54 protein-coding genes and 1 other RNA gene (2 of these 55 only partly in view) are annotated in these 55,647 nt (G+C 74.2%); 28 read left to right on the plus strand and 27 right to left on the minus strand.

What is annotated here, in order from left to right; translation table 11 throughout:
- An RNA gene (rnpB, locus tag BM385_RS08945) (RNase P RNA component class A) lies at positions 1 to 374 on the plus strand (it extends 35 nt beyond the left edge of the window).
- Positions 375 to 523: 149 nt separating this feature from the next.
- On the opposite strand, the gene BM385_RS08950 is transcribed toward rnpB, so the two are convergent.
- Entirely contained in the window at positions 524 to 1,456 is a 933-nt protein-coding gene (locus BM385_RS08950) for an oxidoreductase (RefSeq protein WP_093842720.1), read from the minus strand.
- A gap of 152 nt (positions 1,457 to 1,608) precedes the next feature.
- Here BM385_RS08950 and BM385_RS08955 point away from each other — a divergent pair, with 152 nt between their 5' ends.
- Complete coding sequence (locus BM385_RS08955; protein ID WP_093842721.1) at positions 1,609 to 2,283, plus strand: TetR/AcrR family transcriptional regulator; 675 nt, start codon at positions 1,609 to 1,611, stop codon at positions 2,281 to 2,283.
- A gap of 38 nt (positions 2,284 to 2,321) precedes the next feature.
- Here the strand turns inward: BM385_RS08955 and BM385_RS08960 are convergent, their stop codons facing one another.
- On the minus strand, positions 2,322 to 2,795 hold the full coding sequence (locus tag BM385_RS08960; RefSeq protein WP_093842722.1) for a hypothetical protein: 474 nt from the start codon (positions 2,793 to 2,795) through the stop codon (positions 2,322 to 2,324).
- A 229-nt stretch (positions 2,796 to 3,024) separates the two neighbouring features.
- Here BM385_RS08960 and BM385_RS08965 point away from each other — a divergent pair, with 229 nt between their 5' ends.
- The gene (locus tag BM385_RS08965; RefSeq protein WP_019433052.1) at positions 3,025 to 3,258 is read left to right on the plus strand and encodes a hypothetical protein; all 234 of its coding nucleotides are present in this window, start codon (positions 3,025 to 3,027) and stop codon (positions 3,256 to 3,258) included.
- A 114-nt stretch (positions 3,259 to 3,372) separates the two neighbouring features.
- Here the strand turns inward: BM385_RS08965 and BM385_RS08975 are convergent, their stop codons facing one another.
- Both BM385_RS08975 and BM385_RS28170 read right to left on the minus strand, forming a co-directional pair.
- Positions 3,373 to 5,556: a PEP/pyruvate-binding domain-containing protein gene (locus tag BM385_RS08975; RefSeq protein ID WP_254791490.1), complete on the minus strand. Its 2,184-nt coding sequence runs from the start codon at positions 5,554 to 5,556 to the stop codon at positions 3,373 to 3,375.
- Entirely contained in the window at positions 5,553 to 6,155 is a 603-nt protein-coding gene (locus BM385_RS28170; RefSeq protein ID WP_093842723.1) for a transcriptional regulator, read from the minus strand. Before BM385_RS28170 ends, BM385_RS08975 begins: the two co-directional genes overlap by 4 nt.
- Positions 6,156 to 6,250: 95 nt before the next feature.
- Between BM385_RS28170 and BM385_RS08985 the strand changes: the two genes are divergently transcribed.
- From BM385_RS08985 to BM385_RS09025, 10 genes are all read left to right on the plus strand, one after another.
- Positions 6,251 to 7,342 (plus strand): TetR/AcrR family transcriptional regulator, encoded by a 1,092-nt coding sequence (locus tag BM385_RS08985; RefSeq protein WP_093842724.1) that lies wholly within the window; start codon positions 6,251 to 6,253, stop codon positions 7,340 to 7,342.
- Positions 7,343 to 7,620: 278 nt separating this feature from the next.
- Positions 7,621 to 8,673, plus strand: a complete 1,053-nt coding sequence (locus BM385_RS08990; protein ID WP_106438396.1) for a methyltransferase — start codon at positions 7,621 to 7,623, stop codon at positions 8,671 to 8,673.
- Positions 8,674 to 8,860: 187 nt separating this feature from the next.
- Positions 8,861 to 11,875 carry an AfsR/SARP family transcriptional regulator gene (locus tag BM385_RS08995; RefSeq protein WP_093842725.1) on the plus strand — a complete coding sequence of 1,005 codons (3,015 nt, stop codon included), beginning with the start codon at positions 8,861 to 8,863 and terminating at the stop codon, positions 11,873 to 11,875.
- Positions 11,876 to 11,966: 91 nt separating this feature from the next.
- Complete coding sequence (locus tag BM385_RS27080; RefSeq protein WP_175542952.1) at positions 11,967 to 12,134, plus strand: hypothetical protein; 168 nt, start codon at positions 11,967 to 11,969, stop codon at positions 12,132 to 12,134.
- Positions 12,131 to 12,775 (plus strand): DsbA family oxidoreductase, encoded by a 645-nt coding sequence (locus tag BM385_RS09000; protein WP_093842947.1) that lies wholly within the window; start codon positions 12,131 to 12,133, stop codon positions 12,773 to 12,775. Before BM385_RS27080 ends, BM385_RS09000 begins: the two co-directional genes overlap by 4 nt.
- Before the next feature lie 100 nt (positions 12,776 to 12,875).
- A complete protein-coding gene (locus BM385_RS09005) occupies positions 12,876 to 13,154 on the plus strand; it encodes a dsRBD fold-containing protein (protein WP_019433043.1) in 279 nt (92 codons plus the stop codon).
- Positions 13,155 to 13,405: 251 nt separating this feature from the next.
- Positions 13,406 to 15,055 carry an alkaline phosphatase D family protein gene (locus tag BM385_RS09010; RefSeq protein WP_093842726.1) on the plus strand — a complete coding sequence of 550 codons (1,650 nt, stop codon included), beginning with the start codon at positions 13,406 to 13,408 and terminating at the stop codon, positions 15,053 to 15,055.
- 79 nt (positions 15,056 to 15,134) lie between these two features.
- Complete coding sequence (locus tag BM385_RS09015; RefSeq protein ID WP_093842727.1) at positions 15,135 to 16,490, plus strand: multidrug effflux MFS transporter; 1,356 nt, start codon at positions 15,135 to 15,137, stop codon at positions 16,488 to 16,490.
- 132 nt (positions 16,491 to 16,622) lie between these two features.
- On the plus strand, positions 16,623 to 17,705 hold the full coding sequence (locus tag BM385_RS09020) for an NADH:flavin oxidoreductase/NADH oxidase (protein WP_093842728.1): 1,083 nt from the start codon (positions 16,623 to 16,625) through the stop codon (positions 17,703 to 17,705).
- A 108-nt stretch (positions 17,706 to 17,813) separates the two neighbouring features.
- Positions 17,814 to 18,842: a small ribosomal subunit Rsm22 family protein gene (locus BM385_RS09025; RefSeq protein WP_093842729.1), complete on the plus strand. Its 1,029-nt coding sequence runs from the start codon at positions 17,814 to 17,816 to the stop codon at positions 18,840 to 18,842.
- Here BM385_RS09025 and BM385_RS09030 read toward each other — a convergent pair.
- Both BM385_RS09030 and BM385_RS09035 read right to left on the minus strand, forming a co-directional pair.
- Positions 18,829 to 19,155, minus strand: a complete 327-nt coding sequence (locus tag BM385_RS09030) for a branched-chain amino acid transporter permease (protein ID WP_093842730.1) — start codon at positions 19,153 to 19,155, stop codon at positions 18,829 to 18,831. The two genes, BM385_RS09025 and BM385_RS09030, sit on opposite strands and share 14 nt — an antisense overlap.
- Positions 19,148 to 19,951, minus strand: coding sequence for an AzlC family ABC transporter permease (locus tag BM385_RS09035; protein ID WP_093842731.1), 804 nt, complete (start codon positions 19,949 to 19,951; stop codon positions 19,148 to 19,150). The genes BM385_RS09030 and BM385_RS09035 overlap by 8 nt, the downstream gene beginning before the upstream one ends.
- 79 nt (positions 19,952 to 20,030) lie before the next feature.
- Here BM385_RS09035 and BM385_RS09040 point away from each other — a divergent pair, with 79 nt between their 5' ends.
- Positions 20,031 to 20,471, plus strand: coding sequence for an Lrp/AsnC family transcriptional regulator (locus BM385_RS09040; RefSeq protein ID WP_093842948.1), 441 nt, complete (start codon positions 20,031 to 20,033; stop codon positions 20,469 to 20,471).
- Here BM385_RS09040 and BM385_RS09045 read toward each other — a convergent pair.
- Positions 20,455 to 20,925, minus strand: coding sequence for a nitroreductase family deazaflavin-dependent oxidoreductase (locus BM385_RS09045; protein WP_093842732.1), 471 nt, complete (start codon positions 20,923 to 20,925; stop codon positions 20,455 to 20,457). The two genes, BM385_RS09040 and BM385_RS09045, sit on opposite strands and share 17 nt — an antisense overlap.
- A gap of 45 nt (positions 20,926 to 20,970) precedes the next feature.
- Entirely contained in the window at positions 20,971 to 21,144 is a 174-nt protein-coding gene (locus BM385_RS27085) for a DUF6243 family protein (protein ID WP_019433034.1), read from the minus strand.
- Between the two features lie 107 nt (positions 21,145 to 21,251).
- Between BM385_RS27085 and BM385_RS09050 the strand changes: the two genes are divergently transcribed.
- Positions 21,252 to 21,944, plus strand: a complete 693-nt coding sequence (locus BM385_RS09050) for a TetR/AcrR family transcriptional regulator (RefSeq protein ID WP_093842733.1) — start codon at positions 21,252 to 21,254, stop codon at positions 21,942 to 21,944.
- A 133-nt stretch (positions 21,945 to 22,077) separates the two neighbouring features.
- Positions 22,078 to 22,785, plus strand: coding sequence for a bifunctional DNA primase/polymerase (locus tag BM385_RS09055; protein WP_093842734.1), 708 nt, complete (start codon positions 22,078 to 22,080; stop codon positions 22,783 to 22,785).
- Here BM385_RS09055 and BM385_RS09060 read toward each other — a convergent pair.
- Positions 22,768 to 23,838 carry an SCO2278 family lipoprotein gene (locus tag BM385_RS09060; RefSeq protein ID WP_139275155.1) on the minus strand — a complete coding sequence of 357 codons (1,071 nt, stop codon included), beginning with the start codon at positions 23,836 to 23,838 and terminating at the stop codon, positions 22,768 to 22,770. The genes BM385_RS09055 and BM385_RS09060 overlap by 18 nt on opposite strands.
- An 85-nt stretch (positions 23,839 to 23,923) precedes the next feature.
- Here BM385_RS09060 and BM385_RS09065 point away from each other — a divergent pair, with 85 nt between their 5' ends.
- Entirely contained in the window at positions 23,924 to 24,634 is a 711-nt protein-coding gene (locus BM385_RS09065; RefSeq protein WP_246338212.1) for a CDP-alcohol phosphatidyltransferase family protein, read from the plus strand.
- Between the two features lie 57 nt (positions 24,635 to 24,691).
- Here BM385_RS09065 and BM385_RS09070 read toward each other — a convergent pair whose 3' ends face one another.
- Positions 24,692 to 25,513: an NAD-dependent epimerase/dehydratase family protein gene (locus BM385_RS09070; protein WP_093842737.1), complete on the minus strand. Its 822-nt coding sequence runs from the start codon at positions 25,511 to 25,513 to the stop codon at positions 24,692 to 24,694.
- Positions 25,514 to 25,675: 162 nt separating this feature from the next.
- Between BM385_RS09070 and BM385_RS09075 the strand changes: the two genes are divergently transcribed.
- Together BM385_RS09075 and BM385_RS09080 are read left to right on the plus strand one after the other, a co-directional pair.
- On the plus strand, positions 25,676 to 26,266 hold the full coding sequence (locus BM385_RS09075) for a TetR/AcrR family transcriptional regulator (RefSeq protein WP_093842738.1): 591 nt from the start codon (positions 25,676 to 25,678) through the stop codon (positions 26,264 to 26,266).
- 247 nt (positions 26,267 to 26,513) lie between these two features.
- Positions 26,514 to 26,714, plus strand: a complete 201-nt coding sequence (locus BM385_RS09080; RefSeq protein ID WP_093842739.1) for a DUF397 domain-containing protein — start codon at positions 26,514 to 26,516, stop codon at positions 26,712 to 26,714.
- On the opposite strand, the gene BM385_RS09085 is transcribed toward BM385_RS09080, so the two are convergent.
- A complete protein-coding gene (locus BM385_RS09085; RefSeq protein ID WP_093842740.1) occupies positions 26,689 to 27,528 on the minus strand; it encodes an EamA family transporter in 840 nt (279 codons plus the stop codon). The genes BM385_RS09080 and BM385_RS09085 overlap by 26 nt on opposite strands.
- A gap of 105 nt (positions 27,529 to 27,633) precedes the next feature.
- Here BM385_RS09085 and BM385_RS09090 point away from each other — a divergent pair, with 105 nt between their 5' ends.
- Positions 27,634 to 28,509 (plus strand): LysR family transcriptional regulator, encoded by an 876-nt coding sequence (locus BM385_RS09090; RefSeq protein ID WP_019433025.1) that lies wholly within the window; start codon positions 27,634 to 27,636, stop codon positions 28,507 to 28,509.
- Between the two features lie 31 nt (positions 28,510 to 28,540).
- Here the strand turns inward: BM385_RS09090 and BM385_RS09095 are convergent, their stop codons facing one another.
- Positions 28,541 to 28,999, minus strand: coding sequence for an FAD synthase family protein (locus tag BM385_RS09095; RefSeq protein WP_019433024.1), 459 nt, complete (start codon positions 28,997 to 28,999; stop codon positions 28,541 to 28,543).
- 183 nt (positions 29,000 to 29,182) lie between these two features.
- Here BM385_RS09095 and BM385_RS09100 point away from each other — a divergent pair, with 183 nt between their 5' ends.
- The 3 genes from BM385_RS09100 to BM385_RS09110 are packed head-to-tail and all read left to right on the plus strand — an operon-like array spanning position 29,183 to position 33,526.
- A complete protein-coding gene (locus tag BM385_RS09100; RefSeq protein ID WP_093842741.1) occupies positions 29,183 to 30,463 on the plus strand; it encodes a glycosyltransferase in 1,281 nt (426 codons plus the stop codon).
- Positions 30,460 to 32,241, plus strand: a complete 1,782-nt coding sequence (locus BM385_RS09105; RefSeq protein ID WP_019433022.1) for a hypothetical protein — start codon at positions 30,460 to 30,462, stop codon at positions 32,239 to 32,241. Before BM385_RS09100 ends, BM385_RS09105 begins: the two co-directional genes overlap by 4 nt.
- A 13-nt stretch (positions 32,242 to 32,254) precedes the next feature.
- Positions 32,255 to 33,526, plus strand: a complete 1,272-nt coding sequence (locus tag BM385_RS09110; protein ID WP_093842949.1) for an MATE family efflux transporter — start codon at positions 32,255 to 32,257, stop codon at positions 33,524 to 33,526.
- Positions 33,527 to 33,584: 58 nt separating this feature from the next.
- On the opposite strand, the gene BM385_RS09115 is transcribed toward BM385_RS09110, so the two are convergent.
- From BM385_RS09115 to BM385_RS09125, 3 genes are all read right to left on the minus strand, one after another.
- Positions 33,585 to 34,535: a phosphotransferase gene (locus BM385_RS09115; protein ID WP_093842742.1), complete on the minus strand. Its 951-nt coding sequence runs from the start codon at positions 34,533 to 34,535 to the stop codon at positions 33,585 to 33,587.
- A gap of 207 nt (positions 34,536 to 34,742) precedes the next feature.
- Complete coding sequence (locus BM385_RS09120) at positions 34,743 to 35,675, minus strand: M28 family metallopeptidase (protein WP_093842743.1); 933 nt, start codon at positions 35,673 to 35,675, stop codon at positions 34,743 to 34,745.
- Positions 35,676 to 35,754: 79 nt separating this feature from the next.
- On the minus strand, positions 35,755 to 37,191 hold the full coding sequence (locus BM385_RS09125) for a hypothetical protein (protein WP_093842744.1): 1,437 nt from the start codon (positions 37,189 to 37,191) through the stop codon (positions 35,755 to 35,757).
- Between the two features lie 409 nt (positions 37,192 to 37,600).
- Between BM385_RS09125 and BM385_RS09130 the strand changes: the two genes are divergently transcribed.
- Positions 37,601 to 39,157, plus strand: a complete 1,557-nt coding sequence (locus BM385_RS09130; protein WP_093842745.1) for a pectate lyase family protein — start codon at positions 37,601 to 37,603, stop codon at positions 39,155 to 39,157.
- Between the two features lie 104 nt (positions 39,158 to 39,261).
- Here BM385_RS09130 and BM385_RS09135 read toward each other — a convergent pair whose 3' ends face one another.
- From BM385_RS09135 to BM385_RS09165, 7 genes are all read right to left on the minus strand, one after another.
- Complete coding sequence (locus BM385_RS09135; protein WP_093842746.1) at positions 39,262 to 40,893, minus strand: NHL repeat-containing protein; 1,632 nt, start codon at positions 40,891 to 40,893, stop codon at positions 39,262 to 39,264.
- Complete coding sequence (locus BM385_RS09140; protein WP_093842747.1) at positions 40,890 to 42,665, minus strand: flavin-containing monooxygenase; 1,776 nt, start codon at positions 42,663 to 42,665, stop codon at positions 40,890 to 40,892. The genes BM385_RS09135 and BM385_RS09140 overlap by 4 nt, the downstream gene beginning before the upstream one ends.
- A 121-nt stretch (positions 42,666 to 42,786) precedes the next feature.
- The gene (locus BM385_RS09145) at positions 42,787 to 43,968 is read right to left on the minus strand and encodes an NAD(P)/FAD-dependent oxidoreductase (RefSeq protein WP_175542955.1); all 1,182 of its coding nucleotides are present in this window, start codon (positions 43,966 to 43,968) and stop codon (positions 42,787 to 42,789) included.
- Positions 43,965 to 44,162 (minus strand): ferredoxin, encoded by a 198-nt coding sequence (locus tag BM385_RS09150; protein ID WP_019433012.1) that lies wholly within the window; start codon positions 44,160 to 44,162, stop codon positions 43,965 to 43,967. Before BM385_RS09150 ends, BM385_RS09145 begins: the two co-directional genes overlap by 4 nt.
- 28 nt (positions 44,163 to 44,190) lie before the next feature.
- A complete protein-coding gene (locus BM385_RS09155; RefSeq protein ID WP_093842748.1) occupies positions 44,191 to 45,414 on the minus strand; it encodes a cytochrome P450 in 1,224 nt (407 codons plus the stop codon).
- Between the two features lie 74 nt (positions 45,415 to 45,488).
- On the minus strand, positions 45,489 to 46,235 hold the full coding sequence (locus BM385_RS09160; RefSeq protein WP_019433010.1) for a response regulator transcription factor: 747 nt from the start codon (positions 46,233 to 46,235) through the stop codon (positions 45,489 to 45,491).
- Positions 46,236 to 46,435: 200 nt separating this feature from the next.
- Positions 46,436 to 46,951, minus strand: a complete 516-nt coding sequence (locus BM385_RS09165; RefSeq protein WP_093842749.1) for a MarR family winged helix-turn-helix transcriptional regulator — start codon at positions 46,949 to 46,951, stop codon at positions 46,436 to 46,438.
- A gap of 282 nt (positions 46,952 to 47,233) precedes the next feature.
- Here BM385_RS09165 and BM385_RS09170 point away from each other — a divergent pair, with 282 nt between their 5' ends.
- Positions 47,234 to 47,998 carry an SDR family NAD(P)-dependent oxidoreductase gene (locus BM385_RS09170; RefSeq protein WP_093842750.1) on the plus strand — a complete coding sequence of 255 codons (765 nt, stop codon included), beginning with the start codon at positions 47,234 to 47,236 and terminating at the stop codon, positions 47,996 to 47,998.
- A gap of 1,262 nt (positions 47,999 to 49,260) precedes the next feature.
- Here the strand turns inward: BM385_RS09170 and BM385_RS09175 are convergent.
- Both BM385_RS09175 and BM385_RS09180 read right to left on the minus strand, forming a co-directional pair.
- Complete coding sequence (locus BM385_RS09175) at positions 49,261 to 49,671, minus strand: RidA family protein (protein ID WP_019433007.1); 411 nt, start codon at positions 49,669 to 49,671, stop codon at positions 49,261 to 49,263.
- Positions 49,672 to 49,755: 84 nt separating this feature from the next.
- Positions 49,756 to 50,556 (minus strand): NmrA family NAD(P)-binding protein, encoded by an 801-nt coding sequence (locus BM385_RS09180; protein ID WP_026047300.1) that lies wholly within the window; start codon positions 50,554 to 50,556, stop codon positions 49,756 to 49,758.
- A 105-nt stretch (positions 50,557 to 50,661) separates the two neighbouring features.
- On the opposite strand from BM385_RS09180, the gene BM385_RS09185 reads away from it, so the two are divergent.
- From BM385_RS09185 to BM385_RS09195, 3 genes are all read left to right on the plus strand, one after another.
- Entirely contained in the window at positions 50,662 to 51,372 is a 711-nt protein-coding gene (locus BM385_RS09185) for an O-methyltransferase (RefSeq protein ID WP_051131085.1), read from the plus strand.
- An 83-nt stretch (positions 51,373 to 51,455) separates the two neighbouring features.
- A complete protein-coding gene (locus tag BM385_RS09190; protein WP_237751266.1) occupies positions 51,456 to 51,827 on the plus strand; it encodes a DoxX family protein in 372 nt (123 codons plus the stop codon).
- Positions 51,828 to 51,852: 25 nt separating this feature from the next.
- Positions 51,853 to 53,001: a glycosyltransferase gene (locus BM385_RS09195; protein WP_093842751.1), complete on the plus strand. Its 1,149-nt coding sequence runs from the start codon at positions 51,853 to 51,855 to the stop codon at positions 52,999 to 53,001.
- Here BM385_RS09195 and BM385_RS09200 read toward each other — a convergent pair.
- The 3 genes in view from BM385_RS09200 to BM385_RS09210 are tightly spaced (at most 8 nt apart) and all read right to left on the minus strand, a layout consistent with a single transcriptional unit that may run on beyond the window.
- Positions 52,998 to 53,831 carry a glycosyltransferase family 2 protein gene (locus BM385_RS09200; RefSeq protein WP_019433002.1) on the minus strand — a complete coding sequence of 278 codons (834 nt, stop codon included), beginning with the start codon at positions 53,829 to 53,831 and terminating at the stop codon, positions 52,998 to 53,000. The two genes, BM385_RS09195 and BM385_RS09200, sit on opposite strands and share 4 nt — an antisense overlap.
- Positions 53,828 to 54,412, minus strand: coding sequence for a hypothetical protein (locus BM385_RS09205; RefSeq protein WP_093842752.1), 585 nt, complete (start codon positions 54,410 to 54,412; stop codon positions 53,828 to 53,830). Before BM385_RS09205 ends, BM385_RS09200 begins: the two co-directional genes overlap by 4 nt.
- 8 nt (positions 54,413 to 54,420) lie before the next feature.
- Positions 54,421 to 55,647: the 3' end of a CBM96 family carbohydrate-binding protein gene (locus tag BM385_RS09210; RefSeq protein ID WP_093842753.1), read on the minus strand. Its footprint extends 1,560 nt past the window's final position; 1,227 of the gene's 2,787 nt are visible here — the last part of the coding sequence; the start codon falls outside the window, past its right edge; the stop codon is at positions 54,421 to 54,423.

A 55,647-nucleotide genomic window follows, 5' to 3' on the forward strand; every position in this document is an offset into this window, starting at 1 on the left:
AGGCCGGGTACCGCCGAGGAACGTCCGGGCTCCACAGGGCAGGGTGGTAGGTAACGCCTACCTGGGGCGACCCACGGGACAGTGCCACAGAAAACAGACCGCCGGGGCCGTGCGAACGGCACCCGGTAAGGGTGAAACGGTGGTGTAAGAGACCACCAGCGGCCGGGGTGACCCGGTCGGCTCGGTAAACCCCACCCGGAGCAAGGTCAAGAAGGGGCCATCGGCGATGGCCCCGCGCGGACGACCGAGGGCGGCCCGCCCGAGTCCGCGGGTAGACCGCTTGAGGCTGCCGGCGACGGCAGCCCTAGATGGATGACCGCCACCCACCCCTCCCGGGGCGGGAACAGAACCCGGCGTACACCGCGACTCGTCTGCCGTCCCGGCCCCGGCCGGGCACAGGGGCTCGGCGCGAACCCGCTGTCACCCGTCGTCGTGCTGCTTCTTCCTTTTCTTCCTTTTCCGCTTCACCGTCCCGGCGGGCACGAGTCCGGCCATGCCCTGGCCGCGGTTTCGGCGGTGCTCCTCAGCCGGCGGTCTCGGTCTCGGCCCCGGGGGCGAAGGGGACGCCGGTGAGTTCTTCGCTCGCCGTCCACAGGCGCTCGCCCTCGGCCGGGTCGTCGGCGCCCCGGGGGAGTCCGGCGGGCTCGGGGGTGCCGGAGGTCTGGTCACGTCCGGCAGGTCCGATGAACTGGCCCGAGTGTGCCTGCGGGCTGGTCGCCGCGTAGAGCGAGGGCCAGGCGGCGCCGTCCGCGGAGCCCATGAACAGGCGGGCGGCGATCGGGGTGATCAGGCGGCTCAGGGCGCCGGTGCCGTGCTGCTGGATGCCGGTCATCGCCGATCCCGGGTGGACGACGAGCGCTTCGACGGGGCCGGGCGCGGTGCGGCGGGCCAGTTCGAGGGTGTAGACGATGTTGGCGCGCTTGGACTTCGCGTAGGCGCCCATGGGGCGGTAACGCTGTTCGCTCATCAGGTCGTCGAGCCGGCCCACCGGCCAGCGCGCGGCGGTGGCGCTGACGGTGATCACGCGTGGTGCGGTCGCGCGGCGTACGGCGGGCCAGATGTGGGCGTTGAAGGCGAAGTGGCCGAGGTGGTTCGTGCCGAATGTCATCTCGAAGCCGTCGGGCGTGGTCCGGCGCCGGGGCAGGTTCATCACGCCGGCGTTGTTGAAGAGGAGGTCGATCGTTTCGGTCTCGGCGATCCGGGTGGCTGCCTCGCGGACGGAGGACAGCTCCGAGAGGTCGAGGACGAGTGTGTCGACCTGTGCTCCGGGCTGGGCCGCGCGCACGGCCCCGGCGGCCCGGTCGAGCTTGTCCCGGCTGCGTCCGGCCAGGATGACCCGGGCGCCGTGGCGGGTGAGTACGCGGGCGGTTTCCAGGCCGATCCCGCTGTTCCCGCCGGTGATCAGCGCGGTGCGGCCGGTCTGTTCGGGGATGGCGTCGGGGGTCCAGTGGCTCATCGCTGCCCTGCTCCTGTCGGGTTCGTGCCCGGCCGGTCGGCGGGGCTTGCCGACACACCGGAATTACAGACCGGCGGTCTTTTGTGTTCCGCCGCCAAGCTAAAAGACCGGCGGTCTGATGTCAAAAGACCGGCGGTCTGTAGCATGGCCGCATGCCGAACTTCCAGCGCGCGCGCAGCGAGGAGCAGCGCGAGATCCGGCGCCGGGCCGTCCTCGACACCACTGCCCGCATGCTGGAGGAGATGCCCGTCGGCGAGCTCAGCCTGAACGAACTGAGCCGCCGCGTCGGGCTGGCGAAGTCCAACGTGCTGCGCTACTTCGAATCACGTGAGGCGATCCTGCTCGCCCTGCTCGACCGCGCCTGGCGGCAGTGGACGGCCGACCTGCCCGCTCTGCTGGACGCCGCCGTCCGCGCGGATGCTCCGGTGGGACGGCGGGGAGAGCAGTTCGCCGCCACTGTGGCCCGCTCGCTCGCCGAGCGCCAGGTCCTGTGCGACCTGCTGAGCGCCCAGGCGAGCGTGCTGGAACACAACGTCTCCCCGGAGGTGGCCGCCCGCTCCAAGCAGGCGGCCGTGGCCAACGTCGTCGGCATCGCGGCGCTGGCCCGGCAGCACATTCCCGAACTCGGCGACAACGCACCGCAGTTGACCGCCGCCATGATCATGGCCATCGGCGCCGTGTGGACCCATGCGCGGCCCTCCCGGGCGATGCTCGCCGCCTACGAGGCCGACCCCTCGCTCACCGCCTACAAGCTGGACTTCACGACCACCCTGTCCGACCTGCTGGCCACACTCATCGCGGGCACGCTCGCCCGCGCCTCCGCTTGACCCCCGCTCCTCCCCGGGGCCAGAGGGTTCCGGCGCGGTCAGGAACGCGGGGCGGGCGGCCGGTGCAGGGCGGCGGTGGTGGCCAGGAGGAGCACGGGGGCGACGGCCAGACCGGCCAGCGCCGTCCCGGTGGCCGTGCCCGGCCTCCCCTGAACGGCGAGGACGAACGCGGCGGTGGTCGTGGCCGGCGGCAGCACCACCGCCGTCACGCCGAGCAGGACACCGGCGCACCTGCCGATCGCCCGTCCCGTCGCCACCCCTGACGCGGCAGCGCCCGACCGGTCCGCCTCCAGGCCGGTGGTCAGCCCCAGAAAGTGCAGCACCGCGCCGAGAACCACCCCGCCGCACAGGGCGAACGCGGCGGCCCACCACGCGCCGTGCAGCACCACCAGCAGCACGGCGAGCACCACCAGGGCCACACCGGCGACCGGCCCTTCCACCAGCGCCGCCGCGCACACCAGCCGGAGGAAACCCGCCGTGCGGGATCCGGCCCCGGCCCCCTCGCGCGCCATCTCAGCCGGCTCCGGACGGACGCGCCGGCTCCGGCGACCGCACCGCACCGGTCGGTATCCGGGCGGGTGCCATCTCGTTCATGGGCGGCATTCAAACACGGGCCGGTCCCCGGCGGGCCGTCCCGGCAACTGACCGGGAAGGGCGAAGTGCGGCGCGCCGCCCGCGGCGGTCCACCGCGCGGTGGGCCTCGCCGGACGGATTGCCGCTGTGTGGTGCCATGATCGGCGGATGCCTGATGATCTGCCTTCGGTGACGGTGCGGTTGTGGCGTGCGGACGCCGTTGTGCTCTTCGACTGGCTCATGAGTACGGACCTGAACACGGTGCCCGTGGACCACCCCGCACAGAAGCAGGCACTGGCCGATCTGGCGTCAGCTTTGGAGTGCGACACGGACGTGATGGCGTCCACCGAGGAGGAACTCGCCGCGGCCCGGGAGGATGTGGCGCGGGACATGGGCTGGTGAGCTGCGTGTTCCTGTGGATGGTGAGTGGCACTCCGGCGTCTCCGCTCCCTGGTCGTCGGAGTACCCCTTTCCCGTGCCCGCATCCGTGATCCGTGTCCCGTCGGGTGGCGGCCGTCAGGGGTGGAGGCCCGGGCCGAAGCCGGTCCAGCGGAGGTCGGTGGGGAGGTGGCCCATGTCGTTGTGGAGCACCAGGGTGGGGGTGGTGGTGTCGCGGTACTCGATGACGGTCAGGGCCGTGTTGCCGCAGCTGAGGCCGAGCCAGGCCGGGCGGGGGGCGTTCAGGGCGTCGCGGACCAGCCAGGCCACCGGGTAGGCGTGCGTGACGAGCACCTCGTGCGTCTCGGCCGGGGCGGGGCGGGCGAAGCGGGCGGTCAGGGCGTCGGCCAGGCGTTCGCCCGCGGCGGCCTCCTCGGCGTCGTAGCCGTCGAAGAACGGAGCCCAGGCCGGCGGCGGGTCGGCGGGGACGTGCGGGATGTGGTCGACGAGTTCGGGCGCCGCCGCGACGGTGGCGCGCGGCAGGTGGGTGGCGAGGATACGGGCGGAGCGTTCGGCGCGCGGGAGGGGTGAGTGCCACACCGCGTCGACCGGGAGGCGGGCCAGGCGGCGGCCGGTCAGATCGGCCTGCCGTTCACCGGCCGGGGTGAGGTGGCCGAGGGCGTCGGCGGCGCCGTGCCGCAGGAGGTAGAGGTGGCGGGTCGCCACGGGGGTGTCCTTCCGGTCAGGGGGCGGGGTGGCCCAGGGCGGCGTGCGCGGCGGCGAGGCGTGCGGCGGGATCACGTGGTGTGGTGTCGCCGGAGAGGGCGTCCGCCCAGCCGAGCAGCGGTCGAGCCGGCCGTCGGCGTCGCCGGTGGTGAGCGGCGGGGCGCCGAGGGCGACGTGGCCGCCGGTGCCGTCGAGGGTGAGGAGGGTGCCTTCGGGCAGGGTGCGTCCGCCGGCCGTGACGGTGCCCCGGCCGGGGTCGACGGTGAGGTCCCGGGCGCCGACGACGGCGGGCCGGCCGAGGGAGCGGGCGACGACGGCGGCGTGGCCGGCGGGGCCGCCGCGCGCGGTGAGGACGCCGGTGGCGGCGGCGAGGCCGTGCAGGTCGTGCGGGGAGGTTTCCGGGCGGACCAGGATGACCGGCGTACCGGGTCCGAGGCGGGCCGCGCGGTCGGCGGTGGTCGCGATCCGGCCGGTGGCGACGCCCGGGACGGCGCCGATGCCCCGGGTCAGCAGGTCGGCGCCCGCCGGATCGGCGAGGCGCGGGACGCGGAGGTGGCCGAGCTGCCGGGGCGTCACGCGGCGGACGGCTTCGCGGCGGGTGATGACGCCCGCGTCGGCGAGTTCGGTGGCGAGCCGGACGGCGGCGCCCGAGGTGAAGCGGCCGGGCCGGAGCTGGAGGATCCACAGGGTGCCGGCCTGGAAGGTGAACTCGGCGTAGCAGGCGTCGCGGTAATGCGCCTCGGCGCGGTGCAGGGCGGCGCGCAGCGCCTGCCACACGGCGGGTTCGCGGTCGGCGAGCGCGGGCAGCGGGTGGGTGGTGGCGGTGCCGGAGACGACGTCCTCGCCCTGGTGGCCGAAGAGGACGTCGCCGTACGGGGTGTTGGCGCCGGTGGTGGGGTCGCGGCTGAAGGCGACGCCGCTGCCGCTGCGGGCGTCCCGGTTGCCGAAGACCATGGCCTGGACGACGGCGGCGGTACCGAGGTCGTGCGGGATGTCGTGGAGGGCGCGGTAGGTGCGGGCGCGGGGGGTGTGCCAGGAGGAGAAGACCGTTTCGAGGGCGAGGGTGAGCTGGCCGGGCGCGTCGTCGGGGAAAGGCCGTCCGTCCCGCCGGTCCCGGATGCGGCGCAGCAGGCGGTCGGGGTCGTCGCCGGGGGCGGGGTCGGCGCCGAGCGCGGTGGCGATGCCGGTGAGCAGCCGGCGCCGGGAGTCCCGGGCGAACGCGGGGTCGCCGGTCTCGGCGGCGAGGCGGGCGGTGGCGCCGGTGGTGAGGCCGAGGTTGAGGACGGTGGTCATCATGCCGGGCATGGAGTGGGCGGCCCCGGAGCGCACCGAGACGGCCAGGGGCGCGCCGGGTCCGCCGAAGGCGCGGCCGGTGGCGGCTTCGAGGCGGGCGACGGCGGCGGCGAGTTCGCGGTGGAGTCCGCCGGGGAGCCGCCCGTCGCGAAGGTAGGCGCGGCAGGCGTCGGTGGTGACGACGAAGGCGGGCGGCACCGGGAGGCCGAGGCGGTGGGCGAGGACGAGGCCGTGGGCCTTGGCGCCCAGGGTGTCCGGGCCTCCCTCGGTGGTGGCGGTGAGCGGGCGGATCCAGGGGGTCATCGCGGGATTCCGAGGGTGGCGAGCAGGTCTTCGTGGAGTTCCGCCCAGACGGTGTGGTACGAGGCGGTGCTGTCGGTGACGTGCACGGTGTCGCCGGCGGCGGCGCGGTCCAGGGCGGTGCGCAGCCGCAGCGGGTAGCGGCCGAAGCGGGGGAGGGCGGCGGTCAGTTCGGCGCAGACGGGGGCGGCGCGCCGGTCGAGGTCGGCGAACCGGTCCAGGACGCGGGCGTCGTAGGCGGCGTCGCGGTGGTCGTTGGCGGTGGTGACGCCGTCGAGGGTGCGCAGTTGCCAGGCGGCGCACAGGTCGAGCAATTCGGGGTTGAGGACGAGGAACCGCCGGAAGGCGGCGGTGACGGCGGGGCGGGCGTCGGCGGCGTCCAGTTCGGCGGTGACGCGGGCGGCGTCGGCGGCGCGGCCGGCCTCGGTGAGCTGCCAGCCGGGGGCGAAGCCGGTGGTGCGGGTGGCGAGTCCGGCGGCGCCGAGGTCGATGAGGCGGGATTCGAGGGCGGGGGCGTCGAGGCCGGTGATCGCGGCGAGGCGGTCCAGGCCACAGGTGCCGGCGCAGCGCAGGGCGTGCAGCACCGTCAGGTCGTCGTGCACGGTCAGCTCAACTCCGATGGCAGGTGTTTTCGGATGACGTCATCATCTGGATGGTCGCCGTATCATGACACACCGCGAACGGAAGGGAACACACGATGGCGAGACTGACCCGCGCGCAGCAGCAGCAGCGGACCCGCGCCGCCGTACTGGTGGCGGCCCGGGCGGAGTTCGCCGCGCACGGGTACGCGGCGGCGAAGGTGGACCGCATCGCCGAACGGGCCGAACTCACCCGGGGCGCCGTCTACTCCAACTTCGCCGGGAAACGCGCCCTCTACCTCGCCGTGCTCTGCGACGCCGCCGAGCGGGAGCTGGCGTCCGCCGCGCCGCCGGCCGCGCCGCCCGGCTCCCGCGAGCAGGCGCTGAACGCGTTCGCCCGCGTCTGGCTGGAACGGCTGCCGCTGGCCGGCGACAGCCCGCACCACGGGCACCTCCAACTGCGGTCGCTCACCCCGGTGATCGAGGACGACGCGGCCCGTACCGCGCTCGCCCAGCTCGTCCGGTTCGAGGCGCTGCTGCTCGCGCTGGCGGTGGAGGGCGACCGCACCGTACCGCCGCACGCGGTGCGGGTGGCCGAACTGGCGCTCACCCTGCTGTACGGCGCGGCCTCGCTCGCCGAGCAGGCCCCCGGCGCCGGTGACCCCTTCGAACTGGCGCGCGCCGCCGGGCATCTGGCCGCGCTCCCGGCCGGCGGCGCGGACCTCGGCCCCGCCCATCTGCCGTACGTCGCCCCCGCCCGGCCGGCGGCCGAACCGTGGACGGCGCCGCGCGGGCTGCGCGACGGGATCGGCGGCGGCCCGCTGGACGCGGGCGCCGACGGGGTGCTGGTGGTGCTGGGCGCCGGACGGCTGGCCGCCGCCGAGGAGGCGCTGCGCGCGGCCCGGCCGGGCGAGGCGGTGACCGTCGTCGTGGTGTCGGGTGATCCCGCCGGGACCGGCGCCCTGGTACGGCTGCGGGTCACCGATCTCGCCGGCTGTCTGCGCCGGGTCTTCCCGGCGGCCGGGCTGCCCCTGCCGCGCCTCGTGCACGACCCGGACGGCGCGGTCCCGGCCGCGCTGGGGCTGCGGTCACCGGCCGGTGACGGCACGGAGTTCGCGGTCCGGCTGCGGGACGGGCTGATCACGGCCCGCGCCGAGGGGCGCGGCGCCGGGCACGCGGCGGCCGTACACGGCGTGCGCGACCGGTCCTGAGCGCGGTGCGGCCGGTGCCGAGCGGCCTGACCGGCCCCGGCCCGTACGCCCGCCTTCCCGCCCGGCGCGTCCCGCCCCGCCCGTATCGACGCCGCCCCCGCACGGCGTCAACGCTTTGTCGACAGGCGGGCTCTACACATACTCCATCCCGAGGAACGGAGCGGTCGCACCGGTGGGTCCGGGTGGTACGGGGAGCCATCCGGACCCACCGGATGTGATGCCGCGCCACGCTTCCGGGATCGATCCATCACCACCGATATTCCGGAACGAGGACGTCCATGCCATTGACCGGCACCGCGCCCGAGCTGTCCGCCGCGGAGGCGGAAGCGGCTCAGCACGCGCAGGCGCTGTACCAGATGACGACGGCGCACTGGATCACCCAGGTGGTCCGGGCCGCCGCCGTGCTGCGGGTCACCGATCACATCGCGGACGGCGCCCGGACGGCCGAGGAGATCGCGGAGCGGGAGTCCAGCCACCCCGGCGCCACGCACCGGCTGCTGCGGGCGTGCGCCTCGATCGGGCTGCTGGCGCACGAGGGCGGCGGGCGGTTCGCGCTGACGCCGGTCGGCGCGCTGCTGCGCGAGGGGGTGCCCGGTTCGCTGCGGGACGCGGCGCTGTTGTCGGGCGCCCCGGCGCACTGGCAGGTGTGGCAGCCGTTCCCGGAGGCGGTGCGCGAGGGCCGCCCGCAGTGGGAACGCGCCCTGGGTTCCGATCTGTTCACCTATCTCGCCCAGCACCCGGAGGACGCGGCGCTGTTCTCCCGGGCCATGACGAACGCCACCGAACAGGTGGTGCAGGACACGGTCGCGCTGCTCGATCTGGACGGCGCGGTCCGGATCGCGGACATCGGCGGCGCGGACGGGGCGCTGCTGCTGGGGCTGCTGGCCGAGCACGCGCACGTCGAGGGCGTGCTGTTCGACCTGCCGCACGTGGTGCCGGCCGGGCACGCCGCCGCCGAGGCGGCGGGGGTGGCGGAGCGTTTCGAGGGAGTCGCGGGGGACTTCTTCGAGAGCGTGCCGGAGGCCGACTACTACCTGCTCAAGTGGGTGCTGCACGACTGGTCGGACGAGCAGTGCGTGAGGATCCTGCGCAACTGCCGGCGGGCCGCCCGCCCCGGCGCCCGGATCCTGGTGATCGAGGCGCTGCTGGGGGAGACCGGGGCGCCGGACCCGGTCGCCCTGCTCGACATGAACATGCTGTCGGTGTCGGCGGGCCGGGAACGGTCCCTGGACGCCTACGACGCGCTGTTCGAGGAAGCGGGCTGGAAGCGGACGGGGCTCTCCCCGACCCGTTCGATGTTCTCGCTGCTGGAGCTGGAGCCCCTGGGCTGACCGTCCGGGGCTCCTCGGCCGGGCCGCACCACGGGGGCGGCCCGGCCCCCCGGCTCCCGGCCCCGCGCCCCCGGCCCCCGCCACCGACCGTCCCGCTTCATACAGTTGCACGGTAAACCGTCGCCCGATTCCGCATCACGTCATACATTCGTCCAATCGGCTGGAACCTGCGCCAAGGACGGGATCTATGACAACGGGGCTGTGCTTCTCCCTCCTCGGACCGGTACGCGCCTGGCACGACGGCGCCGAAATCCCGCTCGGATCACCGCAGCAGCGCTCCACCCTGAGCGTGCTGCTCCTGCACGCCGGCGGCACCGTACCCGCCGGCCAGCTGTCCGGAGCGCTGTGGGACGGCGCCCCGCCCAAGGGCGCCCGGGGCACCGTGCGCACCTACATCCACCGGCTGCGCCGCACCCTGGAACCGCAGGGCGCCCACATCGAATCCAGCAGCCAGGGCTACGCGCTCATGGTCGACCCGGCCACCGTCGACACCCACCGCTTCCGCCACCTGGTCGCCGCCGCGCGCGCCGCGCACGGCGCGGGCGACGAGCGAGGTACCGCCGAACTCAGCCGCGGCGCCCTGGACCTGTGGCGCGGCGAGCCGCTGCGCGACATCCACGGCGAGGCCGCGGAACGCGAACGCGTCGGGCTGCGGCAGACCCGCACCAGCGCGCTCGACCTGTACGGCACCGCCGCGCTCGCCCTGGGCCGCGACGACGAGGTCGTCCAGCTGATGTCCACGGCCGTCATCGAGGACCCGCTGCACGAACGGTTCCACGAACTGCTCATGCTCGCCCTGTACCGGGCCGGGCGGCAGGCCGAGGCCATCTCCGCCTACGGGCACGTGCGCAAACTGGTCCGCCACGAACTCGGCGTCGACCCCGCCGCCTCCCTCACCCGGCTGTACGAGGGCATCCTGCGCGGCGACCCGGCGCTCGGCCCGCCGCGCGGCGGGGTCGGCGACGCGGGCCGCACCGCCCCCGTACGCCCGGCCAGACCGGAACACCTGCCCGCACCCTCCCCGTTATTCGTCGGACGCGAGACCGATCTGGCCGCCGCCCACCGCGACATCGCCGCCGGCGCCCGGGTGATCGTGGTCAGCGGCATGGCCGGGGTCGGCAAGACCGAGTTCGCCACTCTGCTGGCGCACCGGCTGCGCGCCGACCACCCCGACGGGCAGCTGTACGTCAATCTGCACGGCTTCGACGCCGACCGGCCCATGGTGCCCACCGCGCGCGCCGTGGACCTGCTGATCGAGGCCATGGAGGTGCCCCGGCAGCGCATCCCGCGCGACCCCGAGGCCCGCGCCGCGTTCCTGCGCCGGCTGCTGGCCGCCCGGCGCGTCCTGCTGTTCGCCGACAACGCGCGCGACGCCGCGCACGTCCTGCCGCTGATCCCCGCGTCCTCCGGCGCGCTGGTGCTGGTCACCAGCCGCTCCCCGCTGGCCGGACTGATCACCGCGCACGGCGCCCGGGTCACCGAACTGCGGCCGTTCGGGCCCGAGGAGGCGCTGGAACTGATGCGCGGCAAGCTCGGGCCCGAGCGGATGCGCGGCCAGGAGCGGGCCGCCCGCGCCATCGCCGAGTGCTGCGGCGGGCTGCCGCTGGCGCTCGCCGTGGTGTGCGCCAAGCTCATCGCCAACCCGGCGTTCTCGCTCACCGCCATCGCCGCCGAACTGTGCGACGAGCGAGCCCGGCTGTCCTTCCTCACCGGCGCCGACCGCTCGCCCGGGGTCCGCTCCGTGCTGTCCTCCTCCTACCGGGCGCTCAGCCCCGCCGCCGCCGGCCTGTTCCGGCTGCTGCCGCTGCACCCGGGCCGCTCCGCCGGGGCCGGCTTCATCGCCGACCTGCTCGCCCAGCCGCTGTCGCGCACCCAGGAACTGCTGGACGAACTCACCGCCATGCGCCTGCTGGAGGAGCGCGCCCCCGGCCAGTACGGCTGGCACGACCTGGTGCACGCGTACGCCGTCGAGCTCCTGGCCGACACCGCGGGCACCGCCGAGCGCGACGCCGGACTGCGGCGCGTCCTCAACCACTACCTCCAGACCGCCTACGAGGCCGCCCGCATCCTGTCCCGGCACGACGACATGCCGCCGGTGCGCGCGCCGCGCCGCCGCTCGCTGAGCACGTACGCCGAGGCGCTGCGCTGGTTCGAGACCGAACACGCCTCCCTGATGCGGCTCATCGACACCGCCTACCGCTGCGGCCACGACCGCACCGTGTGGCAGCTGGCCTGGATGGTGCGGCATTACCTCGACGTCAACGGCCACTGGGAGGAGCTGCGGGCCACCAGCACCCTGGCGCTGCGGGCCGCCGGCCGCGAGGGCAGCCGGCTCGGCATGGCGCTGGGGCACCGGGGGCTGAGCCGCGCCGAGTACAACGCCGGGCAGTGGGACGAGGCGGAGCGCCATCTGCTGCGGGCGCTGGAGCTGATCGAGGCGGAGGGCGACCGGCTGGCCGCCGGCTACACGCACCGGCAGCTGGCTGGCATCCACGCCTCGACCGGGGACTACCGCAAGATGCTCGCCGAGGCGCGGATCTCGCTGGGCATCTTCGCCGAGCTGGGCTGGACGGTGGGGGAGGGCGCGGCGCTGAGCGTCATCGCCAAGGCCCAGGGCCGGATGCGGCAGTACCGGGAGGCGCTGGTGTCGGCGCAGCGGGCGCTGAGCATCCTGGAGGAGGCGGGCGAACTGCGGGACATGGCCCGGACCATGGACCTGCTCGGCTACGCCCACCACCATCTGGGCCGGCACCGCGAGGCGGCGGGCCACCGGCGGCGCGCGGCCGAACTGCACGCCTCGCTCGGGGCGCTGGACAAGCGCAACTCGCACGCGATGAGCGCGCTGATCGCCTCGCTGCTGTCCCTGGCGGTGGACGAGCGGCTGGCCGACGAGGCGGTGACGGCGCGGGCCACCGCCGAGCGGGCGGCGCGGCGGCTGGTGGACTATCTGGAGCTGCACCGGGACGGCTGCGGTGCGGTGGACGCGCCGGCCGGACTGCCGGAGCTGATCGACGAGCTGCGGGGGTTCGCCGGCGAGCTGGGCGGGGCGCCGGAGCTGACCGAGGCGCTGCTGGGGCGGCTGGTCGCGCTGGCGGAGCGGGCGCAGCGGCTGGGGGCCATCGAACGGCTGGTGGACCGGACGGCCGGCCCGCCCGGCATGGTGGCGGTGGGGGAGCGGGCTCACCCGGAGGTGGGTGACTGAGGCGAAAGTGCGTGCTGCCGCCGCCGGGCGCACGTGCGTACGGTGGGGTACCGCACGGGAAGTAACCGACCTCGTTCCACCGGAGCCCACCATGTCCACCAGCCCCGCACCCGCCACCGGCGGCCCCGCCGCCCCCGACACACCTCCGGCGGGGCCCGGCGCACCCGCGCCCGGGGAGCCCGCCCCCGGCCTGCTGATCATCCGCTCCGGCGCGGACGACGCGCCCGTGTGCGACGCGGACGGGGTGTGCGCGCGGTGAGGATCGATGTGTGGTCGGACGTCGTCTGCCCCTGGTGCTACATCGGCAAGCGGCGGCTGGAGAGCGCGTTGGCGCGGTACGAGGACGCCGCCGGGGTGGAGGTGCGCTGGCACAGCTTCCAGCTGGACCCCGCGCACCCGGCCGGGCTGCGCGAGCCGACCGCCGCCATGCTGACCAGGAAGAAGGGCATAGGCCCCGAGCAGGTACGGGAGATGCAGCGGCAAGTCACCGAGCTGGCGGCGGCCGAGGGGCTCCGCTACGACCTGGACCGTTCGATCTCCGTCAACACCCTGGACGCGCACCGGCTGCTCCAGCTCGCGGACCGCGAGGGTCTGGGCGGCGCGGCGCACGAGCGGCTGCTGGCGGCCCATCTGTGCGAGGGCGAGACGGTCGACGACATCGAGACGCTGGTGCGGCTCGGGGTGGAGGCCGGCCTGGCGGAGACGGAGACCCGCCGGGTGCTGGAGAGCGGAGCGTACGCGGACGAGGTGGCCGCCGATGTGGCCGAGGCGCGGCGGATCGGGGTGAGCGGGGTGCCGTTCTTCGTACTGGACGGCGCGTACGGGGTCTCCGGGGCGCAGCCCGTGGACACCTTCCTCCACGCGCTGCGCACCGCCGGGGCGGCCCGGGGCCGGGTCTGAGGCGCCGCGCGGCCCGGGGCGGGTTCCCGGGCTGCGAGGCTGGGCCATCGGAGGGAGCATGGGAGGGGAGAGGACCCAGTGCTCGCTTGGAGGTGCAGTCATGGCGTCGTCGCACCAGACGTGGAAGACCAAGATCGACATCGAGGACGAGGGCCGGTCCTGCCGGGCCGAGGCCCGCTTGCAGGGCAAGACCTCGCGCGGACTGGTGGGGGAGGGATCGGCGCAGGCCAAGCCGGGTGACGAGTACGACCCGGTGATCGGCCACGAGCTGGCGGCGGCCCGGGCCCTGTCCGATCTCTCCTATCAGCTGCTGTACCAGGGCGCGCGGGACATCGAGGCGCACACCCACGAGGAAGTGACCGAACTGCGCGAGCGCTGAGCGTTGTGCGCCGGGCGCTGAGCGCCGGGCGGGGCGCGGCGCGCCGGGGTGTGCCCCGGTGCGCCGTCGCGGCGTGCCGGGCGCCCGGCGTGGCGGGGGAGCGGGCGGGGGGCCGTACCGCGCAGGATGTGCGGCATGCGAGACCCCTGTGACACGGCGTGCCGGATCGCTGCCGAGGCGTCACCGGATCGCCATGTCGTTGACGGATACCTGCCAGATGCCGGATGAGTGCGCGCGGTGCACTCGTCCGCATGACGCGGATCTCCGAAGAGTTCTCCGATCACCTGCGTTCCGCCGCCCGCTCGCTCGCGCGGCGCAGATTCGTCACCGTCACCGGGGCCGCCGCGGCCCTGGCGTTCTCCGTCGGCCTGCCCGGCACCGCGGGCACCGCGCACGCCGCCGCCCCGCTGGACGGCGCCGCGCTCGACGGCGACCCCTTCAGCCTCGGCATCGCCTCCGGCGACCCGCTCCCCGACTCGGTGGTGCTCTGGACCCGGCTGGCCCTCGACCCCTACGCCGCCGACTCGGGACTGCCGCCCGAACCCGTCGCCGTCCGCTGGGAACTGGCCCGCGACCGCCACTTCCGCCGCACCGTGGACGGCGGCACGGTGCTCGCCCACCCCGAGTTCCACCACGCGGTGCACGTGGAGCCCCGGCGGCTGGCCCCCGGCACCGACTACTACTACCGGTTCCGGGCCGGACCGTGGACCTCCGCCACCGGCCGCACCCGCACCGCCCCCGCCCCGCACGACCGCGTCGGCCGCGGCCTGCGGTTCGCGCTCGCCTCCTGCCAGCGCTACGACCAGGGCTACTACACCGCGTACCGGCACCTGGCCGCCGAGGAGGACCTGGACGCCGTCGTCCACCTCGGTGACTACCTGTACGAGTACGCGATCAACGCTGCCGCCGGCGCCCGCGGCTACACCGGTGACCGGCAGCTGCCCGCGCACTACCAGCGCGAGACCGTCACCCTCGACGACTACCGGCTGCGCTACTCGCTCTACCACGCCGACCCCGACCTCCAGGCCGCCCATGCCGCGCACCCGTGGATCGTGACCTGGGACGACCACGAGGTGGACAACAACTACGCCGCGGCCGTCTCCCAGGACGAGGACCCCGAGGCGGAGTTCCTGGTGCGCCGGGCGGCGGCCTACCGCGCGTACTACGAGAACCTGCCGCTGCGCCGCCCCCAGCTGCCCGAGGGCCCCGACCTGCGGCTGTACCGCCGGCTGCACTTCGGCCGGCTCGCCCAGCTCGATGTGCTGGACACCCGCCAGTACCGCGCCGACCAGGCGAACGGCGACGGCTGGAAGCTGCCCACCGAGGCGTCCGCGGCCCCGGGGCGGCACCTGCTCGGCGCGGCGCAGGAGCGCTGGCTGGCCGACGGCTGGCGCGCCTCGCGCGCGCTGTGGAACGTCGTCCCGCAGCAGATCGTCGTCTCGCGCCGCCGCAACCAGCTGGCCGAGCCGTGGCCGCTGGCCATGGACGCCTGGGACGGCTATCCGTGGGCGCGGGAGCGGTTGCTGCGCTCGGTGCGCGAGAGCGGGGTGCGCAATCTCGTGGTGTTCACCGGCGATGTGCATGTGCATCACGCGTTCGACATCAAGGAGGACTTCGACGACCCCGCGTCCCGGACCCTCGGTGTGGAACTGGTCACCACCTCGATCTCCAGCGGTGGGAACGGTGCCCGGCGCCCGGCCAACTGGGAGGCGATGATGACGGTCAATCCGCATCTGCGCTTCTACGACGGGCGGCGCGGTTATGTGCTGGTCAGCCTGGACGAACAGCGGGTCCGGGCCGATTACCGGGTGGTCTCCGGGGTGACGGAGCCGGGCGGCACGGTGAGCACGGCGGGCTCGTTCGTCTCGCGCGCGGGGGAGCCCGGGCTGTCCCCGGCGTGATCTTCCGAGTGAAAACCATATAGAACGGTGGCCGGATCATGGGACGATTGGGCGGTCTCAGCGAGTACCGGAGAGGTGCATGAATCAGCCCGGCAGCCAGCCGAACACGGCCGCCCCCGCTTCCGTCCCCGACCCCATCCCCACCGTCACCGCCACCCCGAGCCCGCAGACCCGGCCCGCGCCAGAACTGACCAAACGGCAGCGGGCCGGACTGCTGCTCACCCTCATCCTCGGCAGCCTCTCCGCGCTGCCCGCGCTCTCCATCGACATGTACCTCCCGGCCCTCCCCGAGGTCACCGAGGACCTGAACACCGGCGCCGCCACCGTCCAGCTCACCCTCACCGCCTGCCTGCTCGGCCTGGGCCTGGGCCAGCTGATCGTCGGCCCCATGAGCGACCAGCTCGGCCGCCGCCGGCCGCTGCTCGTCGGCATGGTCTGCTACGTCGCCGCCTCCCTGCTGTGCGCCGTCGCCCCCACCGTCCAGGTGCTCACCGCCTGCCGCGCCGTCCAGGGCATCGCCGGCGCCGCCGGCATCGTCATCGCCCGCGCCGTCGTCCGCGACATGTTCGACGGCCTCGCCATGGCCCGGTTCTTCTCCACCCTGATGCTCATCTCCGGCGCCGCCCCCATCCTGGCCCCCGTCTTCGGCGGCCAGTTGCTGCGGCTCACCGACTGGCGCGGCGTCTTCCTCACCCTCGCCGCCGCCGGACTCGTCCTCACCCTGATCGTCGCCCGCTGGCTGCCCGAGACCCTGCCGCCCGGACAGCGCGACGGCGGCGGCGTCGGCGCCGCCCTGCGCGCCATGGGCGGACTGTTCAAGGACCGCGTCTTCACCGGCTATCTGCTGGTCGGCTCGCTCACCTTCGCCGCACTGTTCGCCTACGTGGCGGCCTCCCCGTTCGTCGTCCAGGAGATCTACGGCGCCTCCCCGCAGACCTTCAGCCTGCTCTTCATGGTGAACTCGATCGCCCTGGTCGCGGTCAGCCAGATCAACGGCAAGATCCTCGTCGGCCGGGTCTCCTTCACCCGCATCATCGGCATCGGCCTCACCCTGCTGATCCTCGTCGCGACCGGCCTGCTCCTCATGACCGCCGGAGTGTTCGGCACCGCCGGACTGATCCCCGTCTCGGTCGGCCTCTTCTGCCTGATGGGCCTGATGGCCCTCGTCCTGCCGAACGCCAACTCCGAGGGCCTCATGCGCGCCCCGCACGCCGCCGGCTCCGCCTCCGCCCTGCTGGGCGCCTCGCAGTTCTTCATCGGCGCCATCGCCTCCCCGCTGGTCGGCGTGGCGGGCGAGGACACGGCCGTACCGATGGCCGTCGTCCAGCTCGCCGCGGTCCTGCTGGCCGCGCTGTGCTTCGTCCTGCTCTGCCTGCCGCGCCGCGGCCGGCCGGCGCAGGCCGCCCCCACGGCACCCGCCGCCGCGTCCGCGTAACCCGCGGCCCCGGGGACGGCGGCACCGGGTCCACGACCCGCCGCCGTCCCCCCGCCTCCGCGCCGCGCGGCACGGCGGCCCGCATCATGGCGGCGGCCGAGCAGCCCCGTTCCGCAGGAGGAACCCGCCGCCGTGAGTGTTCTGTTCACCCCGCTCAAACTCCGCTCCCTCCAGATCCCCAACCGCGTGTGGCTGTCGCCGATGTGCATGTACTCGGCCGCCGACCGCGGACCCGACACCGGCACCCCCAACGACTTCCACCTCTCCCACCTGGCGAGCCGCGCCGCCGGCGGCGCCGGGCTGATCATGGTGGAATCCACCGCCGTCCGCCCGGACGGCCGCATCAGCCCCTGGGACCTGGGCCTGTGGAACGACCGCCAACAGGAAGCGTTCACCCGCGTCACCCGGGCCATCACCGGCCACGGAGCCGTCCCCGGCATCCAGCTCGCGCACGCCGGCCGCAAGGGCTCGCTCGACCTGCCCTGGCGCTCCCAGCGGTATGTCACCGAAGCCGAGGGCGGCTGGCGCACCGTCGCCCCCAGTGCCGTCCCGTTCGGCCCGCTGCCCGCCCCGCACGCGCTGACCGTGGCGGAGATCGGCCGGCTGGTCGACGACTTCGCCGCCGCCGCGCGGCGCGCCCGCGCCGCCGGCTTCCAGGTCGTCGAGGTGCACGGCGCGCACGGCTACCTCATCAACTCCTTCCTCTCCCCGCTCGGCAACCACCGCACCGACGCCTACGGCGGCGACGCCGCCCGCCGGTCCCGGTTCGCGCTGGAGGTGGTGGCGGCGGTCCGCGCCGAATGGCCCGCCGACCTGCCGGTCCTCTTCCGCACCTCGGCCACCGACTGGGCCCCCGGCGGCTGGGACGCCGAGGACACCGTCCGGCTGGCCGCCGATCTCCGGCGGCACGGCGTCGACCTGCTGGACGTCTCCACCGGCGGCATGGTCCCCGACGCCGGCATCACCACCGCCCCCGGCTACCAGGTCCCCTTCGCCGCGCAGGCCCGCGCGGCCACCGGCATCCCGACGGCGGCGGTGGGCCTGATCACCGAACCGGCCCAGGCCGAACGGATCCTCACCGCAGGCCACGCGGACGCCGTCTTCCTCGGCCGCGAACTCCTGCGCAACCCGTACTGGCCCCACCACGCGGCCCTCACCCTGGGCGCGGAACCCCGCTGGCCGGACCAGTACTGCTACACGGTCCGGGACCGCTAGGCCGGTTCCCGCGGTGGCCCGGGCCGGGGACGGGAGGACGGCTGGTGCGGGAGTCCCGTTCCATGCCCGCCGGGGCGGGCCCCTGCGGGCGGCGCCTACCATGGGGCGGTGAACAGCACCGCCACCCCCTCCGCCGCGTCCGGTACCTCCGGTGAGCTGCGTGCCGCGCTGGAGCGGGTGCTCGACGGGTTGCCGCCCAAGCGGACCGCCGCCGCCGTGGAGCGGCTGATCGCCAGTTACCGGGGGCGTACCCAGACGCACGCCCCGGTGCTGCGGGACCGGGCCGACGCCGTCGCCTACGCCGCGTACCGGATGCCCGCCACCTACGAGGCGGTGTCGGCCGCGCTCGGCGAGTTGGCCGCCCGGATGCCGGGCGGCTGGGAGCCCGGCAGCCAGCTGGACGTCGGCGGCGGGACGGGGGCCGCGCTGTGGGCCGCCGCCGGGGTGTGGCCCGGCGCACGCCGCGCCGAGGTCATCGACTGGGCGGGCCCCGCACTCGATCTCGGCCGTGAACTCGCCGCCGGTGCCGCCGTACCCGCCGTACGGTCCGCCCGCTGGCACCAGCAGCGCATCGGCGCCGGCCCCGACCTGCCGGCCGCCGATCTGGTCACCGTCTCGTACGTGCTGGGCGAGCTGACCGAGGCCGACCGCGACGCGCTGACCGACGCCGTCGCGCGGGCCGGCTCCACCGTGGTGCTCGTCGAACCCGGCACCCCGGAGGGCTATCTGCGGATCAGGGCCGCCCGCGACCGGCTCACCGCCGCCGGGCTGCGCGTCGTCGCGCCCTGCCCGCACAGCGACCGCTGCCCGATCGAGCCCGGCGCCGACTGGTGCCACGTCGCGGCCCGCGTCACCCGCTCCGCGCTGCACCGGCAGGTCAAGGGCGGGGTGCTGCCGTACGAGGACGAGAAGTTCACCTACGTGGCGGCCACCACCGTGCCGGAGGCGGCGCCCGCCCCGTCCCGTGTCGTGCGCAAACCGCAGCTGCGCAAGGGGCAGGTGCTCCTCGATCTGTGCACCCGGGACGGGGCGCTCACCCGGGAGACGGTCACCAAACGGCACGGCGACGCCTACCGTGCGGCCCGCGACACCGCCTGGGGCGCGCCCTGGCCGCCGCCGGACGTCACCACGCGTTGACGAGTACGACGTAGACGGCCGTGCCGATGCCGACGCTCAGAATCGTGCGGCGGCCGGCGGCCAGATGGACGCCCACGGTGACGGCGACCGCCAGCAGCGCCCAGTGCAGGGTGCCGGGGACGGCGACGACGGTGGAACGCAGCGAGGTGACGGCGAGGATCGCCATGATGCCCACCGGCATCCACACCGCCAGCCGCTGGACGATCACCGAGCCGCGCAGCGTGCGCAGTACGGCGAACGGCACGGCCCGCAGCGCCAGGGTGAGGGAGAAGACGAGCGCGAGCACGCCGAGCAGGTAGGAGGTGCTAGGCATGCGCGGCGCCTCCGGTGGTCCCGGTGTCCTGACCGTCCTCGCCGTCCTCGCCGTCCTCGCCGTCCTCGCCGTCCGCCGCGTGCCCGGCCAGGGCGTGCCGGAGCAGCAGCAGGACGGCGAAGAGCAGCAGCGCGGTGAGCAGGGCCGCGCCGGGCGTCAGCAGCAGGGCCGCCGTGACGCTCACCCCGGCGAGCAGGAGCGAGGGGATCTCGCGGCGGGCGTGCAGCGCGTCGAGCGTGAGCACGGTGAACAGCGCGCACAGCGCGAACTCCAGTCCCTCCACGGGCGCGGGCAGCGCCGTGGCGAGGGCGACGCCCACCAGGCCGCCGCCGGCCCAGTACAGCTGACAGCTGACCTGGAGGGCGAGCAGCCGGGGCCCGGAGCGTTCCGCCTCGGGCAGCGCGGCGGCGACGGCGTACGCCTCGTCGATCATCGCGTAGACCGAGTACGCCTTGGCGAACCGGTTCCTGACCAGGTGCAGGGGAAAGGAGAACGCGTAGAAGACGTGCCGGAAGTTGACCGCCAGGGTGGTCAGGGCGATGGCGGCCGGCGGGGTGGCGGCGGCGATCATGCCGACGAGCAGGAGTTCCAGGGAGCCGGCGAACACGGCCACCGCCAGCGCGGGGGCCAGCCACCAGGGCAGGCCGGCCTGGACGACCAGCAGGCCGAGGGCGATGCCCAGGGGCAGGATGCCGAGGCCGGCGGAGAAGGAGTCACGGACGCCCGCGGCGAGTTGCCGCCGGCGCGTGGTGTGCTCCTCCGGTTGGAGGGTCGGGGTGGGCAGGTGAGGCGTCACCCGTCCATGGTGGCGCAGAACGCCTGACACGGGGTGGCGAATATTGCCCGCGTCGGCGGTGAGTGGGCAATCTATGGCCATGGATGCGATCGATCGCGCAATCATCGCCGAGCTGGAGCGGGACGGCCGGCTGACCAACGTCCAGCTGGCCCAGCGGATCGGGCTGACCACCGGGCCGTGTCTGCGCCGGGTGCAGCGGCTGGAGGCGGAGGGGGTGATCCGCGGCTACCGGGCCGTCCTGGACCCCGGCGCGCTGGGCCGGGCGTTCGAGGTGCTGGTGGACCTCACGCTCGAAGCGCAGGACGCCGAAACCGTCGAGCGCTTCGAGCAGGCCCTGGTGCGGGCCGATGAGGTCGTGGAACTGCGCAGACTCTTCGGCAGTCCCGACTACTTCGTACGGGTGGCGGTGGCCGATCTCGCCGCCTACGAGTCGTTTCTGAGCCTGCGGGTGATGACGATTTCCGGGGTCAGGAACGTCACGTCGCACTTCACCATGAAGACCGTCAAGCCGGCCCCGTAGTGCCGGTGCCGGTGCCGGTGCCGGTGCCGGGGTCCGGGGCGGGGTCGAGGACGAAGACCGGGATCACCCGCTCGGTGCGCTCCTGGTACCCGGCGTACGCCGGGAACGCCTCGACCGCCCGCGCCCACCACTGCGCGCGCTCGGCGCCGTGCACCTCGCGCGCGGTGTAGCGGCCCACCTCGGTGCCGTCCCGCAGGGTGACCTCGGGGTGGGCGCGCACATTGTGGTACCAGACAGGGTTGGCCGGGGCGCCGCCGAGGGAGGCGACCAGCGCGTACCGGGTGCCGTCGCTCACCCGCATCACCGGGAACTTGCGCACCGCGCCGCTCTTCGCGCCGCGGGCGGTGACGACGACCGTCGGGTAACCGTTGAGCATCCGTCCGTCGGTGCCGCCGGACGCTTCGTAGCGGGCGACATGGTCGGCTGAGAACTGCTTGATGTCGAACTCCGTCATGCGCAGGCCAACACCGGGCCGGGGGCGGGTTGTTCCCGCCACCCGTCAGCCGTTGCGCCGCTCGCGCAGTTTCGCCAGCAGTGCGCGTTTCTGCGCGGCGGGATCCTGCCTGCCGCGCGCCGCCGGGGTGTCCGCGGCCCCGCCGCGCAGCCGGGTGCGGGGCAGGTGGTTGCGCGGCCCGCCGACGCCCATCATGGCGCCGCTGCGTCCCTTGCTCATGGTGTTCCTCCTTCGGTCGGGATGGGGGAGGTCCGGGTGGCCTCCTCTCCCGAGATTGGACGAGACGTATCGTCTTGTCAAACGGAATTTCTCACTAGACTGCCCCCATGGGAACGACCTCACCGCACGCCACGCCCCGCGCCACCCGGGGCCCCTCCACCCCCAAGAGCCCCGACCCCGCCCGCCGGAACCCGCGCTCCCAGCAGGCCATCTTCGAGGCCAGCCTCGACCTCGTCGGCAAAGTCGGCTACGAGAAGCTCACCATCGAGGCCATCGCCGCCCAGGCCGGCGTCGGCAAGCAGACCATCTACCGCTGGTGGCCCTCCAAGGCGGCCGTGCTCCTCGACGCCTTCACCGCCACCGTCGAAGACCCGGACTACGACGCCGGGTTCCCCGACACCGGCGACCTCGCCGCCGACCTCAAGGGCGTGCTGCGCGCCACCGTCGACGAGTTCAACGACCCCGCCTTCGAGGCCCCCTACCGCGCCCTCGCCATCGCCTCCGCGGGCGACCCGGAGCTGGCCCACTCCTTCGTCACCCGGCTCTCCGAGCGGGGCGTCCAGGTCTACATGGACCGGCTGCGCACCGCCCAGGAGGCCGGCGAGATCGACCCCCGTACGGATCTGCGGATCGCCACCGAGCTGATGCTCTCCCCGTTCGCCCAGCGCTGGCTCACCCGCAGCGGCCCGCTGACGTACGCGTTCACCGACGCCCTCGTCGATCACGCGCTGCGCGGCATCCTCACCCGCGACCCCGGCGACCCCGGCGACCTCCGCGGTCCGGGCGACGCCGGCGCGTGACCCTCGCGGCCTCCGCGACCCCGCGAGTGACCCTCACCGCACCCGCCCCCATCCGCGCACGCGGCGTGGGCCGATCCGGTAATGTCACGGGACAGGCAGGACGAGCGGGACGGAAGTGAGGCGACCTCAGTCCATGGAAAAAGAGCGCAGACTCCCCCGCTGGATGCGCCGCGGCGCCCGCGCCGCCGCCGACTCGGCCGCCGCCGCCCTGGCCCGTGAGGAACTGCTGCTCGACACCGCCCGGGCCGGTTTCCCGCTCGCCCCCGCCGCCCACCCCCAGGGGTACGGCTGCTCCTGCGAGCGCATCGGGTGCCCCAACCCCGGACGGCACCCGGTATCCCTCGCCTGGCAGACCCAGGCGACCACCGACCCCGATCGCCTCCTGGCCTGGCTCCGCGCCGACCAGGAGGCGAATTTCATTACGGCCACCGGGGTCACCCACGATGTGCTCGACGTCCCCGCCCGGGCCGGCCACGCCGCCCTGGAACGGCTCGCCGCCGAAGGCACCGACACCGGGCCCGTCGCCGTCGCCGACCCCGACCGGATGCTGTTCTTCACCGACACCCGCGGCACCCCGGACGACGAGGACGAATGGTGGCCCTGCGTCCTGGACTGCCTCCCCGAGACCATGGACGAGCACCCCGGGCTGCGCTGGCACTGCCGCGGCAGCTACGTACTGGTGCCCCCGTCCCGGGTGACCGGCGGCCCGGGCAGCTCGGTCCGGTGGCTGCGCGCCCCGGGCCTGCCGCTGCCCGAACCGCTCACGCTCCTCGAAGCGCTCACGGACGCCTGCGCCGAGGTGGCCAGGGCCGAGCGGGACGCGTCACTCACCCACGGCTGAGGTCACCCCGGTCACCCGGGACGGCACCGCGATGTCGCCCTCACCGGCGGCCGGCACCAGCGCCGCGTGCATGGCGACCCGCACCAGCGTCACCGACGTCTCCGCGGTGCCTTCCATCAGCACCTCCACCAGCGGATCGACCACCGGGGTCTCGCCCTCGGCCATCGTCTGCTTCTCGTGGTGCCGGGTGCTGAAGAACACCAGCGCGCTGCCGTCCGTGGCGCGCAGCGCCACCGGCTCGAAGCCCGGCTCGGTGGGCACCGAGTCCTGGTACTGCATGGCGTACGCCGGGTTGCTGTTCGACTCCTCGCGGCGCTCGACCGCCTCCGTGGTGTACGTGCCGTCGGTGAACGGTCCGGCCTTCGAGGCGAGGAAGTCGTTGTACGCGCTGCTCAGCTGCCCCGGAGGCACCACCAGACCGGAGTCGTCCCAGGCCGCCGCGTCGTCCGCGCCCCCGGCCTCGTCCGCTTCCTCTGCTTCGTCCGCGTCCTCCGTGGCCTCCGTGTCGCCCGCGTCCACCACCGGCACCGGGATGTCCTCGGCGTACCCGTCCTCGTCCTGCGCGAACTCCGGCATCAGCGACGGGTCCAGCACGGAGAGATAGACCGCCGCCCAGTCCTCGTCGATGCCGTCCCGGGTGAACACCAGCAGCCAGCGGTTCTCCCCGCTGCGGTTCGTGGCGGTGTCCGCCACGAAGAACTTCGGCCAGCCGGCCTGTTGCGGTATGAGGAAACGGGTGTCGGAGAGTTCGAGCGGCTCGAAGTCCGGGTTCCCCTCCGGGTCCACCGTGCCGCGCGCCACCAGGCCCGCGTAATCGATCTCGCCCAGCGGCCCGCTCTCGATCGTCCGGTTGAGCTCGGCGTCGAACGTCGCGTTGGACTCGTTGCTCACCTCCACGAAGTGCGCGAGCGCGTCCGCCGCCTCCTCCTCCGAGGCCGCCGGCATGATGGCCGTCCCGCCGTGCACCGTCATGCAGCCCGACACGGACACCGCCGTGGCCACCGCCATGAACACACCCGCGGCGGTCCTGGCCACCCGTGCTCGCATCCGCATGGTGAAGCCCTCCCCATACCCTCTCGCTGATGCCAGGAATCGTAACCGTGCCCGCGGACACCTCTCGCATGGGATGATCCCCGTCATGGCGGGGACGACGACCTTCACGGCAGCGTTACAGAACCTGCGGTCCGCGCAGAAGACCGCGAAAGGCGTTTCCCTCTACTCCCGTTGGATCAACCGGCCGCTCGGCCGGGTGCTGGCGGCGGCGGCCTTCCGGGCCGGCCTCACCCCGAACCGGGTCACGCTGCTGTCCGCCCTCGTCAGCTACGCCGCACTCGCCGCCGTCGCGCTGTACCCGCCCTCCTGGCCGCTGGCGGTGGGCGTGTACGCGGGCCTCGTCCTCGGCTTCGCGCTGGACTCGGCCGACGGCCAACTGGCGCGGCTGCGCGGCGAGTCCAGCGCGGTGGGGGAGTGGCTGGACCACGTGGTGGACGCCGCGAAGATCACCGCGCTGCACGCCGTGGTGCTGATCACCTTCTACCGGCACTTCGACCTGCCGCACGACGGCTGGCTGCTGGTCCCGCTGCTGTTCCAGCTCGCCGCGGTGGTGATCTTCTTCGGCGGGCTGCTGCGCGAGAAGCTGCGGCCGAAGCCGGCGGGCGCTGCCGCCCCGGCCGCGCCGTCGCCGGTGCGCGCCCTCGCGCTGCTGCCGGTGGACTACGGCGTCCTGTGCGCCCTCTTCCTGCTGCTGGGCCACGAAACCGCCTTCCGGCTGGGCTATCTGGCGCTGTGCGCGGCCTACGTCCTCTTCTGCGCGGCGTTCCTGACGAAGTGGTACCGGGAACTGTCCTGAACCGGGCCGCCGTACCGGCCGGGCCGTCCGCGTCCCCCGCGCCGCCGGGCGGCCCTTTCACCGGTCCGCGCGCGCCAGTTCGCGTGCGGCGACGGTACGGAAGCAGGCCGGGGGGCGGCCGGTGAGGGCCTGGACCTCGCCGGTCGTACGGTCTTCCGCGCCCTCGGCGACGGTGCGGTCCAAGGCCGCGAGCAGGGCGGCGAACTCCGCCGGCAGCCGGGTCGCCAGGCGTTCCCGCAACTGCTCGCAGCTCAGCCGCCGGTGGGTCACCCGGCGCCCGGTGACCTCGGTGAGGACGGCGGCGATGTCGTCGTAGCCCAGCGCTTCGGGGCCGGTCAGGACCAGATCCCTGTTGGGCGCGTCCCCGGCGGTCAGCGCGTGCGCCGCCACGGCCGCGATGTCGTCGGCGTCGATGAAGGCGACGCGTCCGGTGCCGGTCGCCGATGCCAGGGTGCCGGTGGTGCGGATGCTCTCCGCGTGCGGGTGGTCGCCGGTGAAGTTCTGCATGAACCAGGAGGGGCGCAGTACCGCCCATGCGTCGAACAGTCCGGGCAGCGCGGCGTGCACCTCGCCCACCGCCGGGCCGCCAGGCGGGATGGCCGAGGAGCTGAGCAGCACCGCCCGCCGCACCCCGGCGTCGCGGGCCCGGCGCAGGAACGGCAGCATGACGGCGGCCGGGTCCGTGTCGCCCACGGGCGGGACGAGGTAGACGGCGTCGGCCCCGTCGAGGGCGGCGGCGTGGGTGGCGGGCGCGTACCAGTCGAAGCGCGGGTCACCGCCGCGGCTTGCGGCCCTGACCCGGTGGCCGGCCGCCGCCAGCCGGGCGGCGGTACGGCTGCCGGTCGTGCCGGTGGCGCCGATCACGAGGGTGGTGGTCATCGGGTTCGGCCTCCGGTGGTGTCGCGTGCTGGGGCGGGTGTTGGCGCGGGTGCGGGCATGGCGGCTCCGCACGGCCCGTAAAATACGGACCGGGAGTCCGCCTCGCTCGTACGGGACGATACGGACCCCGGGTCCGTATCGCAACCGGAGGTGCCCGCACCCATGACCGAGCGCAAGCCCCGCAAGGACGCCGTGCGCAACCGGGCGGCCGTCCTGGAGGCTGCCGACACGCTGTTCGCCCGCTGCGCCGGCCCGGCCGACATCACCATGGCCGATATCGCCGCGGCGGCCGGAGTCGGCAAGGGCACGCTCTTCCGGGCCTTCGGCGACCGAACCGGACTGATCCGCGCCCTGCACGAGACCCGGCTGGCGCCCCTGCGCGACGCCGTCGCCCAGGGCCCGCCGCCGCTGGGACCGGGGACGCCGCCGCTGCGGCGGGTGCCCGCCCTGCTGGACGCGGTGCTGTGCTTCAAGCTCGACAACCGCCATCTTGCACTGGCACTTGAGGAGGCCGGCAGCGGCAGCCCCTACGAAGCGGGGCACTACGACCGCTGGCACGCCCTGCTGCGCGACGAGCTGGAGCGGGTCCCCGGCCTGACCGACGGGAGCTTCGCCGCGCACGCCCTGCTCGCCGCCACCCGGGCCGACCTGGTGGAGCACCTGGCCGGCCGGCAGGGCATGACCCGCGAGGATCTGCGGGCCCGGCTCGCCGAGTTCACTGCCAGGGTGCTGGGCGACGGCCGGCGGAGCTGACGCGTGGCCGGCGGCGCGCCGCGACCGCGTCCCCCGCGCCGCCGGGTGGTCGGGCCGCCTTCCGTACCGGAGTGCCCGCCGCCGTGTGCTCCCCATCTCCCGTTCCGTGGGGCCCTCCCCACCACCTGATGCCGGGAACGGTCCGCCCCGGCGCGTTGATGGCGATCAAGGGCGGGCGGCTGCCAAGCTGAGGAGGTCCGGCCAGTACGCCACGGCCCGGACCGGGCGAGGACGGCGGGGGGACGCCATGGAACCCGACGGAAGAATCCGGCAGAAGTCGAGCTTCTCGGGAAACGGACCCGACAACAACGAGTGCCTGGAGATCACGGCCGGCCCCGACGGGCTCGGGCTGCGCGAGACGGCCGAACCCGACCGGGTGCTCACCACCGGGACCGCCGCGCTGGCGGGCCTGTTGCGGGCCGTCAAGGCCGGTCGGCTGCCGCCCTGAACGGCGCCCGGCGGCCCGGACCCCCGCCCGCCGCCACCGCGTTGGCGCCCACGATCACCGCGATGGCCGCCCACGACCAGGGATCGAGGTGCTGGCCCAGCACCACCAGGCCGATCAGCGCGGCGAACACCGGATTCACGCTCATGAAGATCCCGAAGAAATGGGCCGGCACCCGGCGCAGCGCCAGCAGGTCCGCCAGCAGCGGCACCGCCGAGGACAGTACGCCCGCCCCCAGCGCGCACAGCACCGCGACCGCGGACGGCTCGGAGCGCCACAGCACCACCACCCCCACCGGCAGGTACAGCGCGCCGGACACCGCCGCGGCGGCGGCCGAACCCTCCAGGCCGGGCAGCCGTCGGCCCACGGTGCGGTTGAGCAGGATGTAGCAGGCCCAGCACACGGCGGCGGTCAGCCCCAGCGCGATCCCCGCGTAGTCCGTACTCGGCCGCGGCCGGACCAGCACCACCACGGCCGCGCTCGCCGCCAGCGCGCACAGCACCCCCCGCCGGTGCCGCGAGGTCGCCAGGGCGACGGCCAGCGGGCCCAGGAACTCCAGCGTGACGGCGAGCCCGAGCCCGATCCGGTCGATCGCCGCGTACAGCGTCAGATTCATCGCCGCGTACGCCACGGCCAGCCCCAGCACCGGCCGCCACTGCGCCGCGCCGAAGCCGCGCAGCCGGGGCCGGCCCGCGCCCAGCAGCACCACGGCGGCCACCCACTGCCGTACCGCCACCACCCCCACCGGGCCCAGCACCGGAAACGCCAGCGCCCCCACCGAGGCCCCTATCTGATTGGACAGGCCGCTGCCCACCATCAAGGTGATGCCGGCCCCTCGCCGCTCCTGCGTCATGGCCACGACCCTGCGCCGCCCGGCCGGTCGGACAAAATGCGTTTCCCCGGTCGTCCATACGCTGGACGCATGGATGAGAAGGAACTGGAGCTGCGGCATCTGCGCTGCCTGGTCGCGATCGCCGACGCCGGCACCTTCACCGACGCCGCCATCGCGCTGGGCGTCTCCCAGGCGGCCGTCTCCCGCACCCTGAGCGCGCTGGAGGGCATCCTCGGCGTCCGGCTGCTGCACCGCACCAGCCGCACCGTCGCCCCCACCCCGGCCGGCTCCCGGGTCCTGGCCCGCGCCCGGCAGCTGCTCGCCGAGGCCGACGCGCTCGTCGCCCTCGCCGCCACCGGCCACGGCCGGCTGGCCCTCGGACACGCCTGGTCGGCCCTGGGTGCCCACACCGCCGAGTTCCAGCGCCGCTGGCACGCCCGGCACCCCGGCACCGAACTGGTCCTGGTCCGCCACAACACCCCCACCGGCGGACTCGCCGAGGGCCGCTGCGACCTGGCCGTGGTCCGCACCCCCGTCGACACCCGCCGCTGGGCCCACGCCGTCATCGGCCACGAGCCGCGCGTCATCGCCCTCGCCGCCGACGACCCCTGGGCACGGCGGCGCGGCGTCCGGCTGGCCGAGGTCCGCGAGCGCACCCTCGTCGTCGACCGGAGCACCGGCACCACCACCCTGGACCTGTGGGACGAGGGCGCCCGCCCCGCCGTCGAGTACACCCACGACATCGACGACTGGCTCGCCGCCATCGCCACCGGCCGCTGCGTCGGCGTCACCCCGCGCGCCACCGCCACCCAGTACCGCCGCGACGGCATCACCTACCGCCCGCTGCGCGGCGCCCCGCCCGTCCCCGTCCGGCTGATCTGGCCCCGCCGCGACCCGCACCCGGCGACCGGGGACGCCGTCGCGCTGCTGACCGAGCTGTACGGACCCGGTGACCCGGCCCGCTGACCGGCGGCACCGGCCGCGGCGCGCCGCGCGCTCAGCGCCCCGGTTCCGCCTTCGTCGCCAGGGCGTCCAGCGCGCCGCGCAGCTGCGTGCTGGAGGTGTGCACCGTGTACGGGAAGTACACGACCTCGACGCCCACCCGGCCCAGATCGCGCTCCAGCCGGTCGCCCTTCGGCGTACCCCGCCAGTCGTCGCCCTTGAACAGCACGTCGAACCGCACCTGCTGCCAGGTGGCCACCTTCTCCGGCACGGTCTCCACGAACGCCGCGTCCACGTACCGGATCGACCGCACGATCTCCAGCCGCTCCACCAGCGGTATGACCGGCGGTCTGCCCTTGGCCAGCTCCGCCATCTCGTCGGAGACCACACCCGCCACCAGATAGTCGCAGCGGCTGCGGGCATGCCGCAGGATGTTGAGATGCCCGATGTGGAAGAGGTCGTACACCCCCGGCGCGTAGCCCACGGTGTGCGGTGTCCGCTGCTGCGTCTGCATGACTCGTGACCCCCACGCGGTCGCCGGCCGGCCCGGCCGGGCCGGCCGGGCTTCGCATCGACCCGACCTTAGCTCCAAACCCTTACTCCCCGGGCCCGATTGATGACATGCGGTGCAGGTTCTGCGGATAGGGTGGACACTGAGCGCTGTCGGGATTCCCGTTCAGGGGGGAGAAGTTCGACCGTGGGCGAACGACACGAACGGCTGCTGCTGGTCTCCACCAACTACGCGCCCGAACAGGCCGGAATAGGCCCCTACGCCACCCAGCTCGCCGAGCACTGGACCCGCGAACGCCACGCCGAGGTCCACGTCCTGGCCGGGTTACCGCACTACCCCGCCTGGCGGCTCGACCCCGCCTACCGGCACGTGTGGCGCACCGTCGACGAACGCGCCGGAGTCCTCGTCCACCGGCGCCGGCACACCGTACCGCCCCGCCAGACCGCGCTGCGCCGCGCCCTGTACGAGGCCACCATCCTCGGCCACGGACTGCTCGCCCCGCCCCGGATGGGCCGCCCGGACGCGGTGCTCGCGCAGGTCCCCTCGCTGGCCGGCGGCCTGCTCGCCGCCCGGCTCGCCCGCCGCCACCGGGCCCCGTTCCTGCCCATCGTCCAGGACCTGATGGGCGCCGCCGCCGCCCAGAGCGGCATCCGGGGCGGCGGGCGGGCCGCCTCGGCCGCCTCCGCCGTGGAACGGCGCGTCCTGCGGGCGGCCACCCTGGTGGGCATCATCCACGAGAGCTTCCGCCCCCGCGTCGCCGCCCTCGGCGTCCCCGGCGACCGCATCCGGCTGGTGCCCAACTGGTCGCACGTCGCCGGCCCCGCCACCCCGCGCGCCGCCGTCCGGGCCCGGCTCGGCTGGCCGCAGGCGCAGACCGTCCTGCTGCACTCCGGCAACATGGGCCTCAAACAGGGCCTGGAGGTCCTGATCGGCGCCGCCCGCGAAGCCCCCGAGATCCGGGTGGTGCTGATGGGCGAGGGCAGCCAGCGCGAACGGCTGCGGGCCCTGGCCGCCGGCCTGCCCAACGTCGAATTCCTGCCGCCCGCCCCCGAGGCCGACTTCCCCGACGTCCTCGCCGCCGCCGACGCCCTCGTCGTCACCCAGCGCGCCACCGTCCTCGACATGAGCGTGCCCTCCAAGCTCACCTCGTACTTCACCGCCGGCCGCCCCGTCATCGCCTCGGTCGCCGACGCGGGCGGCACCGCCCAGGAGGTACGCGCCTCCGACGCCGGCTGGCTCGTCCCGCCCGAACACCCCGCCGCGCTCGCCGCCGCCGCCCGCGAACTCGCCGCCGACCCGGCCGCCGCCGACGCCATCGGCGCCCGGGGCGCCGACTACGCCCGCACCCGGCTCGGCCGCGCCGCCGGGCTCGCCCGGATCGACGCGCTGCTCGACGAGGCCCTGACCCGGCCCCGGCGGCAGCCGGCACCGCCCGCCGCCCACGCGACCGAGGAGCAGCCACGGTGAAGGACGCCCCGGCCGGGCACGCCGCCCCGTACGACGAACCCGACCTGCTGCGCGACCAGTTCCGGCAACTGCTGCGCTACCGGCTGCTCATCGTCTGCGGCATCGTCCTCGGCCTCGCCGGCGGCGGCTGGCTCGGCCTCACCGCCAACGAGACCTATGTGGCCACCGCCGAGATCACCGTGCGCACCCCCACCGCCGACCCGTTCGCCGGCGGTACCGTCGACCGCGTCGCCATGGGCTCCGAACGCCGCACCGCCGTCAGCGACATCGTCGCCCAGCGCGCCGCCGAGGCGCTCGGCCAGCCCGACAGCTTCCCGCAGCTCAAACGCGGCCTCCAGGTCACCAACCCGCCCAACACCGAAGTGCTGCGCTTCGCCTACTCCGCCGACGACCCGCACCTGGCCGCCGAACGCGCCAACGCCTTCGTCCAGGCGTACCTCGACAACCGGCAGGCCGACGCGGACGCCACCATCGCCGCCCAGGTCGCCGCCCTGGAGAGCCAGCGCGCCCCCCAGCTGGAGCGGCGCGACGAACTGGAGGACGAACTCGCCGGCCTCCTCGACGGCAGCGCCGCCTACGACAGCGCCCTGTCCGACCTCACCACCGTCACCGGCACCATCGCCGACCTCAACGCCGCCATCGCCCGGCTGACCGCCCTGGACACCACCGGCGGCCGGGTCATCACCGAGGCCGGACCGCCCGGCAGCCCCTCCGGGCCCGGGCTGCCGCTGCTCCTCGCCCTCGGCTACGTCGTCGGCATCGGCCTCGGCCTGCTCGCCGCCTGGGTACGGCTGGTGTTCGACCCGACCGTCCGCTCGCCCGGCGACGTCACCCGCGCCCTGCACGCCCCGGTCCTCGGCGTCCTGCCCCGCCCCGGGCGCGGCGACCACCCCGGCGAACAGCTGCTGGCGGACGGGCGGCTGGCCGAGGAGTACCGCTCGGTGGCGTTCCGCCTCGCCTACGACGAGTCGTTCGCGCAGCGCCGCCGGCTGCTGGTCGTCGCCCCGCGCGGCAGCATCGAGACCCCGCTCGCCGCCGCCGTCAACCTCACCGCCGCCTTCGCCGAGATGGGCATGGACGCCCTGCTGGTGGAGGCCGACCTGCGCACCCCCACCCTGACCGACCAGCTGCGGCACGCCGACGGGGTACGGCCCGGCTGGGCCGGCTCGCCCGGCGGGCACGGCGGCGACTGGCCGGGCGTCCGGGTGCCGATCGACGCGGGGGAGTCCGGCATCTTCGACCTGGTGCCCGGCCGCCGGGTGCGCAACGTGCCCCGCGCCCTCACCTCCCCGCCCGCCACCCAGCTCATCAGCCACGCCGACACCAAGGGCGCGGTCGTCGTGGTGCTGGCCCCGGCCGTGCTGTCGTACGCGGACGCCATCGCGCTCACCGACCGCGTCGACGGGGTGCTGGTGGTCTGCGACCCGAGCGAGGTGCACCGCGACGATCTGACCCGGGTGCGGGAACTCGTCGTCGGGGCCGGCGGCATCCTGCTCGGCGCGGTGCTGCACTCCTGGGGCAGCGGCACCGACCGGCGCGAGGGCGAGGACGGGTCGGACACCCCGCGCGAGGCCGGCCGCGACCGGCGCGCGGTGGCCGACCGTCAAGCCCCCCGGCCGGTCCCCGGCCAGGGCCCCCGGCACCGCCAGCCGCCACCGGCCGGCACCGGCCGGGAACCGCAGGGCGGCAACTCCGAGACGATGGGCCTGCGGATCCTCGACCCCGGTGAACTGAGCGATCATGAAGGTCACACCGACCACCGGAGCAGAAAGCCGTGAGCAGACCCCAGTGATACGACCCGGGCGCGCCGTCGCCTTCTCCATCGCCGATCAGGGGGTGGCGGCCCTCACCAACATCGCGGTGGTGATCTTCGCCGCCCGCCAGTCCTCCGCCGGGGCCTTCGCCGAGTTCGCCGTCGTCTACGCGGTGTTCGCCGTACTGCTGGGTGCCTGCACCGCGTACGTCGGGCAGTCGCTCGTGCTGCGCGGCGGCGCCGGCCGCGACCCGGCCGAACTGGCCAGGGACTGCCGCTCGGCCGCGCTGTTCGCGCTCGCCGCCGCCGGGGCGGCCGGGGCGCTGCTCGCGGTCCCCTCGTACGCGCTGTCCGCGCCCGCGCCCGCCGCGCTCGGCCTGGTGCTGCCGATCGTGCTGACCCAGGACACCCTGCGCTACGCCTTCTCGGTACTGCACCTGCCGCACCTCGCGCTCGCCGCCGACGTCCTGCGGCTGGCCGTCGCCGTACCGGCCCTGGCGCTGCTGCCGGCCGGGCCGGGCGCCGGGACGCTGGTGCTGGCCTGGGGGCTGTCGGCGCTGCCGGCGCTGGGGCTGGCCGGGTGGCTGCTGTACCGGGCCACGGCGGACGCGGCCGGGCCGCCGGATCCGGCGGCGCTGCTGCGGCGCGGGCATCTGGGGCAGCGCTTCCTGGTGGAGTTCGGGGTGGGCAACGCCTCCTCGCAGCTGGCGATCATCGGCCTCGGCGCGTTCGCCAACCCGCTGGCGGTGGGCGCGCTGCGCGGGGCGAGCACGGTGTTCGGGCCGCTGAACGTCCTGTACAACGCGGCGACCGGGTTCGGCCCGCCGCTGCTGGGCCGGCAGCCGGGCGGCAAGGCCCGCCCGGCGGCGCTGGCCGGCGGCGCGCTGGCGGCGGTCGCGGTGGTGTGGGCGCTGGTGCTGTCCGTGCTGCCGGACTCCTGGGGCCGGCAACTCCTGGGCGACACCTGGCAGGCGGCGTCCGCGCTGATCCCGGCGACCGGTACCCAGTACGCGGCGATGGCGCTGGGCACCTGCGGGCTGCTGGCGCTGCGGGTGCTGAGCCCGCGCGCCACCCTGCCGATCCAGCTGGTGTTCTCGCTGGTGTCGGTGGTGGCGCTGCTGACCGGCTACGCGCTGGGCGGCATCCTCGGCGCGGCCTGGGGCCTGGCGGTGGGTTCGGCGGCGAAGGCGGCGGCGGCCTGGACCCGGGTGGCCTTCGAGGTGCGGGTGTCGGAGGCCGCCGCCACCGGCCGGGACACGGCGCCCGGGCCCGGGGCGGGGGCGGAGCCGGACGGCAGGCCGGCGGGCTGAGCGGGCCGGCCCACCGGGGTGCCGGGGCCGGCGGTACGGCCCCGGCACCCGTCGGTGGTCAGCTGTCCAGGCCGCCCGCGAACGGTGTGTCCCGCCACTGTTCGACGCTGGGCTTGAGGTAGTCCAGCAGTACGGGCAGCTGCGGCACCAGCGTGAGCGTGGCGATGATCCGCAGCATGCCCACGGCGTTGACGAAGCGCAGGACCCCCTCGTCCAGTTCCCGCATGCCGTTGCGCCGGGCGCCACGGTTGTAGGCGGCTTCGAGTTCGGGCCCGAGCGCGGCCAGATCCCATTCGACCGGCCCGAGGGTGATCATCTCGAAGTCGGAGTAGCGGTCCCCGTCCACCCCGGCGAAGATGTTCGCGGGCGGGCAGTCGCCGTGGACGGGCTGGAGGCCGATGCCGGGGAAGCGGGCCTCGAAGGCCGCGCGGGAGCGCACCAGCGGTTCCAGCACCCGCCATTCGCGGTGGGCGCGCTCCAGGTCGTCCGCCCCGATGAGGTCGGGGTGCTGTCCGAGCCGGGGCAGGGCCTCGCTGACGAACCACGGTTCGGCCGAGGACAGGAACTCCAGCCGGCCCGGGTAGTCGCGCAGTGCCGCGTGCAGGTCGGGGATGCTCTCGCTGTTCGCCGCGTAGTCGGGTTCCTTGTCCCGGTTCTCCTCGGCGTGGGCCCAGAACGTCATCGAGAATCCGTCGCGCCGGACGGGTTCGCGCGGCACGAGCGGGCTGGGGGCGAGGACGGGGACTCCCCGGTCGGCGAGCCACTGCGTCACCTCCAGCTCGTCCCGCTGGCGGCGGTCGAGGGCGACCAGGTCGTCCGGGCGCGGCAGGACGGTGGGGACGCGGGCCACGACCGGCGAGGGCGCCAGGTGCACGACGACGGAGAAGACGTCGTGCAGGACGGCGGGGTCGGTGACGGTCAGGCCGAGCGCGCGCCCGGCGGCCACCGCCGCCCCGACGGCGGCGGAGGTGCGGTCGGTGAGCTGCTGCGGGGTGAGATAGGTGGTCATGGGTCCTTCGTCTCAGCGGATGACCGGGGTGACGGGTCGGGTGGGCGGGTCAGGGGCGGCGGGAACGGCGGCGTCGGCCGTGCCCGGGCTCAGACGAAGAAGAGGTACGTCATGACCCCACCCTAACAAGACGAACCGTCTCGCCTCAATCACGTGAGGGAGACGAGCCCCGTGCCTCCGGCCGCCACCGCACCGGCGGTGAGCCCGTCAGCTGAGTTCCCAGATCGCGTACGCCAGCGCGTCCGTGTTCAGGTCGAGCGCCGTCTCGTCCAGGTTGGCGAGCGTGTCGCACACCCGGTGGTAGCAGGAGTCGAACGGAAGACCGGCCGTCCCGCCCCACTGCGCCGCCTGGGCCGCCGTCATCGTGTACCCGGCGCCGGTGAACAGGCCGCCCACCGTGATGCCCGCGCTGAGGAACGGGGCGTGGTCGGAGCGGTTGCGGGCCTCCACGGCCGGTTCGGTGACGATGCCGCGCTCCGCGAACCAGTCGCTGAACAGCGCCTCGATGGCCGCGTCGTCGTCGTACACGAAGTACCCGGCGTTGGGCGAGCCGATCATGTCGAAGTTCAGATACGCGCTGAACCGCTCCCGCTCCGCCGCGCTCAGCCCCGCCACATGGGCGCGCGAGCCGACCAGGCCCAGTTCCTCGGCGCCCCACCAGCCGAACCGCAGCTGCTTGTCGGGTCGCAGATCGGCCTCCGCCACCGCGAGGGCCACCTCCAGGATCGCGGCGGAGCCCGAGCCGTTGTCGTTGATGCCCGCCCCGGCGCGTACCGAGTCCAGGTGCGCGCCGGCCATCAGCACCTCGTCGCCGGCGGCGTGCGGCCACTCGGCGATGAGGTTCCAGCCGGTGACACCGCCGCTGGTGAACGGCTCGCGGTGGGTCTCGTACCCGGCGGCGTCCAGCAGGCCCTCGATGTGGTCGAGGGACGCGGTGTAACCGGGCTGGCCGTGGGCGCGGTTGCCGCCGTGGGCGGCGGCTATGGACTCCAGATCGGCGAGATGGCCGAGCACCCGGTCCACGTCGATGTCGGGCGCCGCCGCCGTGGCGGACGGCGGTGCGGCGGTGGCTCCGCCGGTGAGCCCGGCGGCGAGGGCGAGGGCGACGAACGAGACGGCCAGCGGACGGCGGAAGCTCATGGACGCTCCAGAAGCGTGGGGGACTTTTGACGCGTGCACGCTCATCAGACAGATGTGCGGACGGGCCGTCAAGTGCCCTTCAGCGCAATTGCGTCCGCGGATCACCCCGGAAACTGGTCACCAGCAGCAGACACAGCACCGCGATCCCGATCCGCCCCGACGCCTGGAGCAGCGAGCCCCGCAGCAGGATGAAGCTGTACCCCGCCAGCACCGGCGCCACCACCGCCAGCACATTCCCCGGCGACGGATCGTCCAGCGTCCGCTCGACGTACCGCCGGTCCGTGCGCGCCGCCAGATAGCCGACCCCCACGAACCCGGCCACCATCCCCAACGGACCGAAATCCAGCCACAGTTCGGCCCACAGCGGCGACGACAGATTGGCGCTGGAGGTCCCCATCCAGCCACCCACCAGAAACCCGGTGTCCTCCGGCTTCGACTCCCACACCGAACGCGGCACGAAGAACAGCGCCGCCCCCACCACCTGCCGGCCGAAGGTGTGCCCGTTGCCGTCCCCCGCGTACGTCACCGTGTTGGCGAACATCCCCACCTGGTCGTAGTCCTTGATGACCAGCGGCTCCATCAGCGAACCCGTCTCCACCGGACGCCGGCCCTCCTCGTCGTACCGGAACCGGTCCGTGAACGGGAAGATCAGCAACGCCACCACCAGACCCAGCGCCAGCGCCGCCCGGTACATCACACTACTGCGCGGGAACAGCGTGAACAGCAGCGCGAACAGCACCGTCAGAAACCAGTACCGCGGGTTCGAAATCGGGTTGTTGACGATCACATTGATCCCGGCGAGACCCGCCCAGCACAGCAGCAGCGACGGCCGCCGCCGCGCCCGCCGCGAGGTCACCAGCCAGCGGGTCAGCAGCAGCAGCGCCAGGAGCGCCGGCACCGTACCGAAGCCGCGCAGCAGCGCGTTGCCCGCCTCGCCGTCGGACGTGGTCGCCTCGGTCAGCGCCGCGCCCACCTCCTGCCGGCTGGTGAAGAACACCGCCGGACCGCCGAGCCGCACGATCAGCAGCCCACTGGCCACATACGCCACCGCGATCAGCACGAACAGCCGCCGCCGGTGCACGGTCGCCGCCGGAGCCCGGCGGCTGCGCACCGAGGGCCGGTGCCGCGCCAGCAGCGCCCCCACGTCGAACGCCACCATGCCCGCCAGCACCAGCGCCGTCGCCAGCAGGGTGTCCGAGCGCGGCCCCAGCACCGGCGTCGGATCGCGCCCCAGCACGCTCTGCGCGAGCGGGGCGATGCCCATCGCCAGATAGCAGAACAGCCAGAACGCGCCCTGCACCAGCCGCCGCCGCCCCGACAGCACCATGGTGCACAGCCGCACCCCCGCGTACCCGGCGACCACCAACTGGAGCCAGAACGCGGTGTCCCGCACCCCTTCCCCCGGCTGCGCGGCCACCGCAAGCGGCAGCAGCCCCACCACCCCGGCGACCAACGGCACGGACAACGGCCGTGACAGCACCGCCCGTTGGCCGAGACCCGGACCCGGGCCCGTCATCAACGCCACGGGGTCAGGCTAGCCCCGATTCAGCCCGCGTACTCGGAGAAGATCTCGTTCAGGACGCGCCGGGAATCCGCCGCCACCGGTTCCGGGGCCGGCAGCGGCAGCCGGGGCGCGAGCCGGGCCGGCTTGCGGCGCGGAACGGGCGGGCCGCCAGCGGTTTTCCGCGGGTGCAGGGGCGGGCCCGGGCGCGGGACGGTACGGGGGCGGGCGCCGGGGCGCCGCCACGCTCCGCAGTCGGTGCCGGGGAAACCGGCCGCAGCCGATGCTGTCCGATCCCTTGTCACTGGCCGGGGGCACTTCTATTGTCCAACCCCAGAAAGCGCTTTCTCCATTGCACTGCCCTGTTCTGCGCACAAACGCATCAGCAACCCCCCACGGTGTGGAGAGGAAAGGCGAGCGGAGCATGAAAGCATCAGTCGCGATGACGCGACTCTGGGTGACCATGGCCCTGGCGGCCCTGGTGGTCGCCACCGGCGTTGTGCTGTCGGTGCCGAAGGCAGCGGCGGCGACCGGCAACGCCACCGGTTACGCGTCCCAGAACGGCGGCACGACCGGCGGGGCGGGCGGCCAGACCGTCCGGGCCACCACCGGTACCCAGATCCACGCGGCCCTGTGCAACCGGGCCAGCAGCAGCACCCCGATCATCATCGAGGTGCAGGGCACCATCAACCACGGCAACACCAGCAAGGTGTCCGGCGGCAGCTGCAATACGGCCGACGGCGTGATCGAGCTCAAGCAGATCAGCAACGTGACGCTGGTCGGTGTCGGCACCGGGGCGCTCTTCGACCAGGTCGGCATCCACGTCCGCGAGGCCAGCAACATCATCATCCAGAACGTGACGGTGCGGAACGTCAAGAAGTCGGGTTCTCCCACCTCCAACGGCGGTGACGCCATCGGGATGGAGAACAACGTCCGCAACGTCTGGGTCGACCACGTCACCCTGGAGGCCTCCGGTGGCGAATCGGAAGGCTTCGACGGGCTGTTCGACCTGAAGAACAACACCCAGTACGTGACGCTGTCCTACAGCATCCTGCGCAACTCGGGCCGCGGTGGCCTGGTCGGGTCGAGTGAGAGCGACCTCTCGAACGGCTACATCACCTACCACCACAACCTGTACCAGAACATCGACTCCCGGGCTCCGCTGCTGCGCGGCGGCATCGCGCACACCTACAACAACCACTTCCTGAGCATCAACGACTCCGGCATCAACTCCCGGGCCGGGGCCCGCGTCAGGGTGGACAACAACTACTTCCAGGACTCCAAGGACGTCCTGGGCACCTTCTACACCTCGGCGGCCGGCTACTGGCAGGTCAACGGGAACGTCTTCGACAACGTGCGGTGGTCGAGCCCCGGCGGCACCACCAACCCGGCCGGCCCCAACCCGACGTCCAACACGTCGGTCAGCATCCCCTACTCCTACTCCCTGGACCCGGCCAACTGCGTCCCGGGTGTGGTGGCGCAGACGGCCGGTGCCAACAAGGGCAACCGGGTCTCCGACGGCAGCTGCACCCCGCAGAACCCGGACCCGGGCAACCCCGGCAACCCCGACCCCGGTAACCCCGACCCGGGCAACCCGGACCCCGGCACGCCCGGCGGCACCAACCTCAGCCTCTCGGGCGATTCCGACGGCAGCAGCAAGGCCAGCGGCACCAGCTACGGCAACGTCCGTGACAACAACATGAACACCTACTGGTCGCCGACCGGCACCACCGGCTCGATCTCCATCAAGTGGAGCTCCGCCACCACCGTCTCCAAGATCAACATCAGGGAGGCGGCGGGCGCCACCGGCAGGATCGGCTCCTACCGGGTGCTCAACGCCGACACCGGGGCCGTCCTGGCCTCCGGCAACGGCGCGGGAGTCATCAGCTTCCCCGCCACGTCGGTCCGCAAGATCACCTTCGAGATCACCAGCGCGAGCGGCACACCGCAGGTCGCCGAGTACGAGACCTACGCGAGCTGACGGCGGCCGGTGCCGGGGCGTCGGACGCGACACCCCGGCACCGGACCCCCGCCGGCGCCCCGTCGGGACGAGACGGGGCGCCGGCCCCCGGCGGGCGCGGGCGCTCAGCGGAGTGTGAGCCGCAGCACCGTGCCCTCGCCGTTCGCCGACAGCAGCAGCGCGCCGTCCGGCGCCACCGCCAGCGCCGCGAACGGGCGCGGCCGGCCCGGTACCCCCGGCACCGGATCCGGCTCGACCCGGTCGATCCCCGGCGGCAGCCCCACCGGCAGCGCCTCCGCCTCCACCCGGCGCCGCCCCGTCTCCAGGCAGAACCCGGTCAGCCGCCGCGCCCCGGCCTCCACCACGAACACCTCACCGCCGCGCACCACCAGCCCCTGCGGCGTATCGAGACCGCTCGCGAACACCGTCACCGCACCACCGCTCTCGATCCGCAGCACCGTGCCCCGCCGGCCCTCGCTCACATAGCCGCGGGCCTCGTCGTCGAACGCCACGTCCACCGGATGACCGAGCCCCGCGGCCAGCACCGTCAGCCCGCCCGCCGCGTCCACCGCCACCACCCGGCCGGCGCCGGTCTCCGCGACCACCGGCATCCCACCCGCGCCGACCGCCACCCCGGTCGGCAGCGCCAGCCCCGACGCCCGCAGCTCAAGCGCCCCGCCCCGGGTGTCGCAGGTGTGCACCTCCCCCGTCTCCGACGCCAGATGCAGCAGCCGGCCGGCCGAGGCGATGCCGTGCGCGCCGTTCATGACGGCCAGCGTGTCCACCCCGCCGTCCGCGAGCCGCCCCACGCGGTAGTGGTCCGCCGCGTACACGGTGCCCGCCGCGTCCGCCGTCACCCCGAACGGCCCGTTCAGCCCCTGCGGCACCAGCACCGACGCCCCGCCGTCCGGAGCCAGCACGGTGATCCCACCGCCCGCGTAACTCGACACGTACATCCGGTTCGCCATATCGAACGCCGCGTTGTCGATGCCGTGGATCCCGGTGCTCACCGTCCGGCGCGCCCCGTCCCCGAACACATCGATCCGGGTGAGCACCCCGCCCATCCCGCCGGAGACGCCCACCAGCATCCCGTCCCGGTCGAACCGCGCCCCCACCGCGCCCGGCACGTCCGCCGCCACCCGCTCCGGCACCCCGCCGTCCGGCGGGATGCGCCACAGTTCGCCCGTCACGATCTGCGGGTAGTACAGCAACCCGTCCGGACCCTGCTGCATGGCGTTGCCCATGGCCAGCCCCTCGGCCACCACCCGCGGACCGCGCGAGCCGTCCGGGAACAGTTCGAGCAGCCGCCCGCCGACCCGCATCTCGTTGACGAACAGCCGGTCCCCGACACAGGTGATGCCGTTCGGCACCGTCACCTCGTCCGACACCAGGTGGTACGCCCCGTCCGGAGTGCGCCGCCACACCCGGCCCGGCGGCAGATCGGCGATGTACAGCGAGCCGTCCGCGCCGAACGCCACATCGTCCGGCGCCTGCACCGGCCCGTCCAGCGGCACCACCGGCGTGATCTCCCCGGAGGCCGGATCCACCGCGCTGATCTGCCCGGCCAGGAACTGCGCCACGTACAGCCGGCCGTCCGGGCCGAACGCCACTCCGTTCGAACCCCACAGCGAATTCGGCCGGTTCAGCCGCTCGACGCGCCAGCGCCGGCTGCGCGGCCGGTGGCGCCCGGCCGGATCGAACCGGCTCGGCACGGACCGCGCCGACAGCGGTACGGCGCGTACGGCGGTGGCCCTCACTTGACCATCACCTCGCCGATGCCGCCGTCCTCCCGCCAGGAACGCAGCAGTTCGGAGAAGACCACGGGCCCCGCCGCGAACGTCTCGATCCGCTCCGGCAGCCGGCCCTCGTTGTTGTAGTAGCCCGGGGTGCACTCGGCCAGGAACTCCATCCGGCCCGGCGCCGGCCGGCGCACCGTCGCCACCCACGCGGCCTCGGCCCCGGCCGTCGGCTCGATCCGCCGCGCACCGCGCGCCCGGGCCTCGGCGATCACCTCCGCCACATGCGTCGCCTGATCGTCCAGCGCATGCGTGAAGTTGACGGACACCGCGTTCTGCAGCGCGCCCAGATGGAAGAGATTGGGGAAGCCGTGACTGAGCATCCCGTGCAGGGTCCGCGGCCCCTCCCGCCAGTGCGCGGCCAGCGTTACCCCGTTCCGGCCCCGTACCGCCAGCCCCGCCCGGGCCTCCGGGCGCACCGCCGTCTCGAAACCGGTCGCGAAGATCAGACAGTCCAGCTCGTACGCCGTGCCGTCCACCATCACCGCGTTCTCCGTGATCCGCTCCACGCCGTGCCCGCCGGTGTCCACCAGCGACACGTTGGGCCGGTTGAACGCGGGCAGATAGGTGTCGCTGAAGGTGGGGCGCTTGCACATGTAGCGGTACCAGGGCTTGAGCGTCTCGGCCGTCGCCCGGTCGCCGACGATCGCGTCCACCCGGGCCCTGATCTCGTTCATCTTGCGGAAGTCGGCCAGCTCCGCCCGCTCGGCCGGGTCCTCGGCGCCCGCCACCGGCAGCAGGACGCGGTGCAGCGCGGCCCCGGCCGTCCAGCCGTCCGCCACCAGGTCCTCGGCCGCCTCGCCCCCGGTGACCAGGGTCAGGAAGTTGGCGCGCCGCCGCTCCTGCCAGCCGGGCGCGAGCGAGGCGGCCCAGCCGGGATCGGTGGGGCGGTTGCCGCGCACGTCCACCGAGGACGGGGTGCGCTGGAACACGTACAGCTGGCCCGCGTCCGCCGCCAGATGCGGCACGCACTGGATGGCGGTGGCCCCGGTGCCGATCACCCCGACCCGCTTGTCCGCCAGCCGGTGCAGCTTCCCGTCCGCGTCCCCGCCGGTGTAGCCGTAGTCCCAGCGGCTGGTGTGGAAGGTGTGGCCCCCGAACGACTCGATGCCCGGGATGCCGGGCAGCTTCGGCCGGCTGAACGGGCCGCTGGAGACCACCACATAGCGGGCGGCGATCCGGTCGCCGCGATCGGTGCGCACCGTCCAGCCCTGCGCGTCCTCGTCCCAGTCCAGGGAGGTCACCTCGGTCTGGAAGCAGGCGCCCTCGTACAGTCCGAAGTGCCGGCCGATCGCCCGCGCGTGCTGCCGGATCTCCTCGCCCGGCGCGTACTTCCAGCGGGGGAGGGTGCCGACCTCCTCCAGCAGCGGCAGATAGATGTAGCTCTCGATGTCGCAGTGGATGCCCGGATAGCGGTTCCAGTACCAGGTGCCGCCGAAGTCCCCGCCCTTCTCGATGACACGGATGTTCCGCAGCCCGGTCCGGTGCAGCCGCGCCCCCGCCAGCAGCCCGCCGAACCCGCCGCCGATGATCACCGCTTCGGCCGTGCCGTCCACCGGTTCCCGGGCGGCGGCCCGGGGGTCGGCGTACGGGTCCTCCACGTAGTAGCCGAACTCGCCGGTGGTGCGCCGGTACTGCCGGCTGCCGTCCGGCCGGAGCCGGCGGTCGCGCTCGGCCCGGTACTTGGCGCGCAGGGCCCCGGGGTCGAAATCCAGCTCGTTCGTCACGGTCACGCGTCGCCCTTCCGCTGTGGCTGTGTGGCTCTGTCGCTGTCTTTCTGTTGCTGCCTGGTGGCCGGTGGCCGGTGGCCGGTGGCCGTTGCCTGGTGCCTGGTGGCCGGTGTCGCCCCGGCCGTCAGGGAACGGCACCGGCGGCGGGCACGGCCTCCCGCCACGGAACGCGGCCGGCGACCGCCTGCCGCCAGCGCCGGACCACCCGCGGCGGCAGCCCGGCCGCGAGCACCCCGGTCAGCCGCCCGCCCGAGCGGTAGGCGACCAGGAAGCGGCGCGTGGCCAACGCGCCCTCGACGACATCGAGATGTTCGTGACCGCGCAGGTACCCGTACGCCTGGAGCCGCACGTCGTACTGGTCGGACCAGACATAGGGGACGGGCGCGAACGGCCGGGGCGCGTCCGGCCGCAGCAGATTGCGGGCGACGGCGAGCCCCGACTCGGCGGCATGCGTCCGGTGCTCCACCCGCGACGCGGCGCCGGACACCGGATGGCGGACGCGCGCCACATCCCCCGCCCCGTAGACCCCGGGCGCCGCGGCCCCGTACATGTCGCACTCCAGGCCGTCACCGACCGGCAGACCGCTGCCGGCCAGCCAGTCGGTGTTCGGCACCGAGCCGATGGCGGTCAGCACCTCGTCGGCCGCCACGAACGCACCGTCCGCCAGCCGGACCCCGCCCCGGCACACCGCACGCACCGCGACCCCGGTGCGCAGCGTCACCCCGTGCTCCCGGTGGAGCGCGGCGAGCATCGCCCCGACGGGCGCGCCCACCGTGCGGGCCAGCGGCACCGGCTCCGGCTCCAGCAGCGTGACCTCCACGCCGAGACCCCGGGCGACCGCGGCGGCCTCCGCGCCGAGGAACCCGGCGCCCACCACGGCGAGATGCCGGCCGGGCCGCAGCCGCTCCCGCAGCGCGAGCGCGTCCTCCAGCGTGCGCAGCACATGCTGCGGCCCCTCGCCCGGCAGCCGGCGCGGACGGACCCCGGTCGCGATGACCAGCGCGTCGTACGGCAGCCGGTCGCCGTCCGACAGCGCGACCACCCGGGCCGCCGGGTCGAGGCCGGTGGCGGCGGTGCCCAGCCGCAGATCCAGCCCGAGCGCGGACAGTTCGGCGGGGGTGCGCAGCACCAGCCGGTCCGGCTCCCACGCCCCGGCCAGCAGCTGTTTGGACAACGGCGGCCGGTCGTACGGCGGATGCGGTTCCGCCCCGACCAGGGTCAGCGTGCCGTCGTACCCCTCGCGGCGCAGCGCGTCGACGGCGGCCAGCCCGGCCGCCGAGGCGCCCACCACCACGACCCGGGTCACTCCAGGACCAGCCGGATCGCCGCCGCCGGGCACACCGCCGCGGCCTCCCGCACCGCGTCGTGCAGCGCCGGTGCCGGGGCGGCGTCCAGCACGATCACCACCCCGTCCTCGTCGCGCTGGTCGAAGACCTCGGGGGAGGCCACGACGCACTGACCGGACGCGACGCACTTGGGCTCGTCGATTTCCACACGCATGAGGGGACTCCTCGAACGGGACGGGCCGTCACCAGGTGACGGGCAGGGCACGGACGCCGTAGGTGATGCCGTCCGGCAGGAACTCGATCTCCTCGAACGGGACCGCCAGACGCAGGGTGGGGATCCGGCGGTAGAGGGTGCCGTACACCACCTGGAGTTCGAGCCGGGCCAGCGACTGGCCCAGGCACTGGTGCGGGCCGTAGCCGAACGCCTGGTGGTGACGGGCCGGGCGGTCCGGGTCCAGCGCGGCTGGGTCGCCGGTGAAGGCGTCCGGATCGCGATTGGCGGCGGCCAGATCGAACAGCAGCCCGTCACCGGCCCGGATCGTGGCGCCGCCGATCTCGATGTCGGCCAGGGCGACCCGGCGGAGGGCGGAGTCGACGATGGTGAGGTAGCGCAGCAACTCCTCGACGGCGCCGGCGACCGCCTTCGGGTCCTCCGACCGCTCGCGCAGCGCGGCCAGCCGGCCGGGGTCGCGCAGCAGCGCCAGGGTGCCCAGCGAGATCATGGTGGCCGTCGTCTCGTGCCCGGCGATCAGCAGGGCCACGCCCATGTGCACGGCCTCGTCGTGGCTCATCTCGCCCGCGGTGACGCGGGCGCCCAGGTCGGAGAGCGTGTCGTCGGCGGGATCGGCCAGCTTCTCGCGGAGCAGCCGGTCCAGATAGCCGATCAGCGCCTGTCCGGCCGCTTCCGCCTCCTCGGGCGGGAGCGAACGGTCCAGCGCCCGGCTGCTGTTGTGGTGGAAGAACGCGTGATCCCGGTAGGGCACGCCGAGAAGCGCGCAGATGACCAGGGACGGCACGGGCAGCGCCAGCGCGGTCAGCAGATCGGCGGGCCGGGGGCCGGCCAGCATGTCGTCGATCACCCGGTCGACGATGCCCTGCACGGCCGGGCGCATCGCCTCCACCCGCTTGACGAGGAAGGGGCCGGTGACCATGCGGCGCAGCCGGGTGTGGTCGGGGGCGTCGGTGTTGGTGACCATCCGCGGGGTGCTGTGGGCACGGCCCGCGCGGTGCGCGGTGACGTGCGGGAAGCCGGGCCGCCGGTCGTCGATACTGACCCGGGGGTCGTTCAGCAGGGCCCGCTGGTCGGCGTGCCGGGTGATCAGCCACGGCGTACTGCCGTCCCAGATCCGGACCTTGGCGAGCGGCGCCGCCCGCAGTTCCTCGACGGCGGGCGGCGGATCGAAGGGGCAGCCGGCCGCGCGCGGCATCGGGTAGCCGGGCACGGTGGCGGTGGGGGAGGTGTCCATGGGGCTCCTCGGGTGGGGGTGCACCGGGGTGGGGGGCCGGCTTCAGGCAACCCCATGGAGCTGACACATCGCGGTCAGTTACCTGACGGCAGCCTGACGTGGCACAGGTCACAGTGCGCGGAGGTCTCGGCGGCGCGGCGGCCGAGCCAGTAACCGAAGCCGCGCCGGGTGTGGATGAGCGCCGGCCCCTCCCGGTCCACCTTGTGCCGCAGCCGGGACACCAGCTTCTCGATGGCGTTGCCGGCCCGGAACTCGCCCCAGACGTGGCGGCAGATCTGCTCCTTGGACAGCACCTGCCCGGCGTGCACGAGGAGATGGCGCAGCAGCCGGTACTCGGCCGGCGTCAGATGCAGCGGACGCGGGCCGCGCCGCGCCTGGCAGGTGGTGTCGTCCAGTACCAGATCGGCGTAGTGCGGGGCCCGCTGGTCGCCCGGCCGGCTGCCGGGGCCCCGGCCGCGCAGCAGCATCCGGGTCCTGGCCAGTACTTCGGGGATGCGGAGCGGCTTGGTGACGTAGTCCTCGGCGGCGGCGCGGGTGCCGAGCCCCGGCAGCAGCTGGAAGAGGGAGTCGCAGTCGATGAGGAAGAGGATCGGCAGCCGTAAGGTCACCGGCTGCCGCTGCCGGGCGAGCCGGTGCAGCCGGGGGAGCGCGATGTCCAGGACGAGCAGGTCGTAGCGGCGCCGGGCGAGCCGGAACGCCGCGTCGTCGCCGTTGCCCGCCCCGTCGACCCGGTAGCCGGCCAGTTCGAGGGTGGTGGTGAGGAGTTCGGCACTGGGCGGATCGCCGGAGAGGATGAGGAGCTGCTCCCCGTCCCCCCGCACCGGCGGTGCCTTCACGGATGTGCCTGTCTGGGGTGCCTGCGGTGTCTGCGGTGCCTGGGTTTCCTGGAAAGCCTGCATGAAAGCCCGTTCGGAAGGAGCACTGGGACGTCACGGCGCGGGGAGGGGGACGGGTGGGGAGCGGGGGCGGCGTCGGGGACGGGTCGTCGGACAGGGGCGGTGGTGCGGTCGGGCGCGGCGGGTCAGCCGGGGTGGGGGGCCCCGCTCTCCTCGCCGAGGGAGTCGGCGTGATCGAGGAAGTCGTCCACCATTCTGTTGAACAGACGGGCCAGCTCCCGGAGTTCCTCGGGCGTCCAGTCCGCGAGCGCCGCCTCCATGCTGTGGCCGGCCACCTCCCGCATGCGCCGCACCGCGTCCCGGCCGGCCTCGGTGATCCGGATGCGCTGGGCGCGCCGGTCCTCGGGGTCGGCGACCCGGGTGAGATAGCCGGCTCGCTGGAGGTGCTGCGCCTGCCGGGTGACGTGGGAGGCCTCCACGGACATCCGGGCGGCCAGCTCGCTGGGCCGCATCGGCTCGGCCTCGGCCACCTGCCGCAGCAGGGCGGCACCGGCCCGGTCGAGGGGGACGCCGGCCAGTGCCATCAGCCGGGTGTGCTGACGGGCGCGGGCGTTGAGGTACGTGATGCGGTTGAGGGCGCTCTCGATGGCCAGCACTTCGGGTGACGGGCCACCGGAGGGGGACGGGGTGGGGACGGTCATGGGTCCACTTTACCTTGTCTTTGCCTGAGTCAAGCAATGTGAGCCCCGTGATTGTTTGACTCAGGCAAGCTCATCATGTTTGCCTAAGTCAAGTAAGGCACTTCCCGGTCGCGGGCCATCCCAGACCTCCGGAAGTACCGGAACACCAGTTCCCCCGGACGGCCGCCCACGAGCGGGGGCGGCCCGCGCCGGAGCCCGCCCGGCGGGCCCCGGCCCGGCTCCCGGGCCCGGTCTGCGCGGGCCCGGGAGCCCTCACCGGCCACCCAGCAGGAGGAGAGCGACATGAGCAGCACCGGCCTCAGCGGCAAGAGCGTGATCGTCACCGGCGGAGCCTCCGGCATCGGCCGGGCCGCCGCCGAACGCTTCGCCGCCGAAGGCGCCCGCGTCGTCGTCGCCGACCTCGACGCCGACGCGGCGGCCCGGGTCGTCGGCGCCATCGAGGACGCCGGCGGCACGGCCCGCGCCGTCATCGGCGACCTGAGCGATCAGCGCGTGGTGGACGAGACCGTCACCACCGCCGTCGCGGCACACGGCGGCGTGGACGTCCTGGTCAACAACGCGGGAATCATGGACCGGATGTCCGCCCTCGGCGAGACCGACGACACCGAGTGGGAGCGGGTCATCCGCGTCAACCTCACCGCCCCCTTCCTCCTCACCCGCGCCGCCCTCCCGCACCTCCTGGAACGGGACGGCGCCGCCATCGTCTTCACCGCCTCCGAGGCGAGCCTGCGCGGCAGCGCGGCGGGCGCGGCGTACACGGCCGCCAAGCACGGCATCGCCGGACTGACCAAGTCCCTCGCCGTGACGTACCGCGCCCAGGGGCTGCGCACCAACGCGATAGCCCCCGGCGGCACGGCCACCGGCATGCGGGTCAACCCGAGCCCCGAAGCCCTCGGCCCGCGCACCCTCGCCCCGTACATCAGCCTGGCGGGCAAGGTCTCGGACCCGGCAGAACAAGCCGCCACGATCGTCTTCCTCGCCTCGGACGCGGCCAGCAACATCAACGGCGCGATCCTGCCGGTGGACAACGGCTGGGCGGCTGTCTGAGGGTGGGGTGGGTGGGGCCTTGGTGGGTTGCGAGGTTGCTCCTGGTTCGGTGGGTGGGTGCGGGTTCATGCGGCACGGGAGGGTGGGGGGTTGTTGTTTCGTGTCCCCATGCCCTGTCCGCCGTCGCGGGGTTGGGGTTACGACAAGGCAGCGGCGGGAGGGGTGGGGTGGTGGGTGGCCCCGCCGTCGTGACCGAGGCGGGTGCTCGACCCGATGCGGGTTCCGCCTGCCCGGCGCAGGGACTGACCAGTGGTCTAGGGACGGTTCGTGGGTGGGGGTCCGCGTAGCGCGCACCTGCCCTGGCCGCACGTCCGTGCGGTGCTGCGGGTTCGCTGGGCTGATGTTCTCGCGGATGATCCACCATCGCTCCGCCCGGGGTGATCGGCCGCCGCGCCACCTGACGCGGGGCCCACCGGTTTCGCCCCCGACGCCCATCCCGGACCGGGGTTGGTCGTGTCACGGGCACCTGCTGCCGCGAACGGGTTGGGGCAGGCTGTCATGGTGGCCGTTTCGGGTGCGATCGGAGGTGATCGGTTGCGACAGGCCCGGGGGAAGGGCAGACCTTGGGCCTTGGCTTCGTTCGCGATGGAAAACAGCGAGTTGACCCGGCCCGGAGCAGGCTTCCGGCATCAGAACTCATCGCGAACGTCATCCCGGCGCCCAGTCCACCCGGACCTGCCCCGCACGCTGACCGGGCCCGACCACCCATGACCGGAGACGACCACGGCACTGATCACAACCGACCGGCCACACCCCGGAGAGCAAGGAGACCTCCCAGAGCAGCCGTTCGCGGCAGCAGGTGCCCGTGACACGACCAACCCCGGTCCGGGATGGGCGTCGGCGGCGAAACCGGTGGGCCCCGCGTCAGGTGGCGCGGCACCCGATCACCCCGGGCGGAGCGATGGTGGATCATCCGCGAGAACATCAGCCCAGCGAACCCGCAGCACCGCACGGACGTGCGGCCAGGGCAGGTGCGCGCTACGCGGACCCCCACCCACGAACCGTCCCAAGACCACCCGCCAGTCCCTGCGCCGGGCAGGCAGAACCCGCATCCGCACGAGCACCCGCCTCGGTCACGACGGCGGGGCCACCCACCACCCCACCCCCCCCCCCGCTGCCTTGTCGTAACCCCAACCCCGCAAGCACGTACAGGGCATGGGGACACGAAAGGTAAGGGCCCACCCTCCCGTGCCGCATGAACCCGCACCCACCCACCCCACCAGGAGCAACCTCGCAACCCACCAAGGCCCCCACCCACCCCGTCAGGAGTCCAGGACCGCCGCCACCGCCTCCACCTCCACCAGCTGGTCGTCGTAGCCCAGCACCGTCACGCCCAGCAGCGTGCTGGGGACGTCGTGGTCGCCGAAGGCGTCGCGTACCACCTCCCAGGCCGTCACCAGGTCTTCCTGGCGCGAGGATGCGACGAGGACGCGGGTGCTGACGACGTCCGTCAGGGAGGCTCCGGCCGCTGCCAGGGCGGTGCGGAGGTTCTCCACGCACTTCGCGGCCTGGCCGGCGTAGTCGCCGACCGCTGCCGTGGAGCCGTCCCGGTTCAGCGGGCAGGAACCGGCCGGGAAGATCAGCCGGGCGCCGGCGGGTGCCACCGACGCGTACGCGTACTCGGCGGCGTCCGAGAGGTCGGCGGAGCGGATCAGGGTGATGGCGGAGGCCATGGGTGTCCCTTCGTGCGGGTGGGAGGTGTTGATCGTTCAGCCTAGGGATCCGGGGCCTCCGCCGCCCGGGGTTTTCCGACCGGCTCAGAACCGGGCCGCGTGCTCCCGCGCCCACTGGGCGAAGGTGCGCGCCGGCCGGTCCAGGAGGCGGCGTACGGTGTCGTCGACCGTGGTGGCCTCCGGCGGCGGATCGGCGTGCCAGCCCAGTACGAAGTCGGCGTCCGCGCGGGAGACTCCGGCGGCCAGCAGCCGCTCGACGGCCTGTTCGTGGCTGATCCGCTCCAGGCGGACGGTGCGGCCGATCGCGCGGGACAGGATGGCGAGCCGTTCCCCGGTGGTCAGGGCCTCCGGCCCGGTGAGCGTGTACGCCCGCCCGGTGTGCCCGTCCGCCAGCAGGCAGGTGGCCGCGACCGCGCCGATGTCGGCCTCGTGGACGACGGCGCTGGGGAAGTCGTGCGCCTCGCGCACCACGCCCCCGGCGCGGATGGAGTCGATCCAGGTCAGCGCGTTCGACATGAACTCCTGCGGCTCCAGCCGCGTCCACTCCACGCCCGATTCCGCGACCGCCTGTTCGACCGGCCCCACCCAGCCGCCCCACAGGACGGTGATGCGCCGCACCCCCGCCGCGACGGCCCGGCGGACCAGTTCGGGGCCCGTCTCGGTGAGGCCCGCCGTCATCGTGATGTGCAGCCGGTCGGCGCCGTCGAGGGCGGCGCCCAGTGTCTGGGGCGCGGTGTGGGTACCGCGCACCCACTCCACTCCGTCGCCGGCCGGTGCGGTGGCGGGGTCGCGGGTCAGGGCGCGGACGGGCTCTCCCCGGCGGACCAGTTCCGCCACGATGTGCCGTCCGGTGTTTCCGGTGGCGCCTGTTACCAAGGTCGTCATGAGGGAGACCGTAAAAGTTCAAGGTGACTTGAGGTCAAGGGCGGTGCCGGCAACACGGATCGCGGCACCGCCCGGGCGCCCGGCGGTGGCGTTAGGTTCGGGAGCATGCCCCTTCACCACTCGCACCGGCACCATCAGGAGCAGCTCCAGCCACGCTGGAGCGGCGTGGACGCGTACTTCTCCGGGCTGCTGTCACCCGACGACGAGATCCTCACCGCCGCCCTGCTCAACAGCGACGCCGCCGGGCTGCCGCCCATCAACGTGGCGCCGAACCAGGGCAAGCTGCTCCAGCTGCTCGCCCAGCTCCAGGGCGCGCGGCGGATTCTGGAGATCGGGACGCTCGGCGGGTACAGCACCATCTGGCTGGGCCGGGCGCTGCCGCAGGACGGGAGCGGCCGGCTGATCACGCTGGAGTACGACCCGGTGTTCGCCGATGTCGCGCGGCGCAATCTGTACCGGGCCGGGCTCGCCGAGACGGTCGAGGTGCGGGTGGGGGCGGCGCTGGACTCGCTGGCCGCGCTGGTCGCGGAGGGCACCGAGCCGTTCGATCTGGTCTTCCTGGACGCCGATAAGCCGGACAATCCGCGCTATCTGGAGTGGGCGCTGAAGCTGACCCGGCCGGGCGGTCTGATCGTCGCGGACAACATCGTGCGGGACGGCGCGGTCGCCGATGCCGACAGCACCGACGCGGCGGTCCTGGGCGTCCGGGGGTTCTTCGAACGCGTCGCCCAGGACGACCGGTTGTCCGCCACCGCCGTGCAGACCGTCGGCAGCAAGGGGTACGACGGCTTCGCCCTCGTCCGTGTGATCGGTTAAACGTTCAAAGGGCCTACCGGGCAAGGCCGTTCTCTGATGAGGTGTCTCCCGCACCCCACCCGTCACAGCGCAGCGTCCGCCGTGTGCGCACCCATCCCGGAGCGGTCATGTTCATCGGCTACGGCGTCGTCAGCGTCCTGCTCTCCGCCATCCTCATCGGCACGGCTGCCGTCTCCCTGTCCGGAAACGCCCAGTACCGCGCCAATCTCCGGGAGCTGCGGGTGCCCGATGCCTGGCAGCCCCGGCTGGCGGTCACCAAACTCGCGGGCGGGGCGGGGCTGCTGGCCGGTCTGGTGGCCGTGCCGCTGGGTGTGGTGGCCGCGTCCGGGGTCGTCTGCTACTTCATCGGGGCCGTGCTGATCCATCTGCGCGCCGGTGACCGGGGGCTCGTCCCGCCCATCGTCTCCGGCCTGCTCGCCGTGGCCGCGCTGATTCTGCGACTCGCCTCCGCGTGAGGTCCCGGTCTGCTTGACTGACCCGGTGCGGGTTCTTCATGTGGTCACATTGCACACCCCGACCCACGCGTTCGGCGGCCCGACCCGGGTGGCGCTCAACCTCTGCCGGGGGGTGCGCGAGCGCGGCCACGAAGCCGTGCTGCTCGCCCTCGGCGACGGGTTCCCGCCCGGTGCGCCGCTGCCGCGCCGGGTGGACGGCGTACCGGTGCGGCTGTTCCCGGCCCGGCACGTGCTGCCCCGGTTCGAGGTCAGCGGCATCACCTCACCGGCGCTGCTGGCCCGCGCCCACGCGTACATCCGCTCCGCCGACCTGGTGCATGTGCATCTGATGCGGGACCTGATCACGCTGCCGTTCGCGCTGATCGCCCTGCACAGCGGCCGGCCGCTGGTCCTCCAGACCCACGGCATGGTCGATCCGACCGAGAAGCGGGTCGCCCGGCTCGTGGACGTCCTCGGGATGCGCCGGGTGCTGCGGCGCGCGGACGCCGTGCTGCATCTGACCGAGCGCGAGCGGCGCGAGACGGCCGCCGTGGTGGCGCCGGATCCGATCGCGCCCGCTCACCGGCTGGTCAACGGGGTGCCGGCCCGCGAGCGGCGCCCCGCGCGGGACCCGGGCCGGCCGCCCACCGTCCTCTATCTGGCGCGGGTGCAGGAGGGCAAGCGGCCCCAGGACTTCGTGCGGGCCATGCCCGCCGTGCTCGCCCGCCACCCCGGGGCCCGGTTCGTGCTGGCCGGGCCGGACACCGGGGCGCTGCCCGCGACGCTCGCCCTGGCCGACGAGCTGGGGGTACGCGGGTCGCTGGAGGTGCCCGGTGGCCTGGACGGCCCCGAGGTGCTGCGGCGGCTGCGGGCGGCCGATGTGTTCGTGCTGCCGTCCGTGCAGGACGCGTTCTCCGTCTCCGTGCTGGAGGCGATGTCGGTCGGCACCCCGGTGGTCATCACCGCCACCACGGGCCTGGCGCCGGACGTGGCGGAGGCGGGCGCGGGGCGGGTGGTGGCCCACCCCGGCGAGGTCGCGGGCGCCGTCCTGGACCTGCTCGACCCGGCGGCCAACGAGCGGGCCTCGCTGGCCGCCTGGGACCTGGTGCGGCGCCGGTTCACCCTGGACGCCGTCGTCGGTGAGCTGCTCGGTCTCTACCGGAGCCTCCACCGGGGCGACGATCGGGCCGGCTAGAGCCGGGACTCCGCCAGCTCCCGCGCCTTCACCCCGATCTGCCAGCGGTAGAAGCTCATCGCCAGCGCGTAGTCGAGCCCGGCACGGCCGTCCAGGAAGCCGCGCTTGTAGAGGTAGGCGTAGCCGAAGGACACCAGCGGCTTGAAGGGCGCCCGGTGGAAGAGCTGGCCCTGCCGGGTCTTCGCCGCCCGGATCTGCTCGCGCACCTCGGGGTTCAGCTCCAGCCACGCCTCCCAGTCCGAGTACCGGTTGTGCCGGTCGAACCAGGTGGCCACCGGGTCCAGGTCGCGGTGCTCGATCGGGGCCCGCAGCCGGTACGCCGGGTGGGCCAGCGGCTGGTAGTGGCCCTCCTGTTCGCCCATGCCGGGGGCGTCCAGATCGTCCGGCTCCGGGAAGCGGGCCCGGGTGCGGTCCAGCAGGGCGCGCTTGACGATGGTGTAGCCGTGCCGCAGCCGCCGGCCGCCGAACCAGTACCCGAGGGGGATGTCGAACGCCGCCGGTTTCACCGGCCGCCCGTCGAAGAAGATCCGCCGCAATTCGGCGAGCAGTTCGGGGCTGGGCGTCTCGTCCCCGTCCAGGAAGAACACCCAGTCGGTGCCGGTGTGCACCCGGTCCAGACACCACTGCTTCTTCTTCGGGTAGGCGCCGTTCCAGGTGTACGGGACGACCTCGGCGCCGGCCGCCTTGGCCAGCTTGCGGGTGTGGTCCGTGCTGTCGGAGTCCACCACGACCACCGCCTCGAAGTGGTGGATGACGGAGCGCACCGTGGAGGTGATGTTCTCCGCCTCGTTCTTCGTCGGGATCACCACGACGATGGGCAGTTTCCTCATCGGTCGGCCGTCTCCTCTTCCTCTTCCGCGCGGTCGAGCAGGTCCCCGTACTCGGGGCACAGATGGGTGATCGCGGCGGCGGCCTGCGGGATCTCGCCGTCGCGCAGCGCGGCCACCGTCTCCTCCTCGGTGGCGTGCCGGCCGAGGTAGCCGAGGCGGTCGCACGCCTCGGTGCCCAGCTCCAGTACGGCCGCCGGGTCGGTGCCCGCGGGCACCTCGGAGGTGTCGGACAGCGCGGCGACGAAGCCGCGCTGATCGGCCGTCAGGCCGGCCGGGGCGGCGCCGGGCCCTTCGGCGGGCGGGTCCTGCGGCGCGGGAGCCGGTTCCCCGTCCCCGGGGCCGCCGTCCGCCGGCCCCGGGCCGGCCGCGTCGGCATCGCCCTCCCCGTCCTCCGTCTCCTGCTCGGCACCCGCGTTCGCGTCCCGGTCGGGCTGCGCACCGCCGTCCGCCGCCGCGTCCGGGCGCTCTCCGCCCACGGTCACCTCGCCGCCACCGCTGCGGACCGAGCACTGGTTCAGCACCAGCACCCCGCCCACCGTCAGCAGCATCGCCAGCGCCAGCACCAGCCGGTATCGCCGCATCCACGCCATCACGGCGCCCCGAACGTCAGGAGCAGCTGCGGCCGGTTGGCCTCGGCGGACGACTCGCGCGCGTACAGCCACAGGCTGTCGTCGCCCTCGCTCACCAGCGCCACGTTCAGCTGCCCGCCCAGCGACCCGCGCACCGTCGCCACCGTCAGCGGCACCGTGTACGTCCCGCCGACCTCCTCCGGCGCGCTCAGGGTGCCCAGCACCCCGGTGCCCAGCGCCGGCCGGCTGCTGTACGTGGTGCCCGTCTCCGTCCACGACCCGGTGACCGGCACCACCGTGAAGTCGTCCACCGACCCCGCCACCGGGTCCGTGGTCACCCGCACCCGCAGCGCCGCGCTCTTCAGCACCGTCCCGGACGGCGCGGTGGGCAGCTGGAAGCGCAGATAGCTCTCGTAGCCGGGCGTGCCGCGCACCGCCAGATTCTGGTGCGTGCCGTAATTGGCGCTCACCGCCGCCGCGTTGACGTACGTGTCGGCGACCGGCGCCAGCCGGGTGACGGTGTCCACCGGCTGCGACGCCGCCTGGTAGTGCGCCGTGACCCGGGCGGCCGACAACTGCGCCCCGTACACGGCGGTCTCGTCCAGCTGCCCGTCGAAGAAGTCGCTCGCCGGCCGCGACGCCAGTCCGGCCGTGGAGTCGCCGCCGGTGCGCCACCAGCCGGTGCGGTCGCGCACCTGGGTGACCGAGGTGTTGCTGGCGACCTGCGTGCCGTCCACGTACAGCCGCATGCCGTTCGCCCCGACCGAGGCGACCACGTGGTGCCACCTCCCGTCGTTGTACCGGGCGGTGCCGCCGCTGGTGATGGTGCGCAGCGCCGTGTCGTAGACGCCGAAGGACAGCCGGCCGTCGTTCAGCATGTACAGATTGTTGTCGCGCACGGTGCTCGGCTGGAGGGTGCGGTTGCCGAGCCCGATCAGCTTGCCGCCGCGCGTGGTGGTGGTCTTGAACCAGGTCTCGACCGTGAACCGGGTCAGCCCCGCGTAGCTGCGGTCGCTGTAGGTGTACGTGGACGCCCCGTCGTAGCCGACGCCGGCCGCGCCGGGGCCCGGGACCGCGCCCGGGGTGACGCCGCGCTGCGGGCCGTTGCGGTGCACGCCGTTGGCCCGGTTGTTCGCGGAGGCGTCGGTGACCAGGTTCCCCCACGTCTCGTCGTACCGCCAGTACAGCAGCGGATTGTCGGCGCGCACCGCCTGCACGTAGGGCTGGGTGCCGGAGGCGACCGTCGC

Source organism: Streptomyces harbinensis (genome assembly GCF_900116145.1).
In the GTDB taxonomy this organism is placed as follows: Bacteria; Actinomycetota; Actinomycetes; order Streptomycetales; family Streptomycetaceae; genus Streptomyces; species Streptomyces carpaticus.

Bases quoted from the DNA above. Each gene is read 5' to 3' on its own strand.
- BM385_RS08950 (WP_093842720.1), bottom strand. From the start codon at position 1,456: ATGAGCCACTGGACCCCCGACGCCATCCCCGAACAGACCGGCCGCACC.
- BM385_RS08955 (WP_093842721.1), top strand. From the start codon at position 1,609: ATGCCGAACTTCCAGCGCGCGCGCAGCGAGGAGCAGCGCGAGATCCGG.
- BM385_RS08960 (WP_093842722.1), bottom strand. From the start codon at position 2,795: ATGGCGCGCGAGGGGGCCGGGGCCGGATCCCGCACGGCGGGTTTCCTC.
- BM385_RS08965 (WP_019433052.1), top strand. From the start codon at position 3,025: ATGCCTGATGATCTGCCTTCGGTGACGGTGCGGTTGTGGCGTGCGGAC.
- BM385_RS08975 (WP_254791490.1), bottom strand. From the start codon at position 5,556: ATGACCCCCTGGATCCGCCCGCTCACCGCCACCACCGAGGGAGGCCCG.
- BM385_RS08985 (WP_093842724.1), top strand. From the start codon at position 6,251: ATGGCGAGACTGACCCGCGCGCAGCAGCAGCAGCGGACCCGCGCCGCC.
- BM385_RS08990 (WP_106438396.1), top strand. From the start codon at position 7,621: ATGCCATTGACCGGCACCGCGCCCGAGCTGTCCGCCGCGGAGGCGGAA.
- BM385_RS08995 (WP_093842725.1), top strand. From the start codon at position 8,861: ATGACAACGGGGCTGTGCTTCTCCCTCCTCGGACCGGTACGCGCCTGG.
- BM385_RS27080 (WP_175542952.1), top strand. From the start codon at position 11,967: ATGTCCACCAGCCCCGCACCCGCCACCGGCGGCCCCGCCGCCCCCGAC.
- BM385_RS09005 (WP_019433043.1), top strand. From the start codon at position 12,876: ATGGCGTCGTCGCACCAGACGTGGAAGACCAAGATCGACATCGAGGAC.
- BM385_RS09010 (WP_093842726.1), top strand. From the start codon at position 13,406: ATGACGCGGATCTCCGAAGAGTTCTCCGATCACCTGCGTTCCGCCGCC.
- BM385_RS09015 (WP_093842727.1), top strand. From the start codon at position 15,135: ATGAATCAGCCCGGCAGCCAGCCGAACACGGCCGCCCCCGCTTCCGTC.
- BM385_RS09030 (WP_093842730.1), bottom strand. From the start codon at position 19,155: ATGCCTAGCACCTCCTACCTGCTCGGCGTGCTCGCGCTCGTCTTCTCC.
- BM385_RS09040 (WP_093842948.1), top strand. From the start codon at position 20,031: ATGGATGCGATCGATCGCGCAATCATCGCCGAGCTGGAGCGGGACGGC.
- BM385_RS09045 (WP_093842732.1), bottom strand. From the start codon at position 20,925: ATGACGGAGTTCGACATCAAGCAGTTCTCAGCCGACCATGTCGCCCGC.
- BM385_RS27085 (WP_019433034.1), bottom strand. From the start codon at position 21,144: ATGAGCAAGGGACGCAGCGGCGCCATGATGGGCGTCGGCGGGCCGCGC.
- BM385_RS09050 (WP_093842733.1), top strand. From the start codon at position 21,252: ATGGGAACGACCTCACCGCACGCCACGCCCCGCGCCACCCGGGGCCCC.
- BM385_RS09055 (WP_093842734.1), top strand. From the start codon at position 22,078: ATGGAAAAAGAGCGCAGACTCCCCCGCTGGATGCGCCGCGGCGCCCGC.
- BM385_RS09060 (WP_139275155.1), bottom strand. From the start codon at position 23,838: ATGCGGATGCGAGCACGGGTGGCCAGGACCGCCGCGGGTGTGTTCATG.
- BM385_RS09065 (WP_246338212.1), top strand. From the start codon at position 23,924: ATGGCGGGGACGACGACCTTCACGGCAGCGTTACAGAACCTGCGGTCC.
- BM385_RS09070 (WP_093842737.1), bottom strand. From the start codon at position 25,513: ATGACCACCACCCTCGTGATCGGCGCCACCGGCACGACCGGCAGCCGT.
- BM385_RS09075 (WP_093842738.1), top strand. From the start codon at position 25,676: ATGACCGAGCGCAAGCCCCGCAAGGACGCCGTGCGCAACCGGGCGGCC.
- BM385_RS09080 (WP_093842739.1), top strand. From the start codon at position 26,514: ATGGAACCCGACGGAAGAATCCGGCAGAAGTCGAGCTTCTCGGGAAAC.
- BM385_RS09085 (WP_093842740.1), bottom strand. From the start codon at position 27,528: ATGGTGGGCAGCGGCCTGTCCAATCAGATAGGGGCCTCGGTGGGGGCG.
- BM385_RS09090 (WP_019433025.1), top strand. From the start codon at position 27,634: ATGGATGAGAAGGAACTGGAGCTGCGGCATCTGCGCTGCCTGGTCGCG.
- BM385_RS09095 (WP_019433024.1), bottom strand. From the start codon at position 28,999: ATGCAGACGCAGCAGCGGACACCGCACACCGTGGGCTACGCGCCGGGG.
- BM385_RS09115 (WP_093842742.1), bottom strand. From the start codon at position 34,535: ATGACCACCTATCTCACCCCGCAGCAGCTCACCGACCGCACCTCCGCC.
- BM385_RS09120 (WP_093842743.1), bottom strand. From the start codon at position 35,675: ATGAGCTTCCGCCGTCCGCTGGCCGTCTCGTTCGTCGCCCTCGCCCTC.
- BM385_RS09125 (WP_093842744.1), bottom strand. From the start codon at position 37,191: ATGACGGGCCCGGGTCCGGGTCTCGGCCAACGGGCGGTGCTGTCACGG.
- BM385_RS09130 (WP_093842745.1), top strand. From the start codon at position 37,601: ATGAAAGCATCAGTCGCGATGACGCGACTCTGGGTGACCATGGCCCTG.
- BM385_RS09150 (WP_019433012.1), bottom strand. From the start codon at position 44,162: ATGCGTGTGGAAATCGACGAGCCCAAGTGCGTCGCGTCCGGTCAGTGC.
- BM385_RS09155 (WP_093842748.1), bottom strand. From the start codon at position 45,414: ATGGACACCTCCCCCACCGCCACCGTGCCCGGCTACCCGATGCCGCGC.
- BM385_RS09165 (WP_093842749.1), bottom strand. From the start codon at position 46,951: ATGACCGTCCCCACCCCGTCCCCCTCCGGTGGCCCGTCACCCGAAGTG.
- BM385_RS09170 (WP_093842750.1), top strand. From the start codon at position 47,234: ATGAGCAGCACCGGCCTCAGCGGCAAGAGCGTGATCGTCACCGGCGGA.
- BM385_RS09175 (WP_019433007.1), bottom strand. From the start codon at position 49,671: ATGGCCTCCGCCATCACCCTGATCCGCTCCGCCGACCTCTCGGACGCC.
- BM385_RS09180 (WP_026047300.1), bottom strand. From the start codon at position 50,556: ATGACGACCTTGGTAACAGGCGCCACCGGAAACACCGGACGGCACATC.
- BM385_RS09185 (WP_051131085.1), top strand. From the start codon at position 50,662: ATGCCCCTTCACCACTCGCACCGGCACCATCAGGAGCAGCTCCAGCCA.
- BM385_RS09200 (WP_019433002.1), bottom strand. From the start codon at position 53,831: ATGAGGAAACTGCCCATCGTCGTGGTGATCCCGACGAAGAACGAGGCG.
- BM385_RS09205 (WP_093842752.1), bottom strand. From the start codon at position 54,412: ATGCGGCGATACCGGCTGGTGCTGGCGCTGGCGATGCTGCTGACGGTG.